The organism is Polaribacter litoreus, assembly GCF_054584775.1.
Map to the genome: position 1 here is coordinate 173014 of NZ_JBTLRD010000006.1, position 57671 is coordinate 230684.

Consider the following 57671-nt stretch of genomic DNA (forward strand, 5'->3'; position numbering starts at 1 on the left):
CCTTAATTTTAAAGGGTTTTCGTATTATAATTATGGATACCTAAATTATGTTAAAAGGTTACATCAACAAAGGTGATAGTGGCAACAATTAATTGCCAGAATAACTCACAAAATTTCTTGGAGTTTCGTACAAAGTGACTTTTAAATCTAGTTCTTTAGGCAGATGTTTTCTTAATTTGTTATAAGTAACAACACAAATATTTTCGGCTGTTGGATTCAAATTTTTAAACTCAACAACTTCTATATTTAAGTTTTTATGATCAAAAGCATCTTCAATTTCAGATTTTATCAAATTTTTTAAAACACCCAAATCATACACATAGCCAGTTTCTGCATCGATTTCACCTGTTAAAGAAACAATCAACTCGTAATTATGACCGTGAAAATTAGGGTTACTACACTTGCTAAAAACCTCAAAGTTTTTTTGATCAGACCAATCTTTTCTGTAAAGTCTGTGTGCTGCGTTAAAGTGTGCTTTTCTATGAACGGTAACTCTAGGCATTGGTTAATTTTTCGTAAGATTCGTTAAAAATTATCTTAAACCACTCAGTATATTCTGATGGGTTTTGTTCAATATCATCTTTCACATTTTCTAGAGACATCCATTTATATGCCTCGACTTCATCTGGGTTAATGTTAGGGACATCATCAAAATAGCCAATCATTACATGATCAAATTCGTGTTCAGTTAACCCATTATCAAAAGGCGCTTTGTACACAAAAGAAAACACTTCTTTTAAATCTGTTGTAAACCCCATTTCTTCTTGTAACCTTCTTCTGCCAGCCTCAATATTACTTTCTCCATCTCTTTGATGAGAACAACAAGTATTTGTCCATAGTAATGGCGAATGGTATTTATGCGCAGCTCTCTGCTGCAACATTAACTCTCCTTTATTATTAAACACAAATACCGAAAACGCTCTGTGCAAAAGAGCCTTTTCATGCGCCTCCATCTTAGGCATTAGGCCAATTTTCTCATCCTTCTCATCAACTAATACTACCAATTCTTCCATATTTGCAAATATAAAGCAATCAATAAGGTTTAAAACTTAAATTTATTATAAAACCATCAGGATTATCTATTCTTTTATTTTGATGATTTATATTTGAACTCTTTAAAATTAAATCGTATGAAATTTCTGTTTCGATCATTTTTCTTATTCATCTTTTTGTTTTTGTATCAATGTGATAATTCAAAAAAAGAAATCAATAAAAAGGATGTCATTCAGAAAAAATCATCACTTAAAAAAAAGATAGAAGAAAAAATTACCAAACCTTGGGATAGCTTAAATAGTAAAAATACAGAAGCTTTTTTAACAGAGTATGGCAGACAAAACCTAGAAACCAAAGTTATTATAAAAACCAAATTTGGAAACATTAAATTAAGGCTTTATAAAGATGTTTCTGTACACAGAGCCAATTTCATTTTTCTTACTAAAATTAAATACTTTAACACCACTGTTATTTATAGAGTTGCCAAAAACTTTGTCATTCAAGGTGGAAACTCAGACAATATGTACACCCAAAAACAGCGCAGAAAGTATGGTAACTATTTAATGAAACCCGAATTTAGAAAACACAGAACGCACAAATATGGTGCTTTAGCTGCAGCTAGACAATGGGAAAACAATCCTGATAAGTTATCTAGTCCATTCGAATTTTATATTGTACACAAAAGAGATGGCGCTCATCATTTAGATAACGAACACACGGTTTTTGGCGAAGTAATTTCAGGATTTGATACTATGGATAAAATATCTAAAGTAAAAGTTGGGGTTGATGAATGGCCTATAAACGACATACAAATGACGATTAAAATTTTAGATTGATAATTGCCATTCTAAAACGTATCTTTGCACCTCAAAATTTGTAAATGAGTTTTTTAGAAGAAATAGCACGTAGAAGAACATTTGGTATCATATCGCATCCAGATGCTGGTAAAACTACATTAACAGAAAAATTATTATTATTTGGTGGTGCCATTCAAGAAGCTGGTGCTGTAAAAAATAATAAAATAAAAAAAGGAGCTACTTCCGATTTTATGGAAATTGAGCGACAAAGAGGAATCTCTGTTGCTACCTCTGTTTTGGCATTTATTTATCAAAATAAAAAAATAAACATACTCGACACTCCTGGTCATAAAGATTTTGCAGAAGATACTTTTAGAACTTTAACTGCTGTAGATAGTGTTATTGTGGTTATTGATGTTGCCAAAGGTGTAGAACCGCAAACCGAAAAATTAGTTGAAGTTTGTAGAATGCGTAGTATTCCAATGCTAGTTTTTATCAATAAATTAGATAGAGAAGGTAAAGACGCTTTTGATTTGTTAGATGAAGTTGAACAAAAATTAGGTTTACGAGTAACACCTATGAGTTTCCCAATTGGTATGGGTTACGATTTTAAAGGGATTTACAATATTTGGGAAAAGAAGTTAAATCTTTTTTCGGGTGATAAAAAAACGACTATTTCAGAAGGTATTGAGTTTGATGATTTATCAAATCCTGATTTAGATAAAGCTGTTGGTGAAAGTGCTGCAGAAACTTTACGAGAAGAAATTGAATTGATAGACGAAGTTTACCCTCCTTTTCATCAAGAAGAATATTTAAAAGGAGAATTACAACCTGTATTTTTTGGATCTGCTTTAAATAATTTCGGAGTTAAAGAATTATTAGATGCATTTATCGAAATTGCGCCTTCACCTCAACCTAAAAAAGCAGAAGAACGTTTAGTAGATTCTAAAGAGAAAAAAATGACCGGTTTTGTGTTTAAAATCCACGCAAATATGGATCCTAAACACAGAGATAGACTAGCTTTTATAAAGGTAGTTTCGGGTACTTTTAAAAGAAATTCACCGTATTTACACGTTAGAAATGGTAAGAAATTAAAATTTTCGAGTCCGAATGCATTTTTTGCAGAGAAAAAAGAAATTGTAGACGAATCTTTTCCTGGTGATATTGTAGGCATACACGATACTGGAAATTTTAAAATTGGTGATACACTTACAGAAGGCGAACAATTGAATTTTAGAGGAATTCCTAGTTTTTCTCCTGAGCATTTTAGGTATGTAAACAACGCAGACCCAATGAAATCTAAACAATTATACAAAGGTTTAGATCAATTAATGGACGAAGGTGTAGCTCAATTATTTATCATAGAAATGAATGGACGACGAGTTGTGGGTACAGTTGGTGCTTTACAGTTTGAAGTTATTCAATATCGTTTAGAACACGAGTATGGTGCAAAATGTACTTACGAAAATTTAAATGTTCACAAAGCTTGTTGGGTAGCACCAGAAGATCCCAAAAACGAAGAATTTAAAGATTTTAAAAGAGTGAAACAACGCTATTTAGCCAAAGACAAACAAGGGCAATTGGTGTTTTTAGCAGATTCTGCTTTTACAATTCAAATGACGCAAAGTAAATATCCATCCGTAAAATTACATTTTACCAGTGAATTTAAAAACTAGAAATATGAAGAAATTCTTTTTAATAGGAATCATTTTCTTAAGCTTCAATAACTTTGCTCAAGAATTCAGTTTAAATGATTTACCTGGTAAAGAGCTTCACAATTCAATTCGTTTAAATTATATTTTAATTCATCAACCTTTTAATCAAGTAAGTTATCAGCTAGATCCTACTATGGGTTTTATTGGTTTAAATTACAATTTTCCTTTAAATAATTGGCTGTATACTGGTGCAGGTTTTCATACTGCTATTACTGGAGATCAAGGAGGTTTGTTTACACTCGGAATCAATTTAGGAGTAAACAGAAAAATTTATAAAAATCTTTTTTTTGATGCAAACATTCATTTTGGCGGTGGTGGTGGATTTCGAAGTTTAGTAAATGGTGGAGGAATTATGTACCCAAACATAGGGCTACAATACAAAAAAAACGGATTTTCTTTTGGTGTTCAGTATGGTTACATGAATTTTTTTACTGGAATTCAGAAGAATGATAATATTTCTTTTTTTATAGAAATTCCTACTTTAGTTAGAACAAGTTCTTACAAAAATGCGCAGAAAACATTTGTTGTTGATGACAATTTAACAGACGATTTTTGGAAAAAACCCGCCGTGAAAAGTGTGCAACAGTTAACCTTTGACTATTTTTTTCCTGTTGGAATGTCTCGTGCAGACGCTACCACAGATCCTCAATATAGACCTTTACGAGAAACATTATCTATACTAGGCTTTGAATATCAAAGATACTTAAACCCAAATACATTTGTGTATGTGCATGCAGATGCTATGTACGCTGGTTTAGTATCTGGTTTTATGGACTTATTTTTTGGTGTTGGTAAAAACCTTAAAGCAACAAAACAGATCAATTTATTTGCAAAAATGGGTATTGGTGCTGCTGGTGGTAGAATTTATCCTGAAGGTGGTTTAACAATGTATCCTAACGCTGGTTTTGATGTACGGCTATCAAAATATTTAGGGGTAAGCATTCACGGAGGTTATCACAGAGCTATTGGTGGTACATTTGAAGCATATACAGCAGGCTTTAGTTTAAAGTACTATGGTTTAAGTGGCGGAATTAAAGACCCTTTTACAGGAGAAACTGCATCAAAAATTAAAACACGAGGAATAGGTATTGGGGTTCAAAATCAAACTTATTTTAATGTCGCAAAAGATGCTGGCCCAAATGTAGATTTACAAATGATTGCCATAAAAATTCTGTACGATTTAAATAAACGTTTTTATTTTGTAGGTGAAGCTTCTTTTGCTTACGAAGGTAAATCTGGAGGTTACGCGCATGGAATTTTTGGTTTAGGTATTCGTAGTAATCCATTTTTACAAAAAAGAGTTTCTACATTTATTGAACTTTTGGGAGGTGTTGCTGGTGGTGCAGGTGTTGATACAGGAGAAGGTGTTCTGGTAAGGCCAAATGTTGGTATTAATTATCACATTAACGATAATTTAAAATTTAACATTGCAGTTGGTAGAGCCTCAACTCCTTACGGAAACGTAAATTCAACAAATTTAAATATTGGTTTTACATACGGTTTATCCATATTAAACGCAAAAAAATAATACAATTCTGATTCCTATCAGAATTCATATAAATAGATAAATTAAATATTATGAATAACGGAATTTACGCAAAATTCAAAACACCAAAAGGTGATATTTTAGTACAATTAGAACACGAAAAAACTCCTGGAACTGTAGGTAACTTTGTTGCTTTAGCCGAGGGTAATTTAGAAAACTCTTCTAAAGAGCAAGGAACTCCTTATTATGATGGATTAAAATTCCACAGAGTAATTCCAGATTTTATGATTCAAGGTGGATGCCCACAAGGAACAGGAACTGGAAACCCTGGTTATAAATTTGATGATGAATTTCATCCAGATTTAAAACACGATGCTCCTGGTAAATTAGCAATGGCAAATTCTGGACCTGCTACAAATGGTAGTCAATTTTACATTACCCACGTTCCTACTCCATGGCTAGATGGTAAACACACTGTCTTTGGTTCTGTAATAGAAGGACAAGAAGTTGTAGATGCTGTTGCACAAGGTGATGAAATGTCTGTAGAAATTATAAGAGTTGGTGATGATGCAGAGAATTTTAATGCTGTAGAAGCTTTTAGAACTTTTGAAGGAGCTAGAGAAAAACGTGAAGCTGAAGCAAAAGCTGCACAAAAAGCAATGTTAGATAAAGTTGCAGCTGGTTACGATGAAACTGAAAGTGGTTTACGTTATCAAATTTTACAAAAAGGAGATGGAAAAAAAGCTACCAAAGGAGCTAAAGTGTCTGTACATTATAAAGGACAATTATTAGATGGTACTGTATTTGATTCATCATACAAAAGAAAACAACCTATAGATTTTAACGTTGGTGTAGGTCAGGTAATTTCTGGTTGGGATGAAGGTATTCAATTATTAAAAGTAGGTGATAAAGCTCGTTTTGTAATTCCTTCTAACTTAGCTTATGGTTCTGCTGGTGCAGGAGGTGTAATTCCGCCAAATGCAACATTAATTTTTGATGTAGAATTGATGGGTGTTCAATAAAAAACACCTTTAAAAAACAAAAAAACTCCTGAAATTCAGGAGTTTTTTTGTTTATAAGTAAAATAAAATATAAACATATGTTAATAAATCAATAATATTTAGTATTTTGCTTGCCTTAGTGATGGCTACCTTTTTGTAGTAAATTAAAAATAAACATCTATCCCCCCTATAATAGATTTGTTTTTTGGGGTGTTTTGAAATTAAAAATATGCCAAGAGATAAAATTAAAAAAAGCTCTTCTCAAAGAATTTACAAACTGATGTATACCATATGTGTACTCACTGCTGGGCTAGCTTTTGTTTGTTTTGTTACAAGCGTTTCTTTAAAATTATATGGGCTATCTCTTTATCATTTTACAACTATTTTCATTTACGCATATTGTGCATATATTTCAAAAAAAGGAAATATTTATCTTTCTCGCATATTATTTTTTATCCTGCTAAACCTAGGTATTGCTTTTACAGCCTCATTTATAGGTAAAGTTGGTAGTGTAGAATATATGTTTGTATACTCTTTAGCACTCCCCTTTTCTGTTTTTTCTTTTAAAAGAGAAAAATTATATGTGTATTTATTTTCAAGTCTTTCTGGGGTTTTATGGATTATGTTAGCTATAACAGATTTTAAGTTGTTTAACAATACACCAATCGATACACATATTGCTGAAACTTATATCTATCCTATTTCTGTAATATGTACTTTTAGTGTTGTTAGTGTGCTACTTTATTATTTTTCTGTTTTAGGCGTAAAATATTATTATAAAATTCATCTTAAAAAAGAAAAAGCACTCGAAGCATCCGTTGCAAAATCAAAATTTTTAAGTACGATGAGCCACGAAATTAGAACACCTCTAAACGCGGTAATTGGCTTGTCTCATATTCTTGCTAATAATAACCCAAGAAAAGACCAAATAGAAAATATTGAAGCTTTAAATTACTCTGGAAAAACACTTTTAAACCTCTTAAACAATGTATTAGATTTTAGCAAAATGCAATCTAGTAAAATTGAACTAGATACCATACCCACTAACATTGCATATACAGTAAAACAGATACAAAAAAAACATACAGAAACTTGTAAACGTCATAAAAATATTTTAAAAATTGCAATTGATAGTGATATCCCCTTGGTACAATTAGATGTAGTTCGTTTTAATCAAGTTCTGAATAACCTCATTGCAAATGCAATAAAATTTACAGAAAATGGCACTATAAAATTATCTGTAAAAAAACAAAAAGAAACCCCAAAAACAATTAAACTCCATTTTGCAGTAAAAGATACTGGAATTGGAATTCCGAAAGAAAAACAACTTACTATCTGGAAAGCCTTTGAGCAAGCCTCTAATACCCAAAAACGTATCTATGGAGGTACAGGTTTAGGGTTGCCTATTGTAAAAAGTATTCTTGAATTGATGAATACTAAAGTTAAAATTCAGAGTAAATTGGGTAAAGGAAGTACTTTTTCTTTTGCTTTAGAACTTCAAAAAGCTGATGAAGAAAATGCAATTACATCCATAGAAAATAACACAAATAACATTAGTAATAAAAAGGTATTATTGGTAGACGATAACCTCATTAATGTAATGGTTGGCAAACAAATTCTTGAGAAAGAAAAACTAATCGTTGAAGAAGCTAATAATGGTTTAATGGCACTAAATAAGTGTAAAGACAACACGTTCGATCTTATATTAATGGACATTCAAATGCCAGTAATGGATGGCTACATTTCTTCATCTGAAATAAGAAAGTTTGACACAAAAACCCCCATTTTAGCTTTATCCGCAAATGTTTTCGTTGAGGTTAAAGATCAAATTAAAAAATCTGGAATGAACGATTTTATTTTTAAACCATTTACACCAGATGATTTAGTTGATAAAATTAAAAAATACCTCTAAAAGTGAAAAAGATATATAAAGAACATGAAAAAAAATTTCCTGAAAGAAGAATTAAGGCAATATACCTAACTTCTTTAGTTAGTTTTATAACTACCTTTTTGACTTTTATTTTAGTTTATATTTTTGGGAGTTATAAGTTGAGTTATTTTATACTATTTAGTGCTCTTGTTTTTTTAACAACAACAATCATGTCTAAATACAAAATGGCTCAAAAAGCTAGAGTTATTTTTTTATGGATGTACAATATATTTTTTACTTTTTTAGCATCTCTTTTAGGCAAAGAAGCCAGTTTAGATTTTTTCTTTATTTTTTCTATTGGTTTGCCTTACGCCTTCTTTTCCTTTAGCAGAGAAATACAAAAAATATTTTTCTTCTGCTCTCTAGCATTTATTTTTTGGCTGTTTTTATATATCACCAAATTTAAACCAATTGTACATATAGAAATTAACAACACTCTTAAAATTAGCAATATTGTTTATTACATTTCTATTACTACTACCCTGCTAATGGTTTCTTTTCAGTTAATATACTACTCATATAGTAATGCTAAAAGAAATATTAATGCGCATCAAACAAAGCAAGAAGCTATCAATGATTCAGATGCAAAATCTTACTTTTTAAGTACCATGAGTCATGAAATAAGAACGCCTTTAAACGCTGTAATTGGTTTATCTCATATTTTAAATGATAATAATCCTAGAAAAGACCAAGTAGAAAACATAGAAGCCTTAAATTATTCTGGAAAAATACTTTTAAACTTATTAAACAATGTGCTAGATTTTAGCAAAATGCAATCCACAAAAATTAAATTAGATGAAACTCCTATTGATTTATTGTCTGCCATAAAACAAATTAAAAAAGTACACGAAGCCAGCTGTTTGCAAAAGGGTATTGAAATGAACTTAGAACTAGACCATACCATTCCGTTTGTTTGGCTAGATGTGGTTCGTTTCAATCAGGTGATTAATAATTTAATCTCAAATGCTATAAAATTCACTCAAAAAGGTACTGTTACTTTACGCATAAAAAAAATACATGAAACAAAAGACACTGTTGTACAACTTTTAACAGAAATTATTGATACAGGTATAGGTATCCCAAAAGATAAACAACACACAATTTGGGAACCTTTTACACAGGCTTCTAGTACAACAAACAGATTGTATGGTGGCACAGGATTGGGTTTACCAATTGTAAAAAATATTATAGAAACAATGAATTCTGATATTTTTTTAGAAAGTACACCAGGTAAAGGGAGTCGTTTTTATTTTCATATCAATTTAAAAATTGCAACGACTAAAGATTTAGAAAAAACTGGACAAAAAAAACAATATGACTTTGAAGGTAAAAAAGTGCTTATCGTAGAAGACAACTTAATAAATGTAATGGTTGCCAAGCAAATTTTAGAAAAAGTAAACTTTAATGTTTCAGTAGCTTATGATGGTTTACAAGCCGTAAATATTGTAAAAGAACAACATTTTGATGTTGTACTTATGGATATTCAAATGCCTGTTATGGATGGCTATAAGGCTGCTAAAGAAATTAGAAAATTTAACAAATATGTTCCTATTTTAGCTTTATCTGCTTCTGTTTTTATGGAAGTAAAAAATAAAATTAAAGACTGTGGTATGAATGGTTTTATATTTAAACCTTTTGAACCCAAAGATTTATTAAATCGTTTAGAAGACGTTATAAAAGACAACTAATTCACATTTTTTAAATAGATTTTCGTATATTTAGTACAGAAAATACAACCTATGTCCGATTTCTCCCTAAGACGCACCCAAATGGTTTATACATTATCGCTAATCACCTGTGTAGTTAGCTTAAATTATATTGCTATAGGTATAAAATTGGGGTTAAATCTTTTAGTTTCTCTTCACATAATTTGTATCTCTTTTTATTTACTCTGTGCTTATTTTGCAAAAAAGAAAAACCTAATAGAATCAAGAATAATTTATTTATTGATTTTAAACATTGGCATACTTTCTTCTGCTTCTTATATTGGCCAAGAAGGTGGTGTAGAATTTACATTTATGTTTTCAATGTCTTTACCTTTTATGATTTTTTCATTTAAAAGAGAAAAAATTTTTATTCTAATTTTTTGTTTGTTGTCTATTTGGCTATGGGCATCATTATACATAACCGACTTTAATATCATTACAGATACTAAAATTAATACATATAATGCCTCCAAACTAGTTTATCCTTTATCAATAGTATCAACATTATTTTTAGTTATTTTTCAACTATTTTACTATTCTCATTTAAATTTCAGTAGTCTTTCATCCATTCATGACTTTAGAGAAGAAGCCATAGAAGCATCAAAAGCAAAATCTAAATTTTTGAGTACAATGAGTCATGAAATTAGAACTCCTTTAAATGCTGTGATTGGCTTATCTCATATTTTAAGTGATAATAATCCAAGAAAAGATCAGGTTGAAAATATTAAAGCGTTACATTATTCTGGTAAAATTTTGCTTAACTTACTAAATAACGTTTTAGACTTTAGTAAAATGCAGTCTAAGAAAATTGATTTAGATAGTATTCCTACAGACTTGCTAAGTGCTACCAAACAAATTCAAAAAATACACGAAACTTCTTGTTTAAAAAAAGGCATACAAATGCATTTAGAAATTGATGAAGATATCCCAATCATTTGGTTAGATATTGTTCGTTTTAATCAAGTAATTAACAACTTGGTTACAAATGCTATTAAATTTACTAAAAAAGGAAGTGTTACTTTACGAATAAGAAAAATAGCACAAAAAGAAGACTCAGTTACTCTACTTACCGAAGTTGAAGATACAGGTATTGGAATACCAAAAGACAAACAAGATACCATTTGGGAAGCTTTTACCCAAGCCTCTACTACAACAAACCGATTGTATGGTGGTACAGGTTTAGGACTACCGATTGTAAAAAATATTGTAAACGCAATGGGCGCAGAAGTAAAAGTTGACAGTTTACAAAACAAGGGCAGTCGTTTTTACTTTCAAATAACGGTAAAAATTGCATCATCGCAAGACTATAAAAATAATACTGTAAAAAAACAACACAATTTTAAAGACAAAACTATTTTATTAGTTGAAGACAATTTAATTAATGTTATGGTTGCCAAACAAATTTTAGAAAAAGCTGGGCTTATTATTGATGTTGCCAATAACGGTTTAATAGCCGTAAATATGGTAAAAGAAAAAAATTATGATGCTATTTTAATGGACATACAAATGCCAGTTATGGATGGTTATAAAGCATCAACAGAGATTAGAAAATTTAACACAAACACCCCTATTTTAGCTCTTTCTGCTTCAGTTTTTATGGAAGTTAAAGACAAAATAAACAATAGCGGAATGAATGGTTTTATTTTTAAACCTTTTGAGCCAAAGGATTTATTAGATAAATTAGAAGAGGTAGTGAATTCTTAAAAAATGAAAATACAACACTCAAAAAGAAGAATAAACCTTGTATTTACTATTTGTTTAGTAAATATTGGCTTTGCTATTTTGTGCACTGTAATTTCTGATATGTTTAATTTTATTTGGCTTAGAAATTATAACGCCATAAATATAATACCTTACGCAATTGCTGCAGTTTTGGCAAAAAATAATAGATTAGACCTTGCAAGAATTGTTTATTTAACAACAAGTTCTATTGGTATTGCCATTATTTCTTCTTTTGTTGGTAAAAACGGAAGTGTAGAGTTTGTATACATGTTTAACATAGGCTTGCCTTTTATTCTTTTTTCTTTTAGAAGAGAACGAATTTTTGTTACCCTTTTTATGTTGCTTCCACTAGTTTTATGGGTACTACTATTCATAACCGATTATAATTTAATAAGTTATAAGAAATTAGATCCTACAATAGCCAAAGAATTTATTTATCCTATTGCGGTTTCTAGTGCTATATTTTTAGTAGTTTTTCAGTTAATTTACTTTCTAATTATTAATAAAAAATACTTTTACAGAATAGAAAATAAGAAGCAAGAGGCCATTGATGCCTCGAATGCAAAATCTAATTTTTTAAGTACCATGAGTCACGAAATTAGAACTCCTTTAAATGCGGTTATTGGTCTTTCTCATATTTTGGGAGACAACAATCCTAGAAAAGATCAAGTTCAAAATATAGAAGCTCTTAATTATTCTGGTAAAATCTTATTAAATTTATTGAACAACGTACTAGATTTTAGTAAAATGCAGTCTACTAAAATTGAGTTAGATAATATTCCTACTGATTTGCTATCAGCTACCAAACAAATCAAAAAAATACATGAAGCCAATTGTTTGCGCAAAGGAATTCAAATGAATTTAGAAGTAGATGAAGATATACCAATAGTTTGGTTAGATATTGTAAGATTTAACCAAGTAATTAATAATTTGGTTAGTAACGCAATAAAATTTACAGATAAAGGTAGCGTTACACTGAGAATAAAAACACAGAACAAAACACAAAATAAAATAACATTACTTACCGAAGTTATTGATACTGGAATAGGAATACCGAAGAGTAAACAAAAAACCATTTGGGAAGCATTTGCGCAAGCCTCTAACAATACCAATAGGTTATATGGTGGTACAGGTTTAGGTTTACCTATTGTAAAAAGCATTATAAATGCTATGAATGCAGATGTTAAGATTCAAAGCAAAACAGGTAAAGGAAGTCGTTTTTATTTTGAAATTGATTTAGATATAGCATCAAAAAAAGAACTTAAAAGCACTCAAGAAAAGAAAATATATAATTTTAAAGATAAAAAAGTATTATTGGTAGAAGACAATCTTATTAATGTAATGGTAGGCAAACAAATTTTAGAAAAATACAAGTTTAACGTAACTGTTGTAAATGATGGAGCTGCAGCTGTAAGCATAATGAAAGAAGCCGAATTTGATGTTGTTTTAATGGATATTCAAATGCCAATTATGGATGGTTATACCGCTACTTTAGAAATAAGAAAATTTAATAAAAAAACACCTATTTTAGCACTTTCAGCCTCTGTTTTTATGGAAGTTAAAGATAAAATAAAACAATGTGGCATGAACGGTTTTATTTTTAAACCATTTAACCCTGAAGATTTATTAGATCAAATACAAAAAACATTGTATAAGTCCGTTTAAATATTTTTTCCTAATTTTATAGATTACTACCCCATTGATATTTTTGCATTTTTTGGATGTTGATTTTTGGGTGTAGATCAAAATCGAAATCAAAGCATGCTAAAATTACTTAAAAAATCAAACTCAAAAAGAGTAATAAAAATAACTTCTAGACTAAGTTTATTTTCTGCTGCATTTGGTTTTGTGGGTTTTGGATTTGGTAAATATTTAGAATTAGAAACCCTAGCCTATTTTCACTTATTTAGCGGTTTTGTTTACATAATTAGTGCCATTTTGGCACTATATGGTAAAATAAAAGCAGCTAGAATCATTTTTTTTATTTTATTAAACTTAGGCATTACAATTACTGCATCTTACATAGGTAGAGCAGGTAATGTAGAATACTTATTTTTATACAGCTTAGCACTACCTTTTACCATGTTTTCTTTTAAAAAAGAAAAAAAGTATGTGTATATCTTCTCATGTTTATCTGGTTTACTTTGGATTATTTTAAATGCTACTGATTTTAATTTACTTACCAAAAATCATTTAGATCAAGAGGTAGCTGCTACTATAGTATACCCTTTGGCGTGTATTAGTACTTTTTTCTTTGTTATCAGTCAACTCGTTTATTTTTCAAAATCGAATTTAAAATACTATTCTAAGATTTATTCAACAAGAGAATATGCTTTAGAGGCATCAGAAGCAAAATCAAAATTTTTAAGCACAATGAGCCATGAAATTAGAACACCTCTAAATGCGGTTATTGGTTTGTCTCATATCTTAAGAGATAATAAACCAAGAGAAGATCAAAAAGAAAATATTGAAGCGCTAAACTATTCTGGTAAAATCCTTTTAAATCTTTTAAACAATGTTTTAGACTTTAGTAAAATGCAATCTACTACAATTCGGTTAGATAATATACCAACAGATATTGCTTTTGCAATTAAACAGATAAAAAAAAATCACGAACCCACATGCCTAAGGAAAGGTATTGATTTATTTATTATTGTTGATGAAAATTTACCTATTGTTTTATTAGATTTTGTAAGATTTAATCAAGTTATAAATAATCTGTTATCAAACGCTATAAAGTTTACAGATAAAGGAAAAGTTACTTTAATCATAAAAAAGAAAAAATTATTAAATAATAATCAAGTTTTAATTCATACAGAGGTAAGAGATACTGGTATAGGTATTCCTAAAAGTATGCAAGAAACAATATGGCAAGCTTTTGCACAGGCATCTCATACAACAAACAAAATTTATGATGGTACTGGATTAGGCTTACCAATTGTACAAAGTATTGTAAATGCAATGGGCTCTAAAGTTAAAATTTTAAGTAAAGAGGGTAAAGGTAGTCGCTTTTATTTTGATTTAAAATTAGATATTGTTAGTGATGTTGAATTAGAAAAAACCAAAGAAAAGAAAAAATATAATTTTACCGGTAAAAAGGTTTTACTTGTAGATGACAACCTAATAAATATTATGGTTGCAAAGCAAATTTTAGAAAAAGCAAAATTACATGTATCTCAAGCCAATGACGGCTTAACAGCTGTAAATATGCTAAGAGATAATAGTTATGATATTGTTTTAATGGATATACAAATGCCCATTATGGATGGTTACACAGCCACAAAAGAAATTAGAAAGTTTAATACCAAAGTACCAATATTAGCACTTTCTGCAACCGCTTTTACAGAAATTAAAGAAAAAATTAATGAGTGTGGCATGAATGGTTTTGTTTTTAAACCCATTACACCAGATGATCTGTTGGAAGAAATAGAAAAATTTACGAATCATGTTTAATTACAGAAGAGAAAGAATATCCAAAAGACGTATTAAGCTCATTCATCACGTATCAATGTTATGTATGGTTTTGTCTTTATTATTTTCAGTAGCTTCACTTTATTTACAAGGTTATGGATTAACTTTATTTTTAATAGTAGTTGCTGCAATTTTTTATTTAATCTCTCAATTTGTAATAAAAAAACCGCATTATGCGAGATTAATGTTTATGCTTAATTTTAATATTAGTGTAGCCATTAGTGCTTCTTACTTTGGTAAAGGATCTAGTATCGAATTCTTTTTAATGTATGCTGTTGGTATTGCTTTTATTTTTTTTTCTTATAGACGTGAAAAAAAAATGGTTACATTATTTACTATATTACCCATAGTATTATGGGCAACTTTATACCTTACTAACTTTGGCTTGTTTTATTCTGATGCTGTAAATCCTGAAAATGTAAAAACAGTTATTTACCCACTTTCTATAACATTTACCTTACTTTTAGTAGCCTTTCAACTTAGTTATTATTCTTATTTAAATGCGGGTTATAGCAATAATATACATTCTAAAAAGCAAAAAGCTATTGATGTATCTAATGCAAAATCTAATTTCTTAAGCACCATGAGTCATGAAATAAGAACTCCGTTAAACGCAGTTATAGGACTTTCTCATATCTTAGGAGACAATAACCCAAGAAAAGATCAAAAGCAAAATATAGAAGCGTTAAATTATTCTGGTAAAATTCTCTTAAACTTACTCAACAATGTGTTGGATTTTAGTAAAATACAATCTACTAAAATAGAATTAGACAATGTTCCTACAGATTTGTCATCCGCCCTTAATCAAATAAAAAAAATTCACGAAACAAGTTGTATACGTAAAGGAATAACCATGCATTTATCTATTGATAAAGATATTCCTGTAGTTTGGTTAGATATTGTTCGTTTTAATCAAGTAATTAATAATTTATTAACCAATGCCATTAAATTTACCAACAAAGGCTCTGTTACACTAAGCATAAAAAAAGAAAAAATCAACGATGATAGTGTTAGGGTACTTACAGAAATTATAGATACAGGAATAGGAATACCAAAACATAAACAAGAAACAATTTGGGAAGCTTTTACACAAGCATCAAGTACAACAAATCGTTTATATGGTGGTACTGGTTTAGGTTTACCTATTGTAAAAAGTATTATTGAAGCTATGGGAGCTGATATAAAAATAGATAGTGAAGATGGAAAAGGAAGTCGTTTTTATTTTAAACTAGATTTAAAAATAGCAACTGAAAAAGATGTAAATGAAAACAAATTTAAACAAACCTATAACTTTAAAGGTAAAAAAGTTTTATTAGTAGAAGATAACCAAATAAATGTAATGGTTGGCAAACAGATTTTAGAAAAAGCCGGATTAACAGTTGATGTTGCTTACGATGGCTTGCAGGCAGTAAAAATGGTTAAAGCTAATAAATATCATATAGTGCTTATGGATATTCAAATGCCTGTTATGGATGGCTATACAGCTACTGTTGAAATTCGAAAATTCAATACAAAAATCCCAATATTAGCGCTTTCTGCCTCTGTTTTTATGGACGTAAAAAATAAAATATATGAACACGGCATGAATGGTTTTATCTTTAAACCATTTGACCCAGAAGATTTATTAAATCAAATACAAAAATTAATGCTTATTAAAAACTACTCTAAAGAGGTTTTATGATTCACCAATAACTTTTGCACATTTGGATTTTCATAAACCGTTGGAAATAATTCGTTTAAAACAATGTGATACTCATAATCTACATGCATTGCAGTAATTAAATGATTCAAACCAAAGTTTTGTTTATCTAGCATAAAAAACAATCCTGCTAAACGATATTCAATTTCAGCAAAGTTTTTATAAATCTTTTGAGCGGTAAACAAAACGGAAATTGCAGTATTAAAATCGCCTAAAAAACACAACACATCCGTAAGTGTAATATAAACTTCTAAAGCATCATCTTTTAAGGCCAAACAACGTTTAAGACCTTTTGCGGCATCTTCGTAAAAGCGCAGTTTTATTTTAATATCAGAATACCTACGCCAATACATTGCATTATCTTCATCAATTTTAATTGCTTTAGAAATATAATAAGATGCTTTCTCATAATTTGCATCATTATAGTATAAATTGGTAAGTAAAATCCACCCTCTATCTAATAAAGGATCTTCATGAACTGCTTTTTTGTAATAAGAAATGGCTGCTTCGTAGTTTTTTAGTTGTTCATAACACTCTCCTACCCTAACATACGCATAGGCTGTTGGATCGTCTAATTCTAAACTAATTCTATAATTTTCTATGGCCTCTTCATACTCACCCAAAGCTTCTAGGGTTTTGGCTTTTTCTAAATAACCACCTATAAAATGTTCATCAATTAAAACGGCATAATCAAAAGCAATTAAGGCTTCTTTAAATTGATTTAAAATAAAATGTTGCCTTCCTAATTGATGCCAAGCAACCTCACAATATGGATTTTTATCAATATAAGTATTTAAATAATTGATGGCTTCTTGATGCTCTTTTTGCATATCAAAACAGTATACAATATTGTACAAAGCAGAATAATCTTCGTAATCAACAGCAATACATTTCGTAAAATTTACGCGTGCGTTTTCAAAATCGTCTAAGTATAAATACTCCATTCCCATCAAAGACCAAACATCAACTTTATCTTCTGCAAAAGATAGTGCTTTTTTTAAATGCTCTATGGCATCTAAGTGATTTCCAGATTTAGATGCTATGGTTGCTTTTTGAATAAACACCTCATCATTATTGGGTGCTATATGTTCTATCCTTTTTAGTAAATGTGATGCTTTATCTAATTCATTCTCAAAAATAAATAATTCTACCTGAAGTAATTTTAAATCGATAGATTGTGGATGCTGCTCCAAACCCAAACTTACTGCCTTTTTAGCTAAAGAGTGTTTACCAGCATCTAAATAATAAATAATAATTTCCTCAAACTCAACCAAATCAAAAAAATATACTGAATTGGTTTTAAGCATCGATTCAAATTTCGTTAAAGACATAGCCATTTGATCAAAATAATTAATTAAATGTACTGTTTCTTAAAGTAAAAAAAAGCCTATATCAATCTTTGTTTTCAACAATTTAATTAACATTATTCGGTTTTTTTAGCTTTCTTCTTAAAAACTAAAAGTTTACAACATTATGTTATCTCTTTTTTTTTGTAATCGTTTACTTTAATTGCATTAATTATAAACCAATGTTATGCTTTACGTTTTTTAAAAAACTTATTTGTAGTCATAAATTTTTACAGAACCATTAATTTCCCTAATTTTGATTTTCAATAACTATCAACTAAAATTTGATAGGTTTCTTATGAGCAAAAAAACCTTACTTAACTCAAAAGATATTGAAATTATTCTTCACAGATTGGCTTGCCAACTGATTGAAAATCATAATGATTTCTCCAATACTGTTTTAATTGGTCTGCAACCACGAGGCGTATATTTGGCCAATAGATTGGCAGATCTGTTAAAAACAGAATACCATATAAAAGATTTGCAACTAGGTTTATTAGACATTACTTTTTATAGAGACGATTTTAGACGACGAGATGAACCTTTAGCAGCCACTTCTACAAAAATTAATTTTTTGGTGGAAGATAAAAAAGTGGTTATTATAGATGATGTATTGTTTTCTGGAAGAAGTGTTAGAGCGGCTTTAACTGCAATTCAATCTTTTGGAAGACCTAAAAACATTGAGCTATTGGTTTTAATTGATAGACGTTTTAGTAGGCATTTACCCATTCAACCCAACTATAGAGGCAGGCAAGTAGATGCTATTAACGAAGAAAAAGTATTGGTTTCTTGGAAAGAAACAAATCAAAAAGATGCAGTGTATATAGAGCAGAGATAAGATGGATAAACTAAGTGTAGATCATTTATTAGGTATAAAATATCTAAATGCAAACGATATCAATTTGATATTTAAAACTGCAGATCATTTTAAAGAAGTAATCAACAGACCTATAAAAAAAGTACCCTCTTTACGAGATATTACTATTGCCAATTTATTTTTTGAAAACAGTACAAGAACAAAACTCTCTTTTGAGTTAGCTGAAAAAAGACTTTCTGCAGATGTTATAAATTTTTCTGCAGGACAATCTTCTGTAAAAAAAGGAGAAACACTTATTGACACCGTAAATAACATCTTGGCCATGAAAGTAGATATTGTAGTAATGCGTCATGGCAATGTTGGTGCAGGTGTATTTTTATCTAAACATGTTGATGCTAAAATTGTAAATGCAGGCGATGGCACTCATGAACACCCAACACAAGCCTTGCTAGATTCTTACTCCATCAGAGAAAAACTAGGCACTGTAAAAGGCAAAAAGATTGTTATTATTGGAGATATATTACACTCTAGAGTAGCGCTTTCTAATATATTTGCACTACAATTACAAGGAGCAGAAGTAAAAGTTTGCGGACCAACTACATTAATTCCAAAGTATATTTCTACATTAGGGGTAACAGTAGAAACCAATCTTAAAAAGGCTTTAGAATGGTGCGATGTTGCCAATGTATTACGAGTACAGCATGAAAGAATGGATATTAAATATTTTCCATCAACAAGAGAATATACACAACTTTTTGGCATCAATAAAGAAATTTTAGATCATCTAGATAAGAAAATTGTAATTATGCACCCTGGGCCAATTAATAGAGGTGTTGAAATTACCAGCGATGTAGCAGACTCTAAACAATCTATTATTTTAAATCAGGTTGAAAATGGTGTGGCAATAAGAATGGCAGTGATTTATTTACTCGCTCAGCAGATTAAAAGATAACAAGAATAAAAATCGTATTCATGCAAATCATAAAAAAAAATAAATACACGTTAATTTCTTCGGATGAAAACTCGTTTACAGATTTCTATGCTTCGTTTTTAAATACCTTGCCACAGTTAGAAAAAGAGCACATTATTATTGAAATTTCTAATAAAATTAACATAAAAAAAGAAGATTTTTTATTATTTTTAGCAACAGCAGAACAAAAAAAAGATAGTGGCACATCTTTTGTTATTATAAATGCCATGGTTAACGTAGATGATTTACCTGAAAACTTAAACATTGTTCCTACTTTAATTGAAGCTGAAGACATTTTAGAAATGGAAACCATGGAAAGAGAACTCGGATTTTAAAGCCCAAAGAATGAATAAAAAATTACTTTTTATATTTTTTTTATTATTTACTTTAGTTAATTTTTCGCAACAAAAGCCAATTGCTGAATTATCTGCAGTACCAAATCCGTTTACAAATTCTACAAAAATAACTTTTAAAGCAAACCATAAAAGTCAAGTTGTTTTTACCGTAAAAAATGTTTTAGGAAAAACAGTACATACCCAAAAAATTGAAGCTTTAAAAGGAAAAAATTCAATTCCATTTTTCAAGGGTGACTTAGCTACAGGAATATATATTTATACCCTACAAGACAAAAAATATTTTATTTCTAAACGTTTTGTAATTCAATGAGTTTAAACCTTACTATTTTAGGTTGCCATTCTGCAACCCCAAGAGCTAATGCTTTTCCTACAGCACAGTATTTAGAAATAAACAATAGGCATTTTTTAATAGATTGTGGTGAAGGTACTCAGCGACAAATGCGAAAATATAAAGTGGGTTTTACTAAAATAAACCATATTTTTATTTCGCATTTACATGGCGATCATTTTTATGGTTTAGTAGGTTTACTATCTACTTATGGTATTTTAAGTAGAGAAAAAGAATTGCATATTTATGGGCCAAAAGGCATTAAAGATGTAACACTTTTACAACTTAAAATTTCTCAATCGCATGCAAAATATCCTATTATTTTTCACGAATTAACATCTAAAAAAAGCGAGTTAATTTTGGAAGATGAAAAAGTAATTGTAAAAACAATTCCTTTAAACCACCGTGTTTATACAAATGGATATTTGTTTACCGAAAAAGACAAGCCTAAAAAACTGCATATAGACAATATTAATAATTACGATGAAATAGATAAAGCAGATTATAATAATATTAAAGCCGGCAAAGATATCACCTTATCAACTGGAGAAATTATTTCTAATTCTGAATTGACATTGCCTCCCAAAAAACCATTAAGCTTCGCATTTTGTAGTGATACTGTGTATAAGCCAGATATCATTCCAATTATTAAAAATGTAGATTTATTGTATCATGAGGCTACTTTTTTAGCAGATAGAGCAGATTTAGCAAAAAAAACAAAGCATGCAACCTCTAAACAAGCAGCCCAAATTGCTAAAGATGCGGCTGTTAAACAACTTGTTATTGGGCATTATTCAGGACGATATAAAGATATTTCACTATTTCAAAAAGAAGCTCAAGAAATTTTTACAAATACAGAGCTAGCTGAACCTGGTAAAAAATTTAAAATTAATGCGAACCAAGAAGATAAATGCCTTATATAATCAAATTTTTGAGACATATCCTAATGTAGAAATTGAGGAGCATATCAAAAAATTAATTGAACTCGATTTTTTCTATCCATACAACGCTACATTTTACTGCATCACAAATACGGTTCATCAAAACTTTGAGTATGTCAGTAAAAATTTTAGTGCATGCACTGGTTTGTCTAGAGAAAAAATGATGCAAGGGGGTATGGATTATTTCTGGTCTCTTTTTCATCCTGAAGACATTAAACTTTGGCTTAAAAGCTTACACAATTTAATGACGTTTACCATGACTGAGTTAAATGACGAACAACGTAAAAGAATGAGTTACACTTGGAATTATCGCATTAAAAATGCTAAAAACGAATATGTAAATATCATTCAAAATACAACTCCTTTACAATTTGATGAAGCCAAAAAACCAATTGTAGGTATGGCTCATTACACTGTTTTAAACGGTAATGTGGCTATGGATATTTGTGCAAGTGCAAAATACTTAAACGAAAACAACGAGTACGAAACATTGTTTTATCAAAATGTATCTAATGCCAAGTTATTAGGGCTTATTAGTAATAGAGAACGAGATATTATTAGATTAATTATTACAAAAAACACAAGTGAGGCTATTGCTAAAAAACTAAATATTAGCATACATACTGTAAATACACACAGAAGAAATATTTTAAAGAAAATAAATATCAACTCTACATACGAATTGATTAGTTATTTTAAAAGTAATCCTAAATTATTGTAAAACTTATCTACCATTTATTTTCAATACAATTTAAAAAAAATGAGCAGATATAGTAATTCGTTTTAAACTCAACTAATAAGCCCAAGAAATTAATTAACGTAAAAAATGGGTAAAACAAACAATATAAAAGCAAGATTACTCATTATGAGTATTGTTTTATATTAAACAGACTACTACTTTTGTGTGATATTCTTACAGGATAGATTGGTTTATTCTATTAAACAAAAGCGATTTATATAGCACACACAATATTTGAAGAAGAAAATGAAATCTCCCAAACAGCCAATCTATCTTGTTTTTTATTTAAAATTGATTAGTAGATAACAACACCAAAGTACACGCAATTTCTGATTCAATATTATTTTCTTCTAGCAATTTTACAAACTTTGTATTTTCTGTTCCTGGGTTAAATATGACTCTTCTTGGTTTTAAACTTATAATATAATCGTAATAGTCTTCTTGCCTTTTAGGGTTAAGATATAAAGTAACCGTGTCAATATTTTTATAGGGTTGTTTTTCATCATCAATAATTACATCTAAAACCTTCGCTTTTTTTAAACCCAAAGCAACAGTTGGTACTTTTTTGCCTATTAACTTTTTAATAGCCATATTAGAATATCTATTAGGGTTTGTTGATGCACCAATAACTAATGTACTTTTTTTCATGTTGTTAATAATATTTTGAAAAGTATTACGCCTATAACAAAGATAAACTTTTAATAAAAATTACAGTACTGAAAACAAACAGGTTATTTATGTTAAATCAATATTTACAAAACTGCAGCAACTAAAAACCATGAATTTATAAGATATCTTTATATTGTGTTTTATTTGTCCCGTTTAAAAATTATCAATTCTGATAATTAAAAAGATATAATATACGAAGTTAAAAGTCCATTTATTTTTAAAATTACACCATAATATCTTGCTAAAATAAAACCAATAAACAAATCTATTTTTTACCTATTTCCATTTTAAAATATTAAATATAAAAACTACTTTAGCCTTCATAAATTGATGAAAAAAAAGAACCTAAACAAGGTTTTTAAATTATTAAAAAATATTATGAAAAAGATTTTAACTTTATTTACACTATTGATTATAGTTGTAGGCTGTGGTGAAGACAACAAAGAACCCGAAAAAAAGGGAGACTTAAATGTTAAGGTTGTTTTGAATAACTTTCAATTCATCGAAAATGCAGAAGTTTACACAGATCCAATATCTCACCAAGGCACAACAGATCAATTTGGCAGTGTATTATTAAAAGGTTTAGATGTTGGTAGCTATGAGGTTTTTGCTGGCTATGAAAATATAGGTACAGGTAAGTCTGTAGTAAATATTAAAGCAGATGAACTCTCTGAAGTTACAGTTAATATAATACCGGGAATTAATGTTGGTATAGCACCTACAATTGAAATTATTTTACCCTCAATACCTGCAGAATTTTCAGAAGATGAAACTATAAACTTCAGTGCTGTGGTTCAAGATAACGATACCGCAAATGAAACGATTAAAGTAAGTTGGACAAGTAATTTAGATGGCGAATTAAATTCTGACTCACCAGATACTTCTGGTAATGTTGCGTTTTCTACCAAATCCCTTTCAAGAGGCATACACACCATTACTCTAACTGCATTAGATACAGACGGATATAGCGCTAGCAGAACCATAGAAGTTAGCACATTAGCGCCAAAATCAATTACACTTTTAAGCGCTGCTAAAAACCAAGGTAAAATAGATTTGGAGTGGGAAAAGTATGCCAATTCTGATTTTTTAAAATACGAAATTTACAGAACTAATGCCGATTGTAATATAGAAAACGCCCAATTATTAACTACAATTACCAGTGCTGAAACTACTAGTTTTACAGATAACCTGCCTCCTTTTGAGTTTAAAGTGTGTTATTATGTTAAGATAATTAACTCAGAAAACAACTCGAGAAATAGCAATACAATTGGGGTAGATTCGCCAAGTGGATACATATTTGATTTTATACCTTATGACATGGTCAAACATCCAACAGAAGATTTTATTTATCTTTTAGATCGATCAGGAAAAAGACTTTTGAAATTTGATTATATCAATTTAACATTAGTAAAAGAAATTAACTTGCAAGGAACCATTGGTTATATAGCTATTGGAGATAATGGTTTTGATGTCGAAATTTATACCCCAAGTGATGATGGTTGGGTTTACGTTTACGATGCAAATGATTTAAGCTTAAAAACATCAATTAGTACAGGACTAGAAAATGCATGTGTAGTAGTTAATGGTTTAGGGCATGTAATTGTATCTGTAGCTCCATCTCCATGGTGGGAAAGACCAGTGAGAACTTTTTTAAGAAGTAATGGTTTGTACATTGATGGTAATGGAGATTTTGAAAGAGATCGACTAAAAATGATACCTGATAAAAACGAAATGATCTCTATTTCTACTTCTGTAAGTCCTATAGATATGGAATATTTTAAGCTTTCAAGTACTGGTACTATAGATATTCATAAAGATGATAGTTATCATGGAGACCACCCACTAGACCCAAAAATCTTTAGAATTTCTAATGATGGTAGGTATGTAATAACATCTGACCAAGGTGCTGTGTATTTGGCAAATGAATCAATGGAATACAAAGGACAACTTCAAAGAGGTGCTTTAAATTTTTCTGATTTTGCTTTTAGTGATGATGGATCTATAATCTACGCAGCAACTAGTAACAGAAAATCAGTACAAATTGGCAATTATCCTTCATTGATTAGAAACAACGAAATTTTAACAAAAGGTTTCCCTCATTTTATTATAAAAGATGGAAATCGAATTATTTCGCTAAGCAAACAGTTTCAAAATTCTAGCAATGCTGGTATAGAAATTATACAGCTTTAGAACCTAAAAAATACACAAAAAAAGAAGCTGTTTAAAAAGCATAAAAACGTATCATTTATACTGTAATAAAGAAATCTTATTTATTGATATTAAATGTATAGATTTTTCGACTTTACTAAAAATGACATATAAATCTGCTTTTCAAACAGTCTCTTTTTTATTATTTATCTTAAATATTTTTACCAACGAATAATAACTGATCCCCAAGTAAATCCACTACCAAAAGCAGCTAAAACAACTAAATCATTATCTTTAATTTTTCCTTGTTCCCAAGCTTCTGTTAAGGCAATTATTACAGATGCAGCTGTAGTATTACCATATTTCATAATGTTGTTATACACATTATCATCTGACAACCTGAACTTTTTTTGTATAAACTGTGCAATTCTCAAATTGGCTTGATGTGGAATTAACATATCTATATCTTCTTTTTGTAAATTATTTGCTTGTAAACCCTCTACAATTGCTTCAGAAAAACGAGTTACAGCGTGTTTAAATACAAACTGCCCATTCATATAAGGAAAATATGAAACATCATCAGGATCATTAGCTTCCATAATTTCTGGCACCCATCTACCAGTACTTGGGCCTTCTAACATTAATTCTCTTGCATGTTTTCCTTCTGAATGTAAATGCGATGATAAAATTCCCTTTCCTTCTTCTTCGCATCTAGATAAAACTGCAGCTCCTGCTCCATCACCAAAAATGACAGTTACACCTCTACCTCTAGTTGATTTTTCTAACCCCCCAGAATGGTTTTCGGCACCAATCACCAAAATGTTTTTATACATTCCAGTTTTAATAAATTGATCTGCAACTGACATCGAATAAATAAAACCAGAACATTGATTACGTACATCTAAAGCACCAATAGTTGACATTTCTAACATATCTTGAATCTGAACACCTCCACCTGGGAAATACATATCTGGACTCAAGGTTGCAAAGACAATAAAATCGATATCATCTTTGGTTAAACCAGCTCTTTCAATCGCTATTTTTGCGGCTTTAGCACCCATAACTGCTGTGGTATCTCCTGTCTTTGGATCTATCCAACGTCTTTCTTGAATTCCTGTTCGTTCTTGAATCCATTCATCAGAAGTTTCCATAAACTCCTTTAAATCGTTGTTGGTAACAACGTTATCTGGCACGTAATAGCCTAAACCAGTTATTTTTGAGCTGTACATATCTTTATCTTTAGTTAATTATTTGTTGCAATAAGCTAAAATAAGCAATTTTATACGGATAGAAAACTGACGAAATTCATCAATTTATGTCATCTTGTCACAATACAACATTTGGTATTTTTTTTGACTACTTGTACAGCAGAATATAAATATATGTTGATGTCATTTTGAGCGAAATAAAATGAAGTCGAAAATTTCTTTTTAGATTTCTCCATTAAGTCGAAATGACAGAAAATAACAAAAACTAAAATAAACATAAAATTATGAGCAAAGGAAACATTAATGTATCAGTAGAAAATATTTTTCCACTGATTAAAAAATTCTTGTACTCTGATCACGAAATCTTTTTACGTGAATTAATTTCAAACGGAACTGATGCAACTACCAAGTTAAAACACTTAATTTCTATAGGGGAAGCACAAACGGAATTGGGTGATGCAAAAATTGAAATCAGTATTGATAAAAAAGCGAAAACCTTAACGATTAAAGATCAAGGTTTAGGAATGACTGCTGATGAAGTTGAAAAATACATCAACCAAATTGCATTTTCTGGTGCTGAAGAATTTTTAGATAAATACAAAGACGATAAAAACGAAACTGGTGTAATTGGACACTTTGGTTTAGGTTTTTATTCTGCTTTTATGGTTGCTGATAAAGTTGAAATCATTACAAAATCGTTTAAAGATGAGCCTGCTGCACATTGGACTTGTGATGGTTCTCCAGAATACACTTTAGTTGAAGCTGACAAATCTGACAGAGGAACAGAAATTATTTTGCACATTGCTGAAGATTCTACGGAGTTTTTAGAAGAAGGTAAAATTAGAGGTTTATTAACCAAATACAATCGTTTTAACCAAGTGCCAATTAAGTTCGGTACTAAAAAAGTTAACGACCCTACTCACGAACCAAAAACTACAAAAGATGCTGAAGGTAAAGAAACTACAGAACCTCACAGACAGATTGAAGTAGATGATATCATCAACAACACAAATCCTGCTTGGACAAAAAAACCAGCAGATTTAGAAAAAGAAGATTACGATAATTTCTACAGAGAATTGTATCCAATGCAGTTTGAGGAGTCTTTATTCCACATTCACTTAAATGTAGATTATCCTTTTAATTTAACAGGTATTTTATTCTTCCCTAAGTTGTCTCAAAACTTAGACATGCAAAAGGATAAAATTCAATTGTATCAAAATCAAGTTTTTGTTACTGATAATGTAGAAGGTATTGTTCCTGATTTCTTGCAAATGTTAAAAGGTGTTATCGATTCTCCAGACATTCCATTAAATGTTTCTCGTAGTTATTTACAAGCTGATGGCGCTGTAAAAAAGATTTCTGGTTACATCACTAAAAAGGTAGCTGATAAATTATCTTCATTATTCAAAAAAGACAGAGCTGATTTTGAGCAAAAATGGAATGATATCAAAGTAATTATTGAATACGGAATGTTATCCGAAGATAAATTCTTTGATAAAGCTAAAAAGTTTGCTTTATACCCAACAGTTGCAGACACTTACTTTACGTTTGATGAGTTGATCGAAAAAACAAAAGATACACAAACAGATAAAGATGGTAATCATGTAATTTTATATGCTGCAAATAAAGACGCACAACACAGTTACATTCAAGATGCTACTGCAAAAGGTTATGAAGTATTAATTTTAGATTCGCCAATTATATCGCATTTAATGCAAAAATTAGAAACTTCTGGTGATGGCAAAATTAAATTCTCTAGAGTAGATGCTGATCATATTGATAATTTAATTAAGAAAGACGACAACGTAATTTCTAAATTATCTGATGAAGAAAAAGAGAAATTAAAGCCCGTAATTGAAGGTGCTGTAAACAACTCGGCTTACACAGTTCAATTAGAAGCTATGGACTCTAACTCTTCTCCATTTATAATTACTGTACCAGAATTTATGCGTAGAATGAAGGAAATGCAAGCTACTGGAGGTGGTGGAATGATGGGAATGGGTAATATGCCAGATATGTACAACTTGGTTGTAAATACGAATAGCCCACTAGTTTCTGAGATTTTAGCTGCGGATGAAGACAAGCAGAAAGGTTTAATTTCTCAAGCTTTTGATTTGGCAAAATTATCTCAAAACCTTTTACATGGTGAGGAGTTGACGAACTTTATCAAACGTTCTTATGAACTAATTAAATAATCGTCATTACGAGAAAGAATGACGAAGTAATCTTTTCCTCATAAAGAGATTGCTTCAATCGTACCTCATTCGCAATGACTGAAAAACTAAAACCTCTTTGTGTAAACAGAGAGGTTTTTTTGTTGTATGTAAAAGGTTTTTCATAGTAATTATTTATTTTCGCTAATTAATTTCCTTTTAATATAAAGACTTCTGCAAAAAAACAGCTTAAATATAGAAAATAATAAAAAAACTTTGCTCTTTGCTATGAAAACAAAAAAAATAATTCCCTACATAAGTACTTTTATTTTACTTTTAATTGTTGGTTGTTCTTATAATTTTTCTGACGATTATTTTATTGATATAGAAAGGCCTAATACTGATGGTAATTCAATTATTATAGATGATTTTGAGAATAATGACACCATAAATATCAATAGAACCTTAAACTATAGCATTAGTTTAAAGGATAACCAGCATCAACTTTCATCAAAAGTATTTCTTAATGATGAGCTTATTGCATCTAATACAAATGCTGACAATCTATCATTTAATTTAACACCTTCAAGATACGAAGATGGAAAACATTCAATTAAAATAGAGTTTAGTTTTACATCTGGCTCAGGCAGTATAAGAGATCAATCTCAATTAGAAAATCTTACAAAAAACGAAACTTTTAAATTTGTAGTAAAAAGGAAACCTTCTAATCCGCCATCAGTAAACAATGTTAGTATAGAAAATGGTAGTATTAGTATAAAATGGAATAAACCTAACAATCATGACTATGAAGAAGCTTTTTTACATTTAAAGTTCAAATACTCCGAAAAACGTATTCCTTTATCAGATGCAGCTTTAAGTCTAAGTGAATATGTAGATACTTCAACGATTCTTTTAACGGGTCCAGAAAATTCATGGAGGCAAGACATAGCTTCTTACGTTGATTATTCTATACTATATAAAAGTAAATATGAAGAATTACAAGGTGCTCCAAAAAGAATTACGTTTAATCCAGATTGGATAAATCTAAAGATATCTTACGTAAATTCTGAAAGCTATAAAATTAAATGGGAAGCATATCCACTTTATAATAATGTTAAAGAACTTACAATAGGTTCTCACAATACCCGATTTAATGGTTCAACCACTGGAGGCGAAAAAATTATTAACGAACCATACATTTTAGGTAATAAATATACAGCATCAATAAGTTTTGATGATTTTAGTGTATACTTTCTTACAGGTGAAATTCCTTTAGATGAAAGTTCCTTTAATTTTTTTGATGTTGATCTACACCAGATAAAAGAAATGATTTACAACCCTTTCAATCAAAAATATTATGCCTTGGTTTTCAGAAACAATACGCATTATATTTATGAGTATTCTGAAGAAATGGAATTACTAAGACAAAATTTCATAACAAATGATGATCCATATACAGACTTTATAGCCCTACAAATATTTAATTTAAACCCTTTAAATGGCAATCTTTATTTAGAAACTAGAAATGGATCTTTTGAAATAGACAAAAATAGTTTAAATATTATAGAGCAATACATAAACACAGATACCGAAAACTCATACCTAACTATTTTAAGAAACGATATTCTATACAAGTATAATACTGCAACTTATAAATTATATCTTGAAGTTAAAAATATGAAAACAAACAACATAATTTTTTCTGGTAAACTAAATGCTAGGTTAGGTACATTTGCTGCTTATGGTGGTACTTTATCTAATGACGGAAAATACTTGAACATACCAGATTATGTTGCATCTAAATCTACTATTTACGAAATTTCAAACGACAATCTTATAAAAATCCTAGATTTTAATGGAACGCCTACAGTAAAATTTTACGACAATAAAGTACTCTATCAACTAAATAAAGAAGTATATTTAGTTAATTTAGATTCTAAATTAAGCGAATCTTTTACAAGTGCTTTTGAAAGAGGAAAAGTTAGTTATGATTCTGAATCCAATAAAATATTATTAACAGAAGATGATGGAATAGCTGAAATTTTTGATTTACAGCTTCAGAATTCGAAAACATTTAACTATGAGGTCCGTAAAGATGAGCGATCCTATCAAGAATATCACTATCTTTTTTTACAAAATAACAGACTTTTATATACAAAAGGATTATTTTTTGATAATTACTAAAAAAAGACTTCTATGAAAAATATAATTTTTGTTATAATATTATTAACTTCTTTGAATTGTTATAACCAAAAAGTTGAATTATTTTTTGATGTAAATGGTGGTATTTTAACCAACTTACCCTTAAGAAAATTCCACAACGAATTAGCCGATGACATCCAATTTAATGGAATAAAAACAACAGATAACTTTAACTATAATTATGGATTTTCTGTTGGTTTTAAAGTTAATAGTATAAATACATCCTTCTTTTTTAGTCAAAAAGTGGCTGGTAGCAAATCTTCTCTTGCAGATTATTCAGGATTTGTTTCGTTAACGAATGAAATTAAAGGCAATACTTTTGGAGCATATTATGAAAAAGAGATAAAGAAAATAGGAAAAGGACAATTACTTCTTGGTATAAAAGGTGTAATTACTTTTTCTGATTTAACATTATCCAATAAAAATTCCATAATAACTAATACAGAAGAAGTTTTTATTTTTAAATCGATTGATTTTGGCTCGGGATTATTACTATCTTACAAAACGTATTTTAACAAAATTTTTATCAAACCCTTTTTAGGCTTTGACGCTTATTTTGGAGGTAAGTTAAAATTTGAAGAAATACCTGACGCCCATTTAACTTTTGAAAATGGAAGTGATGTAAAAACTGGTTGGACAGGTATAAATGGTGGAATAGGAATTGGGTTTATACTTTTTTAGCAACAAAACATCAATCAAAATTGTTTTCACACACATCTTTTAACTGAAAAATCTTGTTTTTTGGGTACAATTTTAAATCTTCAAAAAATTTGGTAAAAAACCTTTATCCTTTAGTTTCAGTTCACTAAAATTTGTACATTTTCACTTTTAAATTAAAGCTAACATTTATCATTTTTGTGCAAAAAACTTAATAATAGTTTTGTGCTTTATAAATTATAAAGCATTTTAAAAATGAAAAGAAAAGTAGTTACAATTGCTGTAATCTTAATAAGTTTGGTTAACTATGCACAAAATCATCATGACAACTTTAAGCATTTTAGAATTAGTCCGGTTATAAGCCACACCTATATACCAATGGCTTCTATTAATGGTAATGAAACTGTTATTGTGCCTTCGCTAGGTTTAGATTTAGAATATTGGTTTACAGAAAAATTAGGTTTTGGTTTTCACAACGATTTAGAATTGTTAACTTTCGAGGTTGAAAAAGATCAACAACTTCTGGTTGAAAAAGAATTTCCTGTAGTGGTTACTATAGATGCTCTTTGGAAATTTTATAAAGATTTGGTATTGGTTTTAGGTACTGGTTTAGAGTTTGAAAAAAATGAAAACCTATTTATAATTAGAACTGGTTTAGAATATGAAATTGAATTTGGTAAGCATTGGGATATTGCCCCAACAGTTTTTTATGATTATCGTTCTAATAATTTTGGTACTTGGTCTGTAGGAATTGGAATTGGAAAACGTTTTTAACATAACATTGAAAGTAAAAGATATTATTGGAAAATATACTATTGTTGGTAGCAATCAAGATGCTTCTGATGAGACCTATAAAGGCGAACTTTTTTTATCTTTAGACAATAGTAAAAGAGTTATCGCAAAATGGATTATCAATACTAACCAAGTACAATTTGGTAACGGTTTTTTTAAGGATAATATATTAGTGATTAACTTTTATTATAAAAATGATGATCAAAAGATATTTACAGGCACAGTTGTTTACAAATGCTTAACTAAAGATATTTTAGAAGGTTTTTGGTTTGAAGAAGAGGGAAACCCACTTTACTTAGGATCTGAAAATTGTTTTAAAGTTAATACTAATGTTATCAATTAAAAACTGGTTTTCATTTTAATAAGCTCTTCAAAAGGAAAAACATTACTCAGCACATTTCTTTCAGATCGTGTTTGATATTTTGATAATAATTCTTTTTGTAGCTCTATTTGAGAAAAATATTCTTCTATATGTTTTAAATACATAATAATATTAGACTCAAGGTATATCATATTCTCAAACTCAGCCTCATTTAATAAAAATCGTGCCCCAGCTTTTACCGCATATTTTAAACCTTTATTGCGGCTATTGTCTAAAATAAATATATTATCACTAGCATTTGCTTGTAACTTTATTTTATTTAGCGCCTCAGTAGTTTTATCTGTACTTGCATTATTTACCAAACATATCTTAAAATTATTTTTATCTAAAAAATCTAAAATTGGGTTTGTATCTATAGTTTGCGCGTCATTATTGAAAATAATAATAATTCCAGAATGCATTATAAGGATTGTTTAATAGTTAATCTGATTATTTTTTTGTTCAAAGCTATCTTTTCTTAAAATTAAACTACACTTTAGGGTTAGATTTGTTGTGATAAATTTTCGTATCAAAAACAAACTAAAAAAATTGCGTACTAATTTTTAGCGTTTAATTATTAAAAAACCATCTATTTAATTTTTTTAAGCTCAACTGTTTCATTGGGAATGTAATTACCTAATGATTGATGACATTGTGCTTTTAATAAGGTTACCGAAGTTAATATTAAAATTAATAGTTTAATTTTCATGATAGTGGTATTTATCACAAAATTAAAGACTAAGAGAGGTATTTACACTTTTTTTCGACTTTTACGTTTTAAGTGTAGACAAGATGTAGTTTAGTTTAGATTAACTTATAACAAATCTAAACGTTTCATTAATTCTGGTCTTTTAGATCTACTTACAGGTATTACATCTTTCTTTATCAACACACTATTATCTTCAATATCAATAATTTTTTTAACATTAATAATGTAAGACCTATGCACTTTTAAAAATAATGAATCTGGTAGTTTTTCTTCAATTTTTTTTAAGGTAGAGTGTACTGTATAATTTTTATCTTCTGTTTTAATTTTTATGTAATCTCCTTGAGCTTCAACAAGGCATATACTAGGTAAATCAATCTTAATTAAACGTCTATCAATATTTACATAAAAATCATTAGAAACATCTTCGGTTTTTGAATCTGCTTCTTTTGTTTCTATTTTTTTACTTTTAGCTTTGTATATTGCTTTTTGAAAACGTGAGGATTCTATTGGTTTTAAAAGGTAATCTACAATAAATTCATACTCAAAAGCTTCAATAGCAAACTTTGGATCTGAAGTAGTTAAAATAATTTTTGGAGGATTTTTAAGTGCTTTAATAAAATCTACACCATTAAAATCTGGCATATGAATATCTAAGAAGATTAAATCTACAGTATTTTCATTTAAAAACTTCATGGCTTGAATGGCATTGGGAAAATCTGCCACAATTTCTAAATCATTTATTTCATCGCAGAGTGTTTTAGTGATAACTCTTGCCATTTTCTCATCATCTATAATAATACACTTCATATAGCTAAATTTTTTTTAATAAAACAGGTAATAGAATTTATTGTTTTTATGGTTGCAACTCTTTGAGATACTTTTAACTAGATGCAATTAAAAAGCATGTGTTTGCCTAATTTATATTCTTTTAGCGTTCTAAAGTACAAAATTTATACTTTAAAATATATATTTTATGATACTAAATTTTAATATTAAAAACGTTATTTTTATTTTTTTAAGAACAGACCACATCTTTGTTGTAGAAGCTTTTTTTTATTGACCTTCTTTACGCATATATGTTGACATCTGTTAATTAGAGATATATGCAATTATTTTTTAATAGTGAAATAGAATGTAGTGCCTTTATTTAGTTCTGATTCTAGCCATATTTCTCCTTTATAAATATCTACAATTTTTTTTACGATAGATAAACCAATTCCAGAAGAATCTTCTGATTTTTTTAGAGATTGAAATATTTTAAAAATTTTATCAAAATGCCTTTGCTCTATGCCTATACCATTATCTTGAATAGAAAATTGATAAAATGATTGGCGTTCTATAAAATCGATATTAACCACTCCTTGGTCTTTATTTATAAATTTTATGGCATTACTTATTAAGTTTTGAAACAGTTGTTTAAACTTTGTACTATCACCTTTTACAATAGGCAATTTTTTTAAAATATTTATAGAAACATGGTCTGGAACATATAAAACTTGTATAAGTTTTTTTACCAATTTGTTTAAATTAACTTCTTTGTCTTCTTTAATTTCAGAATCTATACTAGAAAACTCAAGTACATCAGAAATTAAATTCTCCATGGTTTCTAATGTTAAATCTATATCCGAAAAATTTTGCAAGGTTTCTGCATCAAATTTGCCATCGTTGTCCATTTTTATCCAACTGGTTAATGCTGCGATGCTTCTTAATGGCGATTTTAAATCGTGCGAAACAATGTGTGCATATTCTTTTAACTCTTCGTTGCTTCTCTTTAATTTATCAACTAAATCTTTATTTTTTTGTTCTACTTTTATACGTTCTCTTAAATTTATAGCACTTTTAAGCTGAAGTGAAACTAAATTTGCAATATTTTCTATGGTACTTACCTGATCTTTTGTAAAATAGTTTTTACTTTCATGTTCAGCATCTATAACTCCTATTATTTCGCCATCATTAATAATTGGTACAGTAATTTCAGAAAACCTAATGTTATCATCTAAAACATACCGAGCATCTTTTGAGGTGTCTGCAACAATTTCAGAAACTCCTTTAAGGGCAACACTACCAACAATACCTTTACCCATAGGTAAAATAATTTTGTTTTTTATGGTATTATCTGTCGTCTTTTTATCTCCATAAGCAGCAATCTGTTCTAACGTTTGATTTTCTTTATCAACTAAATAAATTATACAATCTTTAGTATCTAAATAATTGGCTATATTTTTAGACATTTCCCAAGCAATTTCATTGATGTTTTCTTTACCTAAAACAGATTTTGCTGTATTATTGACTAAATCTAAAATAAGTTGTTCTTTCCTTTGTTTGGTTACATCTCTTATAATGCCTTGTGCGGCTATTGGTTTTTTGTTTTTATCATAAATGATACTAGAATTAATATTTACCCACTTTATTTCATTTCTTTTTGTAATAACTCTAGAAGAAAAGTCTGAAAACTTCCCTTTTTTGGTGAGTTCTGCAAAAGAATTTAGTGCGTACCTATAATCATCTTTATAAATAAATTCTGGAAAACTGATAGGTTGTTTTGTTAGTTTAAAACCAAAAAACTCTTCAGCAACATCATTCATTTTTAAGATGTTACCATTAATATCTATAATTAAATATGCATCATTAATGTTTTCGAAAACTCCTTTTAGTTGTGAGTCTTTTTCATCTAATAAGAGTTCTAATTTATTGTTTGCCTCTTTTAACTTTTTAGAGGTATTAAAAAGTGCTAAAGATTTATCTTCGAGTATTTTTTCTGCCTGTTTACGGGCTTTTTTTTGACGTAAAAGCGCTCTCTCTAATATATCTATTTTATTTTGACTCACTATTTTTATTGATTAAAAACCGAACTTCTGTACCATCTTCTTTAATTTTTTGAAGAACAATTTCTGCGGTGCTATTAAAGTGTTTGAATGTTTTATTCATTAAACCCAATCCAAAATGATGCATAGCTCTGCTAGATTTATAAACCATTGTCAAAGAATTTTCTGTTTTCTTTTCTACAATAAAAGTTGGTAGCTCTGCATCTGGATAAATTTTTCTAACCTCTATATGGATATGATTTTCGATAGATGATAACATTTCTATAGGGTCTTTATAGGTTGCTAAAAGCCCTGGATAGTTGGCTTCTATAATACTAAAAAAATGCTCTGCATAGACTAGTAATAAATCGTCAATTGAAGCGCCTGTATTTGCGCTTAAATTTTGTAAAAGCTGTAGCATTTCTCCAAACTTATAGGTACCTATAGCAGTATACACACCTTCTGATTCGAGTTTAGATTGTTGAATAATTTTATCCACCATTTCTACCCCAAATTTATCTTCTACTAACTCTAAAAATTCAGTAAAAATTATTCCTTTCATATTTTTTTAAGGTTTTAAAAATTCGTTAAAACTCCAATACTGCAAAACAGCATGAATTTTTGATTGATAATCTTCATATTTTAGAGGTTTTATTACATAACCTGCAATACCTAATTTATAACATTCTTTAACGTCTTTATCGTGGTCTGAAGTGGTTAATATAATAACTGGAATGTGCATATAGTCTTCATTACCCTTAATTATTTTTAAAAATTCATTACCATTAGTATCTGGCATGTTTAGATCTAAAATAATTAAATCTGGTAAATCTTTTTCTATACTAGCAAGCGCTTTTTTTCCATTACTTGCAATAGTTAAATTATAATTATTAAGTTCTTTTGGAATAGATCTTTTTAATTTCATTACCTCAATATCATCATCTTCTACCAATAATATTTTAATCTTATTTCTTTGCATGTAAAATAATTTAACCGAACAAAAATAAGTTATTTTGTAGAAACTTTATTTTTGTACTGCTAAAGTTAAATGAAGTATAGGTAAAAGCATGCTTTAATATAGACGAATGTGCTATTATTTATTGCTTTATTAATGACAGGTAGAAGCAGCATCTGCTGCAACCTCTACAATTTCAGCCGGAGAAATATAAGGTATTCCTAAACCAAGACCTCTTAGTATAAAAAGAGCGCCTATAAAAACAACCATAGTTGGTATAGCTTTTTGAATATTTTTTTTAAAATTACCTTTGGTAAAGTTTCCTAGATATACAAAAGCAGTCATTAAAGGAATGGTACCTAGCCCAAAAAGAAACATATACAAACTACCTGTAAATGCATTTGAGGTTGTAATTGCTCCAAAAACTGCCATATATACCAAACCACAAGGTAAAAAACCGTTTAAAAAGCCAATCGTAAAAAAGGTGTCATTTCCTTTCTTTTTTAGTTCTTTACCCAAAGAATTTTTTATTTTAAGCACAACAGTACTTATTTTTTTTGAAACTGATAATTTTTGAAGAATTTTAGGGAAAATAATCGTTAAAATCATTAAAACACCTACAATAATAGAGAGTTGTTGTTGAAATCCGAAGAAATAGAATCCTTTTCCTAAAAAACCAAATAACAAACCTATTAAGCTATACGTAAACAACCTACCTAAATGATAACTAATAATTTGAAAGAAACTTTTTACCGAGTTTTGTCTATCAACAGGTAACATAAATGCTATTGGGCCACACATGCCAATACAGTGAAAACTGCCCAATAAACCAAATATGATGGCTGATACTAACATTCGTTTTTTATTTTTTTACAACTGTTTTGCTTATTGTAAAGTAAAGCTTATTTAAATTAATTTTTAATAGAGATTGTTTAATAAATCAATTCTTTTTTTACCAAATAATTGATATTTTTATGTTTCCATAATATTTTTATGTTCCAGCGACCATCTAGTAAACGTTGTTCAGGCACGAGCAAATATGGTTTAGAAGTTGAAATAGGAATTTCAAAATCTAATTGTTTATTAGATGGTCTATATAGGAACACTTTACCTTCTATTTTTTTTGATGAAAAGTTTTTTGGGAAATTAATTTTTATCCCTTCTTTATTTCTTTCAATTTTTATGTTTTCTTGTAATGCATTGGCATTTTTTTCTGCATTAATTTCTTCTTGATAATTTAATTCTGCTTGGTAATATTTGTCTGTAACTAAATCGTGACTGTAGGTATTGTCTGTACTCATTGTAATTACAAAATACATTATAAAACTTATAAACCCAATAATGGCAATTGCTATTCCTGTTCCCCAATTAAATTTCATAATTCTTTGCTTTTTTGAGATTTCTCCTGTCGATGAAATAACATTATTATTATTTAAATTATTAGAATTATTTCCAACTTCTAACTTCTAATGTCTAATGTCTAATGTCTAAAATTATCGATAACTTCTTGGTCCTAAGAAATTTGTTACTGTAGTTTCTAATAATCTATCGCCGCTAAAAACTCCTATTTCTATATCTATATTATCATCTTTTAAAGCAGCTGCATTTAACTCTATAAATAAAGTTCCTTCAGCCAAACCCTGCTTAGGTACTACAAAGCTATGATTAGACACCAACTTTATTTTACCTTTATGCGATAAAATTTTATAACTTACATCTTCAATATCTTTTGTAGTTTTATTGATAACTTTATAGGTGTACACATTACTAATTATGTTATTCTCTTTGTGTTCATACAATTGCCCTGGTAATCTTAGTATTGTAGCTTCTACATCATTTCTTAGAAATAACATTCCTATTAAAATTCCAACTAAAATTAATAATACTGCTGAGTATCCTTTCATTCTAGCACTAAAATGGAATGGTTTTTTCTCGGCGATATTTTCTTCACTTGCATATCGAATTAAACCTTTTGGCAGGTTTACACTTTCCATGATATGATCGCATTCATCAATACAAGCAGTACAATTTACGCACTCTAATTGCGTACCATTTCTAATATCTATACCTGTTGGGCAAACTACAACACATTGTTTACAATCAATACAATCTCCTTTTCCTAATGCTTCTCTATCTTCGTTTTTCTTAAATTTAGAACGTCCTTGTTCTCGCTCACCTCTTTTATAATCATAGGCAACGTTTATCGTTTTATTATCTAATAAAACCCCTTGTAACCTACCATAAGGACAAGCAATAATACATACTTGCTCTCTGAACCAAGCAAAAATAAAATAGAAAACCCCTGTAAATATTAATAAGGATATTAGGGTTCTAATATTATCTAAAGGATTACCTGTAATGTAACTAATTACGGTATCGCCACCTATTAAATATGCCAAAAAAACGTTTGCTATAAAAAATGAAATTAGAAAAAAGATAAACCACTTTAGCAGTCTTTTTCTAATTTTTTCGGCATTCCAAGGTTGTTTTTCTAAACGAATTTGTTTTCCTCTATCACCATCAATCCAATACTCTATTTTTCTAAAAACCATTTCCATAAAAATGGTTTGTGGACAAATCCATCCACAGAAAATTCGACCAAAAACCACTGTAAATAAAATTACAAAAACTACACCTGTTATCATAGAAATAACTAACAAATGAAAATCTTGTGGCCAAAATGGAAATCCGAAGATATTAAATCTTCTTTCTAAAACATTAAATAATAAAAATTGATTGCCATTTATTTTGATAAAAGGAGATAACAATAAGATAGCCAATAGCAAATAGCTTACATAGCTTCTATATTTATAAAATTTACCACTCGGCTTTTTAGGAAAAACCCAAGAACGCTTACCATCTTCGTTTATTGTACCAATACTGTCTCTAAATTGTTCGTTCTTGGGCGCTTCCATACTTACCAACTACTACTATTACTAAATCACTTTTTTATCTATTCTTGCCATATTTCTCCTTGAGGAGCTTTTGCTTTTGCGGGTTTGGTACCTTGTAAAGACAATACATAACTAGATACTTTTGCAATATCTTCTGGTTTTAAGGTTTTATTCCATGCAATCATACCTTTACCATCTCTACCACCTTCAGAAACTGTATTGTAAACGTTTTTTATACCACCACCTAAAATCCAGTATTCATCTGTTAAGTTAGGTCCTATTTGCCCTCCTCCATCAGCTAAATGACAAGATGCACAGTTTAAGTTAAAAATTGCTTTTCCTCTTTTTAGGTCTGAGGCATCTGTTAACAAGGTTAAATTAGCTACATCAAATACATCTGGTGAAGAGGCCTTGTATTTATTAATTTCTATTCTAGCTTCGGCAACTGCTTGTTGATACTCCATTTCAGGAGAATCGCCACCTAATACATGAAAACGTAGCAGATACACAACTGCAAATACAATAGTTGCATAGAACATATATACCCACCAAGGTGGAAGTGAATTATCTAATTCTTTAATGCCATCATAATTATGATCTAAAACAATTTCTTGTTCTTCTTCTATGGCTTTGGCTTTTGTCCAATTTTTTAATAATTTTTGTATCCAAATATTCTCTGGTTCTGGAACAATACCATCTTTTTCGTTTTGTAACTCTTTGGCTTTAGTTATCGCCATAACACTTACAACCTCTTTAAGTACAAGTACTGCTACAAAGCCAATAAGCGCTATCCAAACTAATGGGTTTTCATAAATATTTAAAGGATTTTTATACGCTGTAAAGGCATTTACAAGGGCAAAAAATGTTACTAAAACAAATAGTATATAAACTGTTGATTGAATCTTTTTTTTCATTTCTAAAATTTTTAATGGTCTAAAGGAATGTTACTAACCTTATTGATATACTCTTTTCTTGCAGTAAACACCCACCAAAATAAGGCTACAAAAAAGGTAAAGAAGATAACTAGTGATATTAGCGGATATATTTCTATACCCGTAATACTTTCCATGTGATTTTTTACAAACTTTAACATCGTCTTATTTTTTTGAAATTTGTTGTTCGTCTTTTACTTTTATATCTGTTCCTAATCTTTGTATGTAAGCAATAAGGGCTACAATTTCTCTGTCTTTCATTTCTACAAAATCTTGTCCATTTTCTTGTGCATATTTTTTATCAGCTTCATAATTCTGAGCAAAATCAGGATCTTGATATAAACTTTCTTCGATTTTCTTTCCTTGAGCATCCATTGATTGTTGAGCGTTTGCTATTTCTTCTTCAGAATACGGAACACCCAAAGTAACCATTGCCTCCATTTTACTTTCAGTATTAGATTTATCTAATTTATCTCTTACTAACCATTTGTAAGAAGGCATTATAGACCCTGGAGACGTACTTTGTGGATCGTACATGTGGTTTAAGTGCCAGCTATCATTGTATTTTTGACCCACTCTATGTAAATCGGGTCCTGTACGTTTACTTCCCCATAAAAATGGATGATCGTACACATATTCACCTGCTTTAGAATATTCTCCATATCGTTCTACCTCACTTCTAAAAGGACGAACCATTTGTGAGTGACAACCCACACAACCTTCTCTAATATATAAATCACGTCCTTCCAATTCTAAAGGAGTATAAGGTTTTACGCTACTAATTGTAGGAATATTTGATTTTACCAATAATGTTGGTATGATCTGCACAACACCACCAATTAAAATTGCAACTGTTGCGTATATGGTTAATTTGATTGGTTTTCTTTCTAACCAAGTGTGGTAACCCTCTCCTTTAGTTCTAAACTTAGAAACTTTTGTTAGTGCAGCAGCTTCTGCTAATTCATCTTCTACATCACTACCAGATCTAACCGTTTTAACAACATTGTACAACATTACAATTGCACCTATGATAAATAGTGATCCTCCAATTGCACGCATCCAATACATAGGGATAATTTCATTTACAGTTTCTAAGAAATTACCATATGTTAAAGAACCATCTGGGTTAAACTGTTTCCACATAGAAGCCTGTACAAAACCAGCCACATACATTGGTAAAGCGTACAAAATGATTCCTAATGTACCAATCCAAAAGTGAAAGTTTGCTAATGCTTTAGAGTACAAAGTTGTTTTAAACATTCTCGGAATTAACCAGTATAACATACCAAAGGTCATAAAACCATTCCAAGCTAAAGCACCAACATGAACGTGAGCAATAATCCAATCAGAAAAGTGTGCAATTGCATTTACATTTTTAAGAGATAACATTGGCCCCTCAAAAGTAGCCATACCATACCCTGTAATGGCAACAACCATAAATTTTAAAGTAGGGTCAGTTCTTACTTTATCCCAAGCTCCACGTAAAGTTAGTAATCCGTTTATCATACCTCCCCAAGAAGGTGCAATTAGCATTACCGAAAAAGCTACCCCTAAATTCTGCGCCCAGTTTGGTAAAGCTGAATATAATAAATGGTGTGGCCCTGCCCAGATATAAATAAAAATTAAAGACCAAAAATGTACAATCGATAATCTGTAAGAATATACAGGTCTGTTTGCTGCCTTAGGAACAAAATAATACATTAAACCTAAAAATGGTGTTGTTAAGAAAAATGCTACTGCATTATGGCCATACCACCATTGTACTAAAGCATCTTGAACACCTGCGTAAACCGAATAACTTTTTAAAGCACTAACTGGTAACTCTAAACTATTAAAAATATGCAACACTGCTACAGTAACAAACGTTGCTAAATAAAACCAAATGGCCACATACAAATGACGTTGTCTTCTTTGTAAGATGGTCCAAATCATATTAGCACCAAATGCAACCCAAACAAGTGCAATAGCAATATCTATAGGCCATTCTAACTCGGCATATTCTTTTGAAGTTGAATAACCTAAAGGTAGAGTAATTGCGGCTGCTACTATAATTAATTGCCATCCCCAAAAATTAAAATTACTTAAAAAGTTATTTGCCATTCTTGCTTTTAACAAGCGTTGTAGAGAGTAATAAACTCCTGCAAAAATTGCATTACCTACAAAGGCAAAAATTACTGCATTTGTATGTAATGGTCTTAAACGCCCAAAACTTAACCACGAAATTCCCTCTGTAAGATTAGGGAACAAAAACATAAAAGCCAGTAGCAAACCTACTGTAAAGCCTACTATACCCCAAAATAAGGTAGCATAGATAAACTTTTTAACGATTTTATTATCGTAATAAAACTGTTGCATTTCCATAATTTAGTATTTAATTCTAGTTGATTTTCTTATTTTCTTTTATCAATTCATCATCAAACAGCATTCGCACTGAAGGCGTGTATGAATCATCATACTGTCCTTTTTTTACTGAATAAATAAATGCAATAAAAAATACAATGGCCACTAAAATACTTAGTGTTAGTAGTAGGTATATTACGCTCATATCTTGCCTGATAATTTGATAGGTCAAAGATAAATGTGAATGTTTTCATAAAATATGACATTTGTCATAATTCAAGATTTAAGTAAAAAAAGAGAATATTTATAAATAAAAAAAAGTTCTTTCTGTTATTTTTAAAATTAAGTTAATAGACTTATAATCAATTCAACTACACATACTTTTTAATAATAGGTAGGATGTTCTACTTTTACTTAAATCAAACTAAAAAAAAACTTCAATAAAAAATAACAGTCTTTGAATGTATAATTTTTATGTAAATTGGTAGTATCAATAAAACAAAACATTTTGAAGATATATAATTCCCTTTTATTTAAACTAACAGTACTACTTACGTTATGTTTGTTAGCTTGTTCATCTAATTTAGAAACAACTACTACTCAAAACACTGATGAAACGGAAGAACAAATAGTTTTTTTATCTGGTGCTGATTTATCTTACGCAAATGAAATGGAAGATTGTGGTGTTATTTATAAAAATAAAGCTAATGTTACAGAAGATGTTTTCCAAATTTTTAAAAATAATGGAGCAAATATTGTGAGAGTTAGACAATGGCACTCTCCTAATTGGACCAATTATTCTAACCAAAAAGATGTAGAGAAATCAATAAAAAGAGCTAAAAACTCTAAAATGGCTGTACTCTTAGATTTTCATTATTCAGATGATTGGGCAGACCCAAATCAACAAATAGCTCCAAAAGCCTGGTTGCCAATTATAGACAATTTACCAATTCTTGGAGACTCAATTTACAACTATACTTACAAAACATTAAAAAACTTAAGTATCCAAAACCTATTACCAGAAATTGTTCAAATAGGTAATGAAATTAATATTATGATTTTACAGAAAGACAATACCTCAACTGAAATGAATTGGTATAGAAATGCCTATTTACTTAATAAAGGAATTCAAGCAGTTAGAGATATTGCTGCTCATCAAAATAAAAAAATCGATATAATGCTACATATTGCGCAACCCGAAAATGGCTTATGGTGGTTTGAACAAGCTAAAAGTAATGGCATTATAGATTTTGACTGGATTGGACTTTCTTACTACCCAAAATGGTCTAAATACAATCTCAATCAAGTTTCAGAAGTTTTTAAAACACTAAAAGAACTTTACAAAAAAAAAGTTATGGTTGTAGAAACTGCATACCCTTTTACCCTAGAAAACGCCGACGATGCTAATAATATTTTAGGAAAAGATGCTATTATAACTGGATATGAAGCAACACAACAAGGACAATTAAATTATCTGTCAGACTTAAAAAAAGCAATTAAAAATGGTGATGGATTAGGACTAATTTATTGGGAGCCAGCATGGGTTTCTAATAACTGTTCTACAAGATGGGGAAAAGGATCTCATTGGGATAATGCAACTTTATTTGATAAAGAAGGTAAACCAACTCTGGGTATGAATTTCTATAATAGCAACTAACATATTGTTTATAATACCTCATAAGCTAATTAAAAATATGTTAAGGTTAGCAATCATTTAGTAAGCTTAATACATTTTTTGTAAATTGTAAAATAAATTTAAAATCACTTCTAATGCCAAACTATACACTAAATATTAACGGAAAACAACGCACTGTAACCGCAGATGAAGATACACCTCTTTTATGGGTTTTAAGAGACGAACTTAATTTAGTAGGCACAAAGTTTGGTTGTGGTATTGCTCAATGTGGTGCTTGTACAGTGCATGTTGATGGTGTTGCTACAAGAAGCTGTCAAATAAAAGTTTCTATTTTAGATGATTTAAAAATAACTACTATAGAAGGTTTGTCTAAAGATGGTAGCCATCCAGTACAAGAAGCTTGGAAAGAAATTGATGTACCACAATGTGGTTATTGCCAATCAGGGCAAATTATGACAGCATCTGCTTTTTTAGCAGAAAATAAAAACCCATCTGATGAAGAAATTAGAGAGGCCATGCATGGAAACATTTGCAGATGTGCTTCTTATAATAGAATTCAAAAAGCAGTAAAAGTAGCTGCATCAAAATTATAATACCCCCTAAATCATCTCGATTTTATAAAGCGCTAACCTTACAATACTCATTATCATACAATGAGAATCCCAAAAAAACTACAAGATGAAATCTCAAATCAATACAAATTTTAGCAGAAGAAACTTTTTAAAAACCTCTGCTTTAGCAAGTGGTGGCTTATTAATAGGCTTTAATTTTTTACAAGCCTGTAAACCAGATGCTAAAATGCCTGTAGACATTGCTAGCTTAAATTTTAATGATTTTAATGCATTTATTAAAATTTCTGATGATGGATATGTTACCATTTTTTCTCCAAATCCAGAAATTGGTCAAGGTGTAAAAACATCCATGCCCATGATTATTGCAGAAGAATTAGATGTAGAATGGAAAAAAGTAAACGTTTCTCAAGGCGCTTTAGACACTAAAAACTTTAAAAGACAAGTTGCTGGTGGTAGCCAATCTATTCGTCAAAGTTGGAATGCTTTGCGACAAACAGGCGCAACTGCCAAACAGATGTTAATTAATGCAGCTGCCATAAAATGGAATGTTGACGCCACAACGTGTTCGGCATCAAAGGGAATTATTACCAACGCAAACGGCGCAACATTAGGCTATGGAGATGTGGTAAAAGAAGCTGCTTTATTAGAGGTTCCTGAAAACATAAAATTAAAGGATATAAAAGAGTTTACAATTATAGGTAAAGATGCTATAAATGTAGATATTGACAAAATTATTACAGGAAAGCCATTATTTGGGCTAGATTACAAAACAGAAGGTATGCTGTACGCGTCTGTTTTGAGACCACCTTCTTTTGGGCAAGTTTTAGCATCTTTTGACGCTACAAAAGCCAAAACAATTTCTGGAGTGGTAGATGTGATAACCATAGGCGAAAAAGCTAGAGATTTTTTAGATAAAGGCTATGTAAGTTGGACAGTAGCTTTAAGTAAAAGCGATAAAATTGTTGTTTTAGCAACCTCTACTTGGGCTGCAATAAAAGCTAAAAATTCTATCAATGCAGTTTGGAAAAATACTTCTAAATTAGAAAATACAGAGTTTCATCACCAAAAATTGATTGAAGTTTTAGACAACAAAAAAAGTAATGTACTAAGAGAAGATGGTAATATTACAAAGGCTTTTAAAGAAGCAGATACTGTTTTAGAAAGAACATATTCTTCTCCTTTCTTACCTCATAACTGCATGGAACCTATGAATTTTTACGCCAATGTAACCTCCGAAAAAGTACATTTGGTTGGCCCTACTCAAACACCTAGTGAGGTTCAAAAATCAATAGCCGTACTTTTAGGCAGAGAAAAATCAGAAATTAGTGTAGAAATGACTAGAATGGGTGGTGGATTTGGCAGAAGATTGTATGCTGATTTTGCCCTAGAAGCTGCAGAAATATCGAATAAAGTAACAAAACCAATAAAAATGGTTTCTACGAGAGAAGATGATATGACTACAGGAGTTTATAAACCCTCAGTAAAATATAGAATTAAAGCTTCTCTAAAAAATAAAACGATAACAGGGTATCACTTAAAAGAGGCTGCTATAAATAATGGCATGTATGGTTCTATTGCAAACTTTTTTCCAGCAGGTTGCATCCCTAACTTTAAAGTAGAAACAGCTACTTATAAAAGCAATATAACCACAGGGGCTTGGAGAGCGCCTTACACTAATTTTTTAGCTTTTGCAGAGCAAAGCTTTTTTGATGAATTAGCCACAGAATTAAAAATAGACCCTATTCAGCTGCGTTTAGATTTGTTACAAAAGGTAAGAAACACTAGCGATAAAAAAATTCAATATTCTGGTGATAGAATGATAAACACCATTAAACTGGTTAGAGAAAAAGGAAATTGGGGCAATTCTACAGAAGGTGTTTATCAAGGTTTTGCTGCCTACTATAGCCATAATACTCATGTAGCAGAAATTGCTGACATTATTTTAAAAGATGGTTTTCCTGTGATTCAAAAAATAACTGTTGCTGTAGATTGCGGAATTGTAGTAAACCCTACTGGTGCCAAAAACCAAGTAGAGGGTGGTGTTTTAGACGGAATTGGCCACGCAATGTTTTCTGATTTTTCTTTTGATGATGGTAAGCCTCAATACAAAAACTTTGATAAATACAGATTAATTAGAATGCAAGAAACACCAAAAGTAGAAGTATATTTTGTAGAAAGTAATTTATCACCAACAGGTTTAGGCGAGCCTGGTTTGCCTCCTGCAGGTGGTGCAGTAGCCAATGCAATACATGCTGCTCTTGGCACACGTTTGTATCAACAACCATTTATTAATCAATTACAAAAAGAACGTATTTTAGGGTAACTATATACTCTTATTTATACGCTTATAATATTGCTTTATAAGTGATAAAAATCATTCTTTCTAGTAAGATTCAGTAATAGTTTTGTGGTATAATTTGTGAACGATGATAAAAAATAATCATTTATGTATAGGAAAACAATTCAACTATTTAAAAAGTTTAACAGACGATGAAAAAAAATCTTTTTTTGAAAAAAGTAAGCTCATTAAACTAAAAAAAGATGAAATTGTGTTTTTAGAACATGATCGTTTAAAAAACTTATATGCCATTTGTGAAGGTGCCTGTAAATATACTTTTATAGATGAAAAGGGTAAAGAACACATTACCAAAATTTTAGGTAAAGGAGATGTTATGGGTAGACGCTCTTTAGTTACTAATAAAGGAGCTTTATTTACGGCAACAGCTATTTCTGACACCATAGTATATGCTATTAATAAGAAAATTATTTTACAAAGTTTAGAAAATAATAATAACTTTTGTCAAGATGTTTTAAGAGGATTTATTTTTGATGCCGAAGATGAAGCCGAAAAAATAGTTTACTTTAAAAATAATAGAAAACTAAAGTTTCGATTAGCAGGTTTACTACTTTACTTATCTAAAAAATTTGCCACCGACAAAAAAGGATGGTTAAACGTAGCGCCTAAAAGAAAAGACATGGCAAATATTCTAGGTACAACTAGCGAATATGTAATCTCTTTATTAGGTTCTTTTAAAGATAAAAATTATATAAGCCTAAAAAGAGACAACATAAAAATCAATTCAGAAGAAAAGCTACTTATATTTATCAATTCTAAATAAACACCATTAAACCTATAAATTTGTAGGTTCTATTTTAACTAAGCCATTATATTTGTGTAAATCTTAATTAAGATAGATTTATGGCACAAAATGAGCAAGAACAACGTTGTGAAAACTGCATAGTTAGGCAATTTAATAATTTGCGTGCTTTAAGCAAAGCAGAACTAAAGTTAGTTTCTGATGCAAAAGTGACAAAGAGAATTAAAAAAGGGGAAACGATTTTTGAAGAAGGTGAAAAATTAAATGGTATTTTCTGTGTTAGAGATGGGGTTTCTAAAGTTTCTAAATTGAGTTCTAATGGAAAAGATCAAATAGTAAAGTTAGCCACTAAAGGAGAGCTTTTAGGACAAAGTTCTATAATATCTGAAGAAGCTTCAAAATTAAATGCAACTGCTATTTGTGATATGGAAGTTTGTTTTATACCCAAAGAAAAAATTGCAACACCTTTACAAGAAAATCCTAAATTTACCATGAGCGTTTTAAAAACAATGGTAAAAGATTTAAATGAATCTAACGAAAACATTCTTAGGTTATCTCAAAAAAACGTAAAACAAAGAATGGCACAAGCATTATTGTATATTAAAAATAATTATGGAGAAGATGAAGATGGTTTTTTAAAACTAAACTTATCTCGTGAAGATTTAGCAAATGTAGTGGGCACTGCAGTAGAAACCTGTATTAGAAATATTTCTGTATTCAAAAAACAAGGCTATATTAAACAATCAAAGAAAAAAATAGCCATTGTAGATCCTAAAAGATTAGAACGATTTATAGAAGATTTCGATTACTAATAGTAATTTTTATACTTATTTAACTTACCTGACAAAAGTCATTTTTTGAACCTCATTAAGATATTAATTTTACATCAGTAAAATAATATGAAATGAGAACAACTGTAATCATAGAAAATTTAAAATGCGATGATTGTAAAAACACAGTTGCTGCTGCTATTACAAAGTTTAAAGGAATAAGTAATTTTAATATTGATATTTCTACTGGTAGCTTAAGTTTTGAATATAGAAGCCATAATGCAATGGAAGGATTACGTTTTCATTTATCCAAAATTGGTTTTCCAATTACAGAGGATATTAGATTAATTAAAAATAGAGATACAGATCCAGATTATTTTCCTTTTGAAGAGCACCTTTAGACCTTTGTTTTCCCTCAAAAAATAAAAATTTTGTACTTTCTCCATTTCAGTATAAATGACATTCGTTTCAAAGAATAAATATTATAATGCATTAATAATCAGTGGTTTTTAAATCTAATCCAGATTAAATAGAACTAATTTTTTATCATTTTGAATATTGTAAAGTTAATATCACTTTTTGATAAAAATTATCCTTGTAAAATAAACATCATTTGAGATATTTTAAGTGTAATATCTATATTTTTTCAATTCTTTATAAATTGAAATTTGATATAATCCAAATAAGTAAAACCTATCTACAAAATGATTTTTTAAAATCAAATTCTATTAGTTAATCTACAAAAACCAACGCATCTGGCACATCACCTGTACCAATTGTACTTACAATTTTAAAAGATTTCATATCAACTACTTCAATTTTTTTGGCATTTGAGTTTGATATAAACGCATACAAACCATTAGGATGCATTAATATATTAACCGGACGTGGAGTGTGGTATAATATTTTTTCTAATAAGGTTGTTTTACCATGCAACATTATGGTTTTAATTTTTTCTTTAGATTGTTGACTAAAAATATCAATACTACCATCAGTAGCATTTGCTACAAAACAATGCTTACCATCTACAGAAAACTTTAATTTTAAAGATTCGTTTCCAGAACTAATAGTATTTACAACTGTATTGGTTTTGGTATCTATAACTGTTATTATATTTTCTTTTGTATTTGTAACCCATATTTCTGAACCATCAGGAGTAATATCAATTCCTTTTCTACCAATTCCACAAGAAATGGTTTCAATAACTTTATCATTATTTAAGTCGATAACACTTACAGAACCCGAATTTATATTGGTTGTATATGCAATTGCTTTCTTTGGATGAAGCACAGCAAGATGACTCTTTTTTTGATTGGTTTCTAGTTCTTTTTCTACTTCTTCAGTTTCAATATTTAACACAAGTAGTTTGTTGTTTACATAATCTACAACCGCTACTTTGTTCGCTTCTGGATACTGAACAATTCCATTAATTTTTATGTCATCTTTTAAATCTATTGTTTTTTTAACTTTATTATCCTCTGTATCAATAACTTTAAGATCAAAACCTACCTCTGAACCATAATTGGTAAGCACAATATTTTTACCATCTGTAGTGGCTACAGCTTCGTGAGATAACATATCAATAGAAGTTTCTGCGATTTCTTTTCCTGTTGATAAGTTAATCACTTGCACCTCTTCACTTAACTTACTAACTATGTATAATTTACCACTAGTACTTATGGTATAAGAAGGTAATCTAAAAACTAGAATAGAAATTCTTAGCACTATAAATAACAATCCAAAGAAAAGGATCAAGAATTTTAAACGCTTCATCATTTTTCGTAACAAATATTTTTTATTAAGCTGACAAATTTAGTTAATTAATGCTAAGCCATCAGGCATTTGCCCTACTTTAATACTACTTACAATGGTAAAACTATTCAAATCAATCACCTCTACTCTACCAGCTGTAAAATTTGAAACAAAGGCATACTGCTCATTAGGATGGAATAATATACCTACTGGACGTGGTGTGTGGTAAATTACTTTTTCTAGAATATTTTTTTTACCAGGTATATGGATAGTTGCTATTTGTTTTTTTGATTTGCTATCATAAACAGAAATTGTACCATCAGTAGCATTAGAAACCAAACAATATTTACCATCTTTCGAGAATTTTAAACGCAAAGGTTCTTTTCCTGTGGGCATAGTGTTTAGCGTTTCGTAGGTTTCTGTACTTAAAACATAAACCAAATTTTCTTTGATATTTGTTATCCAAAGTTCAGCGCCATCTGCTGAAATATCAATACCTTCTACCTTATTAGAAAACGGAATAACTTTTACAACTGTATCTAATTGAATATCGATAACACTTACAGAACCCGAATTTATATTTGAAACATATACCAATGGTTTTTTAGGATGCTCAACCAATAAATGGCTAAACTCTTGTTGAGTTGCTATTTGCTTTTCTAACTTCCCTGTTGCTACATTTACAATGGATAAATCATTGCCAATATCTGTTACAACTGCTACTTTATGATGTGTTTTAAGAGGAATTATTCCATGAGGTTTTGAGCTTTTTCCCAATGATATTTCATGAAGAACCTCATTATCTTTTGGATCAATTACAGTAACATTGTTGCCATTTTCGTTGGATGAGCCATAATTAGTAACTACCAATCTATTCAAATTTTTAACAAATGCGGCTTCATGCGGTTCTACAGCAATAGGGAGTTCTTTGAGTTCTTGCCCTTTATTTAAATCGAAAATTGTAACACTTTTACTTACTTTATTTACAACGTATAAAATTCCTTCTGTTTTAATGGAGTAAGTTGGTTGTTTTACCAAATAAAAAACTACGAATCCTAAAACAAACAATGCACAAGCAACAATTACTGCTTTTAATTTTCTCATATAATATTTGATTTAAATTGCTCAATTGCATATTTACAGGCTCTAGCTGTAAGTGCCATATAGGTTAACGACGGATTTTGACATGCTGATGAAGTCATACAACTTCCATCTGTGATAAATACATTTTTAACATCATGCATTTGGTTGTATTTATTTAATACTGATGTTTTAGGATCATTCCCCATTCTAGCAGTTCCCATTTCATGAACCGCAGAACCAGGATCTGGACTTGTTCTATAACTGCCTACATTTTCGAATCCTGCTTTTTTGAGCATTTCTTCGCTTGCTTTAGTCATATGTTCCATCATGGCTTTTTCATTTGCTCCATATTCAAAATGCACTTTTACAAGTGGTAATCCCCATTGATCTACATTATTTTTATCCAAAGAAATTTTATTTTCATAATAAGGTAACACTTCACCTCTACCACCTAAAGAAATTTTCCATTTTCCAGGAGTTTCTAGTTGTGCTTTTAATTCAGCACCAAAACCTGTTGTGGGTTTAGATTGCCAATTTTCTCTTTCACCTTTACCTTGAATTCCATAACCTCTTACAAAATCATTGGTTTGAGTATCATTTCCTAAATTTTGAAATCTAGGAATGTAAATGGTTCCTGGAGATCTACCTTTATAATATTTATCGAGTAAACCGTTAAAAGTTCCGTAAGTACCTTCATTTACGATGTGATCCATTAAATTATGACCAATTTGAAGACTAGAATTACCTAAACCATTTGGAAATGTTTCTGAAACCGAATTTAATAAAATAGAAGCTGTACCTATTGTTGAAGCATTTAAGAAAATGATTCTGGCATAATAATTCATCTCTTTTTTTGTAACTGCATCTATTATGGTCACTCCTACAGCTTTTGCTGTATTTTTATCGTATAACACTTCTTTTACAATAGAATTTGCTCTCAATGTTAATTTACCAGTATTATTAGCATCTACTAATGTTGATGTGTTACTATTAAAATAACCTGAATAAGGGCAACCTCTACTACATAAATTACGGTACATGCATCTACCTCGTCCTTTTTTGTACTCGGTTAGATTTGCAACTCTACCATTAATAATTACACGATCTGAATATTGTTTGCTAATGCTTTCTTTGAGATGCTTTTCTACAGCATTCATTGGAATTGGTGGTAAAAAAACACCATCTGGTACATGTTCTAATCCTTCTAAACTACCACTAACACCTACATATTCTTCTACATAATCGTACCATTTTTCTAAATCTGCATATCTAATAGGCCAATCTATTCCATAACCATCTTTTTTATTAGCTTCAAAATCGATGTTTCCCAAACGATAACTTAATCGCCCCCAAGTTAAAGAACGACCACCAACTTGATAACCACGTATCCATTTAAATGGTTTTTCTTGAATGTATGGATGTTCTGAATCTTTTACGTAGAAATCTTTATTCCCAGCATCACAATGGCTACTTTGTATGGGTCTTTCTTTTAATTCTTCTTTTGTTAAATGGTTTCTATATTTAAAATCCCAAGGATCATTAGAAGATGTTTTAAACTCTTTATCTGCACCACGTTCTAAAACCAATGTTTTTAGTCCACCTTCTGTAAGCTCTTTTGCAGCCCATCCTCCACTAATACCAGACCCAACAACAATGGCATCAAAAGTGTTTCTGTTAGTTTGTGTTTTCATCATAATTTTATCTTGTTGCCCAAGCTTTTTGGTTCGGTTGTAATTCTGTAATTGCTATGTATTTTCCTGGAGCTGGATCATAAGCCAACAGTTGTGTTGCGCCAATTTCTGACGTACAATATCCTTCTATTGTTAATGCTTTTAATATTTTAAAAAAAGATCTTCCAAATATTTTGTTATCAATTTTAGTTAATAAACTATTTGGGTCGCTATCTGTATCCAATTTTTTTAGTATTGCTGTTTTTTGTGATAACGAACAGTTTTCAAAAGTAGAATTATAATCGCTTTCAGCTGTTTCTTGAACATCATTTAAACCATTAAAAAATGTGTTGAATTCTTTATTTGATGAACATGCTTCCATAAAATCGATAATATAATCATGCACTTTAGCTTCTTTTGCACCAGGAGTATCTGTGGGTGGAATAATAACATCTACCAATTCTGCAATTAAATTTTTATGATCTACAAGGCTACCTCTATTTGAAGTACCGTAAAAAAAACTAATCCCTTTAAAGGAAGCAAAACTAATCCCTGTAATGGCTAAAATACCTCCTATTGCTTTTCTTCTATCCATAATTGATTTTATTTTTTGTTACTAAATTCCCTTTTTTATGCCGCTCTTTTTGATCGTTCCCAATTTACAGATTGCGATTTTTTTAGATAGCGAAAGAATCCTAAAACAACCGATAAATTCATGATAAAAAAGTAATAAGGAACAAATAATAATTTAATTCTTGTTTCTCTATTTTCTAAGAACCAACCTAACAATGCAGCTGCATAAAACAGCACTTGTAACCAAAAAAACACAGTGTATAATGATAGGGTAAACAATCCTTCTTGTATGGCTAATATAGATAAAACAGGTATTAACGCAATTAAACATAAAGGTGTTAAGCTCCAACGTAAAACACGATGAGAAATATATTGAAAAGACAATGTACCGTATTTAAAAACATTTAATAAAGATCGTAATCTTACAATAGATTGAATTCCACCAGCCGAAATTCTAATTTTACGTTTTAGTTCTTCTTTTACATTTGCAGAAGCAGTTTCTATAGCATACGCATCAGGATCGTATTGAATGGTATAGCCATCTTGTGCAACTCGTAAAGAAATGATAAAATCATCAAGAATGGTATCTTTTTCTACGTGTCTATACAATTCAGTTCTAATTGCAAATAATTCTCCAGCTGCACCAACAACAGAATACAATTCTGCATCCCATTTTTTTAAGGTAGATTCATATTTCCAATACAAACCTTCACCAGCACCAGAAGCCACATCAGCTTCTTTATCTACAATTCTTTTTTCACCAGAAACACAACCTACTTTAGGATAACTAAATAAATTCACAATACGTCTAATAGATTGTTTGCCCAAGTTGGTATTGGCATCACTAAAAATTACAATGGGCGTTTTTACGAATTCCATACCACGATTCATCGCTCCAATTTTACCATTTCTTGCATCTAAATGATAAACGTTAGTATTTGGATAACCTTGCAACAAATCTGGTGTACCATCATCAGAACCATCTGTAACCCAAATAATGTTTAATTTTTCTTTCGGATATTCTAATGCTAACGAATTTTTCATTTTAGCTTCTACATAATCTTTTTCGTTATACGCAGCAATAAATAAAGTAACTTCAGGTTCGTAACTGGTATCAATAGCCTTTTTTTGCCCGATATTAAAAATCCTTCTGATTTTAATAATTGCGTATAATAATATTCCATACCCCACATAAGTATACACTATGATGAATAATAAAATCCAAAAAATAATTTCTAATGTTTCCATATTATTTTACTTTTTCCCAAACCTTAGTTTGATGGTTATACTGTTTTAAAACTCTTGCAGGATTACCTACAGCTACAGAATATGGTGGTATATCTTTAGTTACAATACTACCAGCAGCCACTATACAATGTTTGCCAATAGTAACACCAGCAACTACCACTACATTTGCACCAATCCAAGAATTATCTTCAATTACGATGGGTGAAGTAGATACTCCTTGTACATGAATTGGCACACTAATATCTTCGTAATTATGGTTTAAACCAGAAAGTGTGATGTTCTGAGCAAGTCTAATATCATTACCAATAATTACAGGTCCAATAATAGTATTACTTAAACCTATTTTGGTTCTATCTCCAATAATTACGTTTCCTACTCCATTGTTTATGGCCGAAAAATCTTCGATAGTTGAATCTTCACCTAGTTCAAATTTATTCCAAGGCACAACATCCATTCTTGTTCTTGGTCTTACAATTGCTCCTTTTCCTTTTTTGTGATAAAAAGGATTTACAAACCATTTGATCCATAATCTTGGTCTTGTTTGCTTAGGAATTAAGATAGACCAATGCACTAATTTTTTAATGCGTTCATTCGATTTTATTTTTTCTTTTAATCCCATTCTATACTGTCTTTGGTTGCTTTAATAATTGACTCGTAAATGGCTTTTACATTATTCTGCCAAGTATGACTTTTGGCAAAAGCGATTCTATTTGCAATGAGTTCATCAGAATTTTCGGCTAAAGCTTTTTCAATTAACACTACATAATCTTCTTTGGTTTCGCCCAAATACACATTTTCTTTAAACATTTGCATTGCTTTGGTTTGCGTTGCTATAATGGGTTTTCCCATGGCCAAATATTCATCAATTTTTCTTGGATAATTCCCAATAGTTAAGTTATTAATTAACTGCGGATTTGTAGCAATATCAAAGCCTTTTACATAATTTGGCAATTGAGAGGCATCTTTTCGTCCTAAAAAATAAACGTTAGACATGTTATGAAGATCGGACTTTTTAAAATCGTCATCTTCTGGACCAACTAAAACAATACTCCATTTTTTTCGCTCTTCAGCAATAAACTCTAGCAACTTTATATCTAATCGTAAACTGGTTAAAGACCCAACATAACCAATTATAGGTGATGGAATTTCTTTAAATTCTTCTGGAATTATGATGCTATCATCCTCATCACTAAAATGAGAAACATCGCAGCCTTGGCCAACCATATAACTGTGGTTGTTATAAGCTCTACAAAAATCTTCAAAAAATTCTGAATTTGTTAAAACTACATCAGCTTTTTTAACAACCTGTGGTTCAATACGTTCACCATGTTTTTGCCAATAAGGTACTTTTACCAAATAATCTCGCATATAATAAGCGTATACTTTTGGTTGTAAAAACTCTTTTAAATGCAAACCTAAAAACATAGAACTATCGTTAAATAGGATAAAATTCTTAAAATCCATTCTAGAAATTGCATTCTTAATATCATTCGCAAAAATTTTAGCATTTCTTTTGTTTAAGATCTTAAACAAGGAATGGATAGGAACTGAATTGATAGATTCAACGATTGATTTTGGGTATAAGTTCCATAAGTTTTTATCAATTTCTACCAAATCATTTTCTTCTCCATTTTTAATTCGGATTCTTTTTTGAATGGTAGCTTTATCCTTTTGACTGCGCATTACAGATCTAGTCATTGGCGGATTTACATATAAAACACGATTATTTTTAGCAAATTCTGCAGCAATATTTTTACAATTGCTTCCAATTTCGATATCCCAAGCTTGTATACCTACTACAATGATGTCTTTACCTTTAATCATATTTTTATTTTTTAGAATTTTCAGCAACAATTAATGCATAAAGTTTTAAATATTCTTTAGCCATATTATGCCAAGAAAACTCTTTGCTACGCTCTAAACCTTTATCACAAAGATTTTTTCTGTAATTTTCATCATCCAATATTTTTAAGATTCCTTGTGTAATTTCTTCTGGTTTAAACGGGTCTATAATATGAGCAGCATTTGCAGCAACCTCTGGCATAGACGAAGTATTTGAAGTGATTACAGGCACATTACAAGACATGGCTTCTAGCATAGGAATACCAAAACTTTCTCTTAATGATGGATATAAAAATACATCACATTGTGCATAAATGGCAGGTAAATCTGTATTTACTACATAACCTGTTAGCAAAATACTGTTGATTAAATCTGGATTTTTAATTTCTACTAAAAGTTTTTTCAATTCTACTTGATCGTAATCTAGCATCACCAATTTATGATTTGAACCTGTTTCTTTTAAAAAGTCAGAAAAAGCTTGTAAGGTTCCTTTGGTATTTTTTTTAGGATCTGTATTGCCCAAGAAAAAGAAAAATTGATCTGGTAATTGGTATTTGTCTTTAACTCTTTTTAGTTCTTTTTGATC

General features: G+C 29.8%; 54 protein-coding genes (2 of these 54 only partly in view). 29 read left to right on the top strand and 25 right to left on the bottom strand.

The genetic code is table 11. The annotated features are described in order from the left end of the window. On the top strand, window positions 1-76 hold the final stretch of the coding sequence (locus tag ACW9UN_RS07110) for a hypothetical protein (protein ID WP_459485250.1). The gene continues 812 nt to the left of window position 1, outside the view; 76 of the gene's 888 nt are visible here — the last part of the coding sequence; its start codon lies beyond the left edge, outside the window; the stop codon is at window positions 74-76. A gap of 12 nt (window positions 77-88) precedes the next feature. Here ACW9UN_RS07110 and ACW9UN_RS07115 read toward each other — a convergent pair whose 3' ends face one another. Both ACW9UN_RS07115 and idi read right to left on the bottom strand, forming a co-directional pair. Then, window positions 89-502, bottom strand: coding sequence for a 6-pyruvoyl trahydropterin synthase family protein (locus ACW9UN_RS07115; RefSeq protein WP_459485252.1), 414 nt, complete (start codon window positions 500-502; stop codon window positions 89-91). Then, window positions 495-1013, bottom strand: a complete 519-nt coding sequence (idi, locus tag ACW9UN_RS07120) for an isopentenyl-diphosphate Delta-isomerase (RefSeq protein WP_459485254.1) — start codon at window positions 1011-1013, stop codon at window positions 495-497. Before idi ends, ACW9UN_RS07115 begins: the two co-directional genes overlap by 8 nt. A gap of 117 nt (window positions 1014-1130) precedes the next feature. Between idi and ACW9UN_RS07125 the strand changes: the two genes are divergently transcribed. The 10 genes from ACW9UN_RS07125 to ACW9UN_RS07170 all read left to right on the top strand — a co-directional run bounded on the left by ACW9UN_RS07125 (window position 1131) and on the right by ACW9UN_RS07170 (window position 16502). Continuing rightward, window positions 1131-1829 carry a peptidylprolyl isomerase gene (locus tag ACW9UN_RS07125; RefSeq protein ID WP_459485256.1) on the top strand — a complete coding sequence of 233 codons (699 nt, stop codon included), beginning with the start codon at window positions 1131-1133 and terminating at the stop codon, window positions 1827-1829. Window positions 1830-1873: 44 nt separating this feature from the next. Then, entirely contained in the window at window positions 1874-3466 is a 1593-nt protein-coding gene (locus ACW9UN_RS07130) for a peptide chain release factor 3 (RefSeq protein WP_459485258.1), read from the top strand. 4 nt (window positions 3467-3470) lie between these two features. Next, window positions 3471-5033, top strand: a complete 1563-nt coding sequence (locus ACW9UN_RS07135) for a hypothetical protein (protein WP_459485260.1) — start codon at window positions 3471-3473, stop codon at window positions 5031-5033. A gap of 50 nt (window positions 5034-5083) precedes the next feature. Next, a complete protein-coding gene (locus tag ACW9UN_RS07140; RefSeq protein WP_459485262.1) occupies window positions 5084-6013 on the top strand; it encodes a peptidylprolyl isomerase in 930 nt (309 codons plus the stop codon). Between the two features lie 208 nt (window positions 6014-6221). Then, window positions 6222-7904 carry a response regulator gene (locus tag ACW9UN_RS07145; RefSeq protein WP_459485264.1) on the top strand — a complete coding sequence of 561 codons (1683 nt, stop codon included), beginning with the start codon at window positions 6222-6224 and terminating at the stop codon, window positions 7902-7904. 188 nt (window positions 7905-8092) lie between these two features. Then, the gene (locus ACW9UN_RS07150) at window positions 8093-9610 is read left to right on the top strand and encodes a response regulator (RefSeq protein WP_459485266.1); all 1518 of its coding nucleotides are present in this window, start codon (window positions 8093-8095) and stop codon (window positions 9608-9610) included. Between the two features lie 258 nt (window positions 9611-9868). Next, a complete protein-coding gene (locus ACW9UN_RS07155) occupies window positions 9869-11332 on the top strand; it encodes an ATP-binding protein (protein WP_459485268.1) in 1464 nt (487 codons plus the stop codon). A 3-nt stretch (window positions 11333-11335) separates the two neighbouring features. After that, window positions 11336-13015 (top strand): response regulator, encoded by a 1680-nt coding sequence (locus ACW9UN_RS07160; RefSeq protein WP_459485269.1) that lies wholly within the window; start codon window positions 11336-11338, stop codon window positions 13013-13015. A gap of 96 nt (window positions 13016-13111) precedes the next feature. Beyond that, entirely contained in the window at window positions 13112-14803 is a 1692-nt protein-coding gene (locus ACW9UN_RS07165) for a response regulator (RefSeq protein WP_459485271.1), read from the top strand. Continuing rightward, a complete protein-coding gene (locus tag ACW9UN_RS07170; protein WP_459485274.1) occupies window positions 14796-16502 on the top strand; it encodes an ATP-binding protein in 1707 nt (568 codons plus the stop codon). Before ACW9UN_RS07165 ends, ACW9UN_RS07170 begins: the two co-directional genes overlap by 8 nt. On the opposite strand, the gene ACW9UN_RS07175 is transcribed toward ACW9UN_RS07170, so the two are convergent. Further along, a complete protein-coding gene (locus ACW9UN_RS07175) occupies window positions 16481-17851 on the bottom strand; it encodes a tetratricopeptide repeat protein (RefSeq protein WP_459485276.1) in 1371 nt (456 codons plus the stop codon). The genes ACW9UN_RS07170 and ACW9UN_RS07175 overlap by 22 nt on opposite strands. A 313-nt stretch (window positions 17852-18164) precedes the next feature. Here ACW9UN_RS07175 and pyrR point away from each other — a divergent pair, with 313 nt between their 5' ends. From pyrR to ACW9UN_RS07205, 6 genes are read left to right on the top strand one after another with little or no spacing between them, the layout of a single operon-like run. After that, on the top strand, window positions 18165-18704 hold the full coding sequence (pyrR, locus tag ACW9UN_RS07180; protein ID WP_459485277.1) for a bifunctional pyr operon transcriptional regulator/uracil phosphoribosyltransferase PyrR: 540 nt from the start codon (window positions 18165-18167) through the stop codon (window positions 18702-18704). Window position 18705: 1 nt separating this feature from the next. After that, a complete protein-coding gene (locus ACW9UN_RS07185; protein WP_459485278.1) occupies window positions 18706-19635 on the top strand; it encodes an aspartate carbamoyltransferase catalytic subunit in 930 nt (309 codons plus the stop codon). A gap of 20 nt (window positions 19636-19655) precedes the next feature. Then, entirely contained in the window at window positions 19656-19988 is a 333-nt protein-coding gene (locus ACW9UN_RS07190) for a hypothetical protein (RefSeq protein WP_459485279.1), read from the top strand. Window positions 19989-19998: 10 nt separating this feature from the next. Then, window positions 19999-20319: a T9SS type A sorting domain-containing protein gene (locus ACW9UN_RS07195; RefSeq protein WP_459485281.1), complete on the top strand. Its 321-nt coding sequence runs from the start codon at window positions 19999-20001 to the stop codon at window positions 20317-20319. Next, entirely contained in the window at window positions 20316-21260 is a 945-nt protein-coding gene (locus ACW9UN_RS07200; protein WP_459485283.1) for a ribonuclease Z, read from the top strand. Before ACW9UN_RS07195 ends, ACW9UN_RS07200 begins: the two co-directional genes overlap by 4 nt. Then, entirely contained in the window at window positions 21229-21999 is a 771-nt protein-coding gene (locus ACW9UN_RS07205) for a LuxR C-terminal-related transcriptional regulator (protein ID WP_459485284.1), read from the top strand. Before ACW9UN_RS07200 ends, ACW9UN_RS07205 begins: the two co-directional genes overlap by 32 nt. Before the next feature lie 303 nt (window positions 22000-22302). Here ACW9UN_RS07205 and ACW9UN_RS07210 read toward each other — a convergent pair whose 3' ends face one another. Next, the gene (locus tag ACW9UN_RS07210) at window positions 22303-22665 is read right to left on the bottom strand and encodes a CoA-binding protein (protein ID WP_459485285.1); all 363 of its coding nucleotides are present in this window, start codon (window positions 22663-22665) and stop codon (window positions 22303-22305) included. 399 nt (window positions 22666-23064) lie between these two features. Between ACW9UN_RS07210 and ACW9UN_RS07215 the strand changes: the two genes are divergently transcribed. Beyond that, complete coding sequence (locus ACW9UN_RS07215; protein WP_459485287.1) at window positions 23065-24876, top strand: hypothetical protein; 1812 nt, start codon at window positions 23065-23067, stop codon at window positions 24874-24876. Window positions 24877-25055: 179 nt separating this feature from the next. On the opposite strand, the gene ACW9UN_RS07220 is transcribed toward ACW9UN_RS07215, so the two are convergent. Next, entirely contained in the window at window positions 25056-26063 is a 1008-nt protein-coding gene (locus ACW9UN_RS07220) for a 3-oxoacyl-ACP synthase III family protein (RefSeq protein WP_459485288.1), read from the bottom strand. Window positions 26064-26326: 263 nt separating this feature from the next. Between ACW9UN_RS07220 and htpG the strand changes: the two genes are divergently transcribed. The 5 genes from htpG to ACW9UN_RS07245 all read left to right on the top strand — a co-directional run bounded on the left by htpG (window position 26327) and on the right by ACW9UN_RS07245 (window position 32189). Next, complete coding sequence (htpG, locus tag ACW9UN_RS07225) at window positions 26327-28237, top strand: molecular chaperone HtpG (protein WP_459485290.1); 1911 nt, start codon at window positions 26327-26329, stop codon at window positions 28235-28237. Window positions 28238-28483: 246 nt separating this feature from the next. Then, on the top strand, window positions 28484-30379 hold the full coding sequence (locus ACW9UN_RS07230; protein WP_459485292.1) for a hypothetical protein: 1896 nt from the start codon (window positions 28484-28486) through the stop codon (window positions 30377-30379). 12 nt (window positions 30380-30391) lie between these two features. Further along, complete coding sequence (locus tag ACW9UN_RS07235; RefSeq protein ID WP_459485294.1) at window positions 30392-31078, top strand: hypothetical protein; 687 nt, start codon at window positions 30392-30394, stop codon at window positions 31076-31078. Between the two features lie 231 nt (window positions 31079-31309). Next, window positions 31310-31828 (top strand): hypothetical protein, encoded by a 519-nt coding sequence (locus tag ACW9UN_RS07240; RefSeq protein WP_459485295.1) that lies wholly within the window; start codon window positions 31310-31312, stop codon window positions 31826-31828. Between the two features lie 7 nt (window positions 31829-31835). Then, complete coding sequence (locus tag ACW9UN_RS07245; protein ID WP_459485296.1) at window positions 31836-32189, top strand: hypothetical protein; 354 nt, start codon at window positions 31836-31838, stop codon at window positions 32187-32189. Here ACW9UN_RS07245 and ACW9UN_RS07250 read toward each other — a convergent pair. From ACW9UN_RS07250 to ccoS, 12 genes are all read right to left on the bottom strand, one after another. Continuing rightward, window positions 32186-32629 (bottom strand): glycosyltransferase, encoded by a 444-nt coding sequence (locus tag ACW9UN_RS07250; RefSeq protein WP_459485297.1) that lies wholly within the window; start codon window positions 32627-32629, stop codon window positions 32186-32188. The genes ACW9UN_RS07245 and ACW9UN_RS07250 overlap by 4 nt on opposite strands. A 392-nt stretch (window positions 32630-33021) precedes the next feature. Continuing rightward, complete coding sequence (locus tag ACW9UN_RS07255; RefSeq protein ID WP_459485298.1) at window positions 33022-33723, bottom strand: LytR/AlgR family response regulator transcription factor; 702 nt, start codon at window positions 33721-33723, stop codon at window positions 33022-33024. 302 nt (window positions 33724-34025) lie between these two features. Continuing rightward, a complete protein-coding gene (locus ACW9UN_RS07260) occupies window positions 34026-35744 on the bottom strand; it encodes a GAF domain-containing sensor histidine kinase (protein WP_459485300.1) in 1719 nt (572 codons plus the stop codon). Then, the gene (locus ACW9UN_RS07265; RefSeq protein ID WP_459485302.1) at window positions 35731-36282 is read right to left on the bottom strand and encodes a heme NO-binding domain-containing protein; all 552 of its coding nucleotides are present in this window, start codon (window positions 36280-36282) and stop codon (window positions 35731-35733) included. Before ACW9UN_RS07265 ends, ACW9UN_RS07260 begins: the two co-directional genes overlap by 14 nt. A 6-nt stretch (window positions 36283-36288) precedes the next feature. Then, window positions 36289-36699 (bottom strand): response regulator, encoded by a 411-nt coding sequence (locus tag ACW9UN_RS07270; protein WP_459485304.1) that lies wholly within the window; start codon window positions 36697-36699, stop codon window positions 36289-36291. A 129-nt stretch (window positions 36700-36828) separates the two neighbouring features. Further along, complete coding sequence (locus ACW9UN_RS07275; protein WP_459485305.1) at window positions 36829-37530, bottom strand: sulfite exporter TauE/SafE family protein; 702 nt, start codon at window positions 37528-37530, stop codon at window positions 36829-36831. Between the two features lie 77 nt (window positions 37531-37607). Further along, window positions 37608-38054 carry a FixH family protein gene (locus tag ACW9UN_RS07280; protein ID WP_459485307.1) on the bottom strand — a complete coding sequence of 149 codons (447 nt, stop codon included), beginning with the start codon at window positions 38052-38054 and terminating at the stop codon, window positions 37608-37610. A gap of 114 nt (window positions 38055-38168) precedes the next feature. Then, entirely contained in the window at window positions 38169-39590 is a 1422-nt protein-coding gene (ccoG, locus tag ACW9UN_RS07285; RefSeq protein WP_459485308.1) for a cytochrome c oxidase accessory protein CcoG, read from the bottom strand. Between the two features lie 38 nt (window positions 39591-39628). After that, on the bottom strand, window positions 39629-40483 hold the full coding sequence (locus tag ACW9UN_RS07290; protein ID WP_459485310.1) for a cbb3-type cytochrome c oxidase N-terminal domain-containing protein: 855 nt from the start codon (window positions 40481-40483) through the stop codon (window positions 39629-39631). An 11-nt stretch (window positions 40484-40494) separates the two neighbouring features. Continuing rightward, window positions 40495-40662 (bottom strand): CcoQ/FixQ family Cbb3-type cytochrome c oxidase assembly chaperone, encoded by a 168-nt coding sequence (locus tag ACW9UN_RS07295; RefSeq protein ID WP_459485312.1) that lies wholly within the window; start codon window positions 40660-40662, stop codon window positions 40495-40497. A 4-nt stretch (window positions 40663-40666) separates the two neighbouring features. Beyond that, window positions 40667-42862: a cytochrome-c oxidase, cbb3-type subunit I gene (gene ccoN, locus ACW9UN_RS07300; RefSeq protein WP_459485314.1), complete on the bottom strand. Its 2196-nt coding sequence runs from the start codon at window positions 42860-42862 to the stop codon at window positions 40667-40669. Between the two features lie 16 nt (window positions 42863-42878). Continuing rightward, complete coding sequence (gene ccoS / locus ACW9UN_RS07305; protein WP_397446219.1) at window positions 42879-43046, bottom strand: cbb3-type cytochrome oxidase assembly protein CcoS; 168 nt, start codon at window positions 43044-43046, stop codon at window positions 42879-42881. Window positions 43047-43349: 303 nt separating this feature from the next. Between ccoS and ACW9UN_RS07310 the strand changes: the two genes are divergently transcribed. The 6 genes from ACW9UN_RS07310 to ACW9UN_RS07335 all read left to right on the top strand — a co-directional run bounded on the left by ACW9UN_RS07310 (window position 43350) and on the right by ACW9UN_RS07335 (window position 49318). Further along, a complete protein-coding gene (locus ACW9UN_RS07310) occupies window positions 43350-44498 on the top strand; it encodes a glycoside hydrolase family 53 protein (RefSeq protein ID WP_459485316.1) in 1149 nt (382 codons plus the stop codon). 113 nt (window positions 44499-44611) lie between these two features. Further along, on the top strand, window positions 44612-45070 hold the full coding sequence (locus ACW9UN_RS07315; protein WP_459485318.1) for a (2Fe-2S)-binding protein: 459 nt from the start codon (window positions 44612-44614) through the stop codon (window positions 45068-45070). Between the two features lie 85 nt (window positions 45071-45155). After that, a complete protein-coding gene (locus tag ACW9UN_RS07320) occupies window positions 45156-47372 on the top strand; it encodes a xanthine dehydrogenase family protein molybdopterin-binding subunit (RefSeq protein WP_459485320.1) in 2217 nt (738 codons plus the stop codon). Between the two features lie 103 nt (window positions 47373-47475). Continuing rightward, window positions 47476-48168 (top strand): Crp/Fnr family transcriptional regulator, encoded by a 693-nt coding sequence (locus ACW9UN_RS07325; protein WP_459485322.1) that lies wholly within the window; start codon window positions 47476-47478, stop codon window positions 48166-48168. Between the two features lie 80 nt (window positions 48169-48248). Beyond that, the gene (locus tag ACW9UN_RS07330; RefSeq protein WP_459485324.1) at window positions 48249-48959 is read left to right on the top strand and encodes a Crp/Fnr family transcriptional regulator; all 711 of its coding nucleotides are present in this window, start codon (window positions 48249-48251) and stop codon (window positions 48957-48959) included. Between the two features lie 92 nt (window positions 48960-49051). Further along, on the top strand, window positions 49052-49318 hold the full coding sequence (locus ACW9UN_RS07335; protein WP_459485326.1) for a heavy-metal-associated domain-containing protein: 267 nt from the start codon (window positions 49052-49054) through the stop codon (window positions 49316-49318). A gap of 331 nt (window positions 49319-49649) precedes the next feature. On the opposite strand, the gene ACW9UN_RS07340 is transcribed toward ACW9UN_RS07335, so the two are convergent. The 8 genes in view from ACW9UN_RS07340 to ACW9UN_RS07375 are tightly spaced (at most 36 nt apart) and all read right to left on the bottom strand, a layout consistent with a single transcriptional unit that may run on beyond the window. After that, window positions 49650-50693 (bottom strand): YncE family protein, encoded by a 1044-nt coding sequence (locus ACW9UN_RS07340; protein WP_459485328.1) that lies wholly within the window; start codon window positions 50691-50693, stop codon window positions 49650-49652. 36 nt (window positions 50694-50729) lie between these two features. Then, complete coding sequence (locus ACW9UN_RS07345; RefSeq protein ID WP_459485331.1) at window positions 50730-51773, bottom strand: YncE family protein; 1044 nt, start codon at window positions 51771-51773, stop codon at window positions 50730-50732. Beyond that, window positions 51770-53446: a GMC oxidoreductase gene (locus tag ACW9UN_RS07350; RefSeq protein ID WP_459485333.1), complete on the bottom strand. Its 1677-nt coding sequence runs from the start codon at window positions 53444-53446 to the stop codon at window positions 51770-51772. The genes ACW9UN_RS07345 and ACW9UN_RS07350 overlap by 4 nt, the downstream gene beginning before the upstream one ends. Before the next feature lie 4 nt (window positions 53447-53450). After that, the gene (locus ACW9UN_RS07355) at window positions 53451-54017 is read right to left on the bottom strand and encodes a gluconate 2-dehydrogenase subunit 3 family protein (RefSeq protein WP_459485335.1); all 567 of its coding nucleotides are present in this window, start codon (window positions 54015-54017) and stop codon (window positions 53451-53453) included. 35 nt (window positions 54018-54052) lie between these two features. Beyond that, window positions 54053-55243, bottom strand: a complete 1191-nt coding sequence (locus tag ACW9UN_RS07360) for a glycosyltransferase family 2 protein (RefSeq protein WP_459485337.1) — start codon at window positions 55241-55243, stop codon at window positions 54053-54055. Between the two features lies 1 nt (window position 55244). Beyond that, window positions 55245-55862, bottom strand: coding sequence for an acyltransferase (locus ACW9UN_RS07365; RefSeq protein ID WP_459485338.1), 618 nt, complete (start codon window positions 55860-55862; stop codon window positions 55245-55247). Further along, entirely contained in the window at window positions 55853-57067 is a 1215-nt protein-coding gene (locus ACW9UN_RS07370) for a glycosyltransferase (protein ID WP_459485340.1), read from the bottom strand. Before ACW9UN_RS07370 ends, ACW9UN_RS07365 begins: the two co-directional genes overlap by 10 nt. 4 nt (window positions 57068-57071) lie before the next feature. After that, window positions 57072-57671: the 3' portion of a glycosyltransferase family 4 protein gene (locus ACW9UN_RS07375; protein WP_459485343.1), read on the bottom strand. 561 nt of this gene lie beyond the right edge of the window; 600 of the gene's 1161 nt are visible here — the last part of the coding sequence; its start codon lies beyond the right edge, outside the window; its stop codon occupies window positions 57072-57074.

What these genes read in the sequence shown, in the direction of transcription:
- ACW9UN_RS07235 (WP_459485294.1), top strand. Translation starts at nt 30,392, where the DNA reads ATGAAAAATATAATTTTTGTTATAATATTATTAACTTCTTTGAATTGT.
- ACW9UN_RS07350 (WP_459485333.1), bottom strand. Translation starts at nt 53,446, where the DNA reads ATGATGAAAACACAAACTAACAGAAACACTTTTGATGCCATTGTTGTT.
- ACW9UN_RS07195 (WP_459485281.1), top strand. Translation starts at nt 19,999, where the DNA reads ATGAATAAAAAATTACTTTTTATATTTTTTTTATTATTTACTTTAGTT.
- ACW9UN_RS07255 (WP_459485298.1), bottom strand. Translation starts at nt 33,723, where the DNA reads ATGAAGTGTATTATTATAGATGATGAGAAAATGGCAAGAGTTATCACT.
- ACW9UN_RS07200 (WP_459485283.1), top strand. Translation starts at nt 20,316, where the DNA reads ATGAGTTTAAACCTTACTATTTTAGGTTGCCATTCTGCAACCCCAAGA.
- ACW9UN_RS07370 (WP_459485340.1), bottom strand. Translation starts at nt 57,067, where the DNA reads ATGATTAAAGGTAAAGACATCATTGTAGTAGGTATACAAGCTTGGGAT.
- ACW9UN_RS07315 (WP_459485318.1), top strand. Translation starts at nt 44,612, where the DNA reads ATGCCAAACTATACACTAAATATTAACGGAAAACAACGCACTGTAACC.
- ACW9UN_RS07270 (WP_459485304.1), bottom strand. Translation starts at nt 36,699, where the DNA reads ATGCAAAGAAATAAGATTAAAATATTATTGGTAGAAGATGATGATATT.
- ACW9UN_RS07340 (WP_459485328.1), bottom strand. Translation starts at nt 50,693, where the DNA reads ATGATGAAGCGTTTAAAATTCTTGATCCTTTTCTTTGGATTGTTATTT.
- ACW9UN_RS07160 (WP_459485269.1), top strand. Translation starts at nt 11,336, where the DNA reads ATGAAAATACAACACTCAAAAAGAAGAATAAACCTTGTATTTACTATT.
- ACW9UN_RS07135 (WP_459485260.1), top strand. Translation starts at nt 3,471, where the DNA reads ATGAAGAAATTCTTTTTAATAGGAATCATTTTCTTAAGCTTCAATAAC.
- ACW9UN_RS07320 (WP_459485320.1), top strand. Translation starts at nt 45,156, where the DNA reads ATGAAATCTCAAATCAATACAAATTTTAGCAGAAGAAACTTTTTAAAA.
- ACW9UN_RS07355 (WP_459485335.1), bottom strand. Translation starts at nt 54,017, where the DNA reads ATGGATAGAAGAAAAGCAATAGGAGGTATTTTAGCCATTACAGGGATT.
- ACW9UN_RS07185 (WP_459485278.1), top strand. Translation starts at nt 18,706, where the DNA reads ATGGATAAACTAAGTGTAGATCATTTATTAGGTATAAAATATCTAAAT.
- ACW9UN_RS07210 (WP_459485285.1), bottom strand. Translation starts at nt 22,665, where the DNA reads ATGAAAAAAAGTACATTAGTTATTGGTGCATCAACAAACCCTAATAGA.
- ACW9UN_RS07230 (WP_459485292.1), top strand. Translation starts at nt 28,484, where the DNA reads ATGAAAACAAAAAAAATAATTCCCTACATAAGTACTTTTATTTTACTT.
- ACW9UN_RS07190 (WP_459485279.1), top strand. Translation starts at nt 19,656, where the DNA reads ATGCAAATCATAAAAAAAAATAAATACACGTTAATTTCTTCGGATGAA.
- ACW9UN_RS07220 (WP_459485288.1), bottom strand. Translation starts at nt 26,063, where the DNA reads ATGTACAGCTCAAAAATAACTGGTTTAGGCTATTACGTGCCAGATAAC.
- ACW9UN_RS07175 (WP_459485276.1), bottom strand. Translation starts at nt 17,851, where the DNA reads ATGTCTTTAACGAAATTTGAATCGATGCTTAAAACCAATTCAGTATAT.
- ACW9UN_RS07295 (WP_459485312.1), bottom strand. Translation starts at nt 40,662, where the DNA reads ATGTTAAAGTTTGTAAAAAATCACATGGAAAGTATTACGGGTATAGAA.
- ACW9UN_RS07275 (WP_459485305.1), bottom strand. Translation starts at nt 37,530, where the DNA reads ATGTTAGTATCAGCCATCATATTTGGTTTATTGGGCAGTTTTCACTGT.
- ACW9UN_RS07365 (WP_459485338.1), bottom strand. Translation starts at nt 55,862, where the DNA reads ATGGGATTAAAAGAAAAAATAAAATCGAATGAACGCATTAAAAAATTA.
- ACW9UN_RS07250 (WP_459485297.1), bottom strand. Translation starts at nt 32,629, where the DNA reads ATGCATTCTGGAATTATTATTATTTTCAATAATGACGCGCAAACTATA.
- ACW9UN_RS07125 (WP_459485256.1), top strand. Translation starts at nt 1,131, where the DNA reads ATGAAATTTCTGTTTCGATCATTTTTCTTATTCATCTTTTTGTTTTTG.
- ACW9UN_RS07325 (WP_459485322.1), top strand. Translation starts at nt 47,476, where the DNA reads ATGATAAAAAATAATCATTTATGTATAGGAAAACAATTCAACTATTTA.
- ccoG (WP_459485308.1), bottom strand. Translation starts at nt 39,590, where the DNA reads ATGGAAGCGCCCAAGAACGAACAATTTAGAGACAGTATTGGTACAATA.
- htpG (WP_459485290.1), top strand. Translation starts at nt 26,327, where the DNA reads ATGAGCAAAGGAAACATTAATGTATCAGTAGAAAATATTTTTCCACTG.
- ACW9UN_RS07215 (WP_459485287.1), top strand. Translation starts at nt 23,065, where the DNA reads ATGAAAAAGATTTTAACTTTATTTACACTATTGATTATAGTTGTAGGC.
- ACW9UN_RS07330 (WP_459485324.1), top strand. Translation starts at nt 48,249, where the DNA reads ATGGCACAAAATGAGCAAGAACAACGTTGTGAAAACTGCATAGTTAGG.
- ACW9UN_RS07140 (WP_459485262.1), top strand. Translation starts at nt 5,084, where the DNA reads ATGAATAACGGAATTTACGCAAAATTCAAAACACCAAAAGGTGATATT.
- ACW9UN_RS07205 (WP_459485284.1), top strand. Translation starts at nt 21,229, where the DNA reads ATGCGAACCAAGAAGATAAATGCCTTATATAATCAAATTTTTGAGACA.
- ACW9UN_RS07165 (WP_459485271.1), top strand. Translation starts at nt 13,112, where the DNA reads ATGCTAAAATTACTTAAAAAATCAAACTCAAAAAGAGTAATAAAAATA.
- idi (WP_459485254.1), bottom strand. Translation starts at nt 1,013, where the DNA reads ATGGAAGAATTGGTAGTATTAGTTGATGAGAAGGATGAGAAAATTGGC.
- ACW9UN_RS07360 (WP_459485337.1), bottom strand. Translation starts at nt 55,243, where the DNA reads ATGGAAACATTAGAAATTATTTTTTGGATTTTATTATTCATCATAGTG.
- ACW9UN_RS07280 (WP_459485307.1), bottom strand. Translation starts at nt 38,054, where the DNA reads ATGAAATTTAATTGGGGAACAGGAATAGCAATTGCCATTATTGGGTTT.
- ACW9UN_RS07240 (WP_459485295.1), top strand. Translation starts at nt 31,310, where the DNA reads ATGAAAAGAAAAGTAGTTACAATTGCTGTAATCTTAATAAGTTTGGTT.
- ccoN (WP_459485314.1), bottom strand. Translation starts at nt 42,862, where the DNA reads ATGGAAATGCAACAGTTTTATTACGATAATAAAATCGTTAAAAAGTTT.
- ACW9UN_RS07290 (WP_459485310.1), bottom strand. Translation starts at nt 40,483, where the DNA reads ATGAAAAAAAAGATTCAATCAACAGTTTATATACTATTTGTTTTAGTA.
- ACW9UN_RS07265 (WP_459485302.1), bottom strand. Translation starts at nt 36,282, where the DNA reads ATGAAAGGAATAATTTTTACTGAATTTTTAGAGTTAGTAGAAGATAAA.
- pyrR (WP_459485277.1), top strand. Translation starts at nt 18,165, where the DNA reads ATGAGCAAAAAAACCTTACTTAACTCAAAAGATATTGAAATTATTCTT.
- ACW9UN_RS07130 (WP_459485258.1), top strand. Translation starts at nt 1,874, where the DNA reads ATGAGTTTTTTAGAAGAAATAGCACGTAGAAGAACATTTGGTATCATA.
- ACW9UN_RS07345 (WP_459485331.1), bottom strand. Translation starts at nt 51,773, where the DNA reads ATGAGAAAATTAAAAGCAGTAATTGTTGCTTGTGCATTGTTTGTTTTA.
- ACW9UN_RS07170 (WP_459485274.1), top strand. Translation starts at nt 14,796, where the DNA reads ATGTTTAATTACAGAAGAGAAAGAATATCCAAAAGACGTATTAAGCTC.
- ACW9UN_RS07150 (WP_459485266.1), top strand. Translation starts at nt 8,093, where the DNA reads ATGTCTAAATACAAAATGGCTCAAAAAGCTAGAGTTATTTTTTTATGG.
- ACW9UN_RS07335 (WP_459485326.1), top strand. Translation starts at nt 49,052, where the DNA reads ATGAGAACAACTGTAATCATAGAAAATTTAAAATGCGATGATTGTAAA.
- ACW9UN_RS07145 (WP_459485264.1), top strand. Translation starts at nt 6,222, where the DNA reads ATGCCAAGAGATAAAATTAAAAAAAGCTCTTCTCAAAGAATTTACAAA.
- ACW9UN_RS07115 (WP_459485252.1), bottom strand. Translation starts at nt 502, where the DNA reads ATGCCTAGAGTTACCGTTCATAGAAAAGCACACTTTAACGCAGCACAC.
- ccoS (WP_397446219.1), bottom strand. Translation starts at nt 43,046, where the DNA reads ATGAGCGTAATATACCTACTACTAACACTAAGTATTTTAGTGGCCATT.